The following is a 57,671-nucleotide window of genomic DNA, read 5'->3' on the forward strand; positions in this document are numbered from 1 at the left end:
TTTCAAAACCTGGTTCGCCATGACATGCGTTTCGGTGTCATGGGCGCCATCGAAACTCAGCGTCTCATCGGCATCGACGAATCCCTGCCCCTGGCGGACGCGGCGGGCACGGATCTCATTCAGCCAGATCGAATGCAGGATCGAAAACAGCCAGCGGTCGAGCCGCGTGCCTGCGACAAACTGATCGGCCCGTTCCAGCGCGCGAACGCAGGTCGCCTGCACGAGATCATCGGCCACATCACGCTGATGCGAAAGAACGAGGCCATAGCGCCACAGACGGGCGAGATGTTCCGTCAGGCCGCTCCTGATATCCGCTTCGCTCGCGATGGCCGCCTCCGCGCGTATTGGCTGTTTCGGAATCGCCGGCCGGGCCAGCGATTCCGTTCTGGCGCGACTATAGGCAGGAAATGTGGTGTGCGCGACCGACATCCGGAAATACCCTTCAATCAACCCTATCTCTCTCCTGCCTCACGCAGGTGTGCAGCTTTGTTTCACGCAATTCCGGACGCAAAACCGCTGCACACTTTTGCTGGAATTGCTTTAGATCTTCGACGGATCGAGGATGGCGGCGTTGAGATCCTGATATTCCTCGCAGCCGGTGCCGCAGATCGCCTTGATGGTGGTCAGCTGCTCCTTGGCGAGATTGAGCTCACCCTTGATGACATAGGCTTCGCCGAGATATTCGCGGACCTTGGCATATTGCGGATCGAGCTTCACCGACTGCAGATAGTAGGAGATACCCTCATCCGTGCGGCCGAGCTTGCGCGTGGCGTAACCGCGATAGTTCAGCCATTCGGCATTGTTCTGATCCTTGACGGTGTCGAGCATGGCGAGCGCTTCTTCATAGCGGCCGGCCTTGGCGAGCGAGTAGGCGTAATCGGTACGGTTTTCGTCCGTCACGTTGGCGCTCTGCTGTTTGACGCACTTCTTTGCCTTCTTGTCATAGATCTCGCCCTTCTTGCAGACCGGCATGGTGCTGCTATCGTCGCCAATGGCGAAGACGGGACCGGAAAGGACAGATGCGGCAATGCAGCTGCCGAGCACGAGAGAAGCGATGCGAACAGTCTTGGTCGTCATGGGATAACTCCTCGAAAAATGACGTTGCGAGGAGTGAACACCGCTGTTGGCAGGTTTATTCGGCCGGCTTTCGCGTTTTTTCGATCACTGCTTCGTGAAGAGTAGCGTACTGAATAAACCTTCGCGCCCGCGTGTTTTCCGCTCGTTCCGCCGGGAACGACAAGGAGCATACCGTGACTCAATCCGTCAGACTTTTAAGTCTCGCCACTGCAGTGCCTGACCATATCATCACCCAGAGCCAAGCCGCCGAGGCCTCCGCGCGCCTCTTTGCCGATCGCTTCAAGGAATTCCGCCACCTCGCGCGCGTGTTCGACAATGCCGGTATCGGAAAGCGGCATGCCGCCCGTCCCCTCTCCTGGTTTGAAGAGACGCATGGCTGGCAGGACAGGATGGAGGCCTATGAGGAGGTTGCCGGTTCGCTGTTCGTCGCGACGGCAACGCGCGCGCTTGGTCAGGCCGGGCTGACAGCCGATCAGGTCGATTGCGTGGTAACGGTTTCCTCCACCGGAATCACCACGCCGAGCCTCGATGCGCGGCTCGCCGGCCGGCTTGGCTTTCGCGCGGATATCGAGCGTGTACCCGTCTTCGGGCTTGGCTGTGCTGCCGGCGTTTCCGGCTTTGGCATCGCTTCGCGGTTGGCGCGCAGCCGCCCGGGTGCCGTCGTGCTCTTCGTCGCCATAGAGCTTTGCACGCTGGCCTTCCGTCTGGATGAGCTGACGAAACCGAACATCATCGCCACCGCCCTCTTCGGTGACGGGGCTGCAGCCTGCGTGCTACGATCAGGCCAAGGCGGTATGGCGGAAGTGGAATCGGCGGGCGATCACCTGTTTCCCGATACGCTCGACATCATGGGCTGGAAGATCGATGAAACCGGGCTCGGCATCCTGCTGGCGCAATCGCTGCCGCCCTTTGCGGAAAAGGAGCTCGGCCCGGCAATCGATGGCATCCTGGCGCGCAGCGGGCTCAAGCGCGATGATATCGACCGTTTCATCTGTCATCCCGGCGGCACGAAGGTGTTGGCGGCAATGGAGAGCACGCTTTCCATGGTGCCTGATACGCTCGACATCGAGCGGTCGGTGCTTGCAGATTACGGCAATATGTCCTCGCCGACAGTGCTCTTCGTTCTGGAGCGCGCTTTCAGCAGAGGTCTGCCGGACCGGGCGGCGATGATCGCCATGGGGCCGGGCTTTACGGCAAGCTGCGTGACATTGCGGAGGGTCGCATGATGTGGCCTTCCATCGCATTGCTGACCTTCGTGACCGCCCAGCGGCTTTCGGAACTGGTCATCGCGCGCCGCAACACGATGGCGCTCTTCGCAAGGGGGGGGCGCGAGATCGCGCCCGATCATTACCCCTACATGGTGGCGCTCCATACGGGCTGGCTCGCCGGGCTATGGATGCTGGCGACGGGACAGCCGATCCAGCTCTTCTGGTTCGGTCTTTTCATGCTGTTGCAGGTGCTGCGGCTGTGGGTGCTGACCACACTTGGGGAGCGCTGGACGACGCGTATCATCATCCTGCCCGGTGCACCGCTCGTCGAAGGCGGCCCCTACCGCTTCTTCAAACATCCGAACTACATGATCGTCATCGGTGAGATCGCCGCCCTGCCGCTTGCCCTCGGCATGCCGCTTTATGCGCTCGTCTTTTCTCTCCTCAATGCCGCCGTCCTGACTGTTCGCATCAGGGCCGAAAATGCCGCACTCAAAAGCGCAATGATTTTGAAATGAAATGCGATTTTTCGTTTGCGCCGCAGCATTGAGATGGGCATTTTAGGGCCTAAAACATAGCGGAATGCAGGGGAAAATGACGAAAAACGCAATCGTGCTCGGCGCCGGTATCGTCGGGGTTTCGACGGCCATTCATCTTCAACGCCGCGGCTGGCAGGTTACGCTCATCGACCGCAAGGAGCCGGGTAACGAAACCTCCTTCGGCAATGCCGGCCTGATCCAGCGCGAAGGCGTCATGCCCTACGGTTTTCCCCAGCAGCTCGGCCTGCTGCTGCGCTATGCTCTGAACAACCGCATCGATGCGCATTATCACCTGAAGGCGCTGCCGAGCCAGCTCGCCTTCCTCGCCCGCTACTGGTGGAACTCCAATCCGAAGCGGCACGAGATGATCACCAAGGCCTATGCGCCGCTGATCGAGAATTCGATCACCGAGCACAAGGACCTGATCGAGGCGTCGCATGCCGAAGCGCTGATCCGCAGGGATGGCTGGATGAAGATCTTCCGCACCGAGGCCAAGCGTGACGAAGCCTTTGTGGAAGCTGCCCTCTGGAAGGATCAGTTCGGTGTCAGCTATGAGAGCCTGAATTCGGCCGATATCGCTCGATTGGAGCCTAATATTATCGGGGATTTCGTCGGTGGCCTGCGCTGGGTCGATCCCTGGTCGGTTCTCGATCCGCATGCATTGACGCGTGCCTATCGCAGCTATTTTGAAAGCCTCGGTGGGCGATTTGTGACCGGCGATGCGGCGTCGCTCGGGCCGGCCGGATCGGGCTGGAAGATCATGACGTCGGAGGGGTCGCTGGAGGCCGATGATGTCGTGTTGGCACTCGGCCCCTGGGCGGCGGTCGCGACGCGCCGCCTCGGCTATTCCTTTCCGCTCGGCGTCAAGCGCGGCTATCACATGCATTACGGCGTGCAGGGCAATGCTGTGCTCAACAACTGGACGCTCGATTCCGAGCGCGGCTATTTCCTGGCGCCGATGAACAAGGGCGTGCGCCTGACAACGGGGGCGGAATTCGCAACGCTCGATGCGCCGAAGACGCCGGTGCAGCTCGACCGGGCCGAAGCCGTGGCGCGCACGATATTCCCGCTGGGTGAGAGACTGGATCCGGAACCGTGGATGGGCGCGCGACCCTGCACGCCCGACATGATGCCGATCATAGGCAAGGCGCCGCGCCATCAGGGCCTGTGGTTTGCCTTCGGCCATGCCCATCACGGGCTGACGCTCGGGCCGGTGACGGGACGTGTGCTGGCGGAACTGATGAGCGGCGAAACGCCGTTCATCAATATCTCGGCCTATTCGCCCAGCCGGTTCAACCCTTAGAGCCTTTCCTGGCTAGATTGCAGCATTCTGCCGGAGCAGGTTTTCGTAAGGGCAAAGGCGATTGGCGAAGGGCATACCTCCAGGTACGTCCGAGCCGATCGCCTTTGATCCTGGCGGAAAGATGCCCGGCCCTTCGGGTTGGCTGAAACGGGCCGGCTGATCGACCGGCCGGCTTGGCCGTAGATCTGGGCTACGACGCGCGCCGGCCGGTCGACCATCCGACTCCGTTTGAGCCAACAAAATGCTGCAATCTAGCCAGGAAAGGCTCTAACTCCGAGAGCGGCGAGAGCCTTCAGGGCTTTTGCCGCGATATCGTCGATTGTGTCCTCGATATCGACGGTGACGACACCGGGCTCGCCGGTCGGCACTTCCAGCGTCTGCAGCTGGCTTTCCAGGAGCGAGGTCGGCATGAAATGGCCCTTGCGGTGACCCATGCGCTCGGTCAGCAGTTCTTTCGAACCTTCGAGATAGACGAAATAGAGGTTGCCGCCAGCAGCGGCTCGCAGGCGGTCGCGGTAGCTGCGCTTCAGCGCCGAGCAGGAGACGATGATGCCCTTGCCCTTGGTAAGCGACGCCTTCATCTCCTTGCCGATCCGGTCGAGCCAGGGCATCCGGTCCTCGTCGGAGAGCGGAATGCCCTTCGACATTTTCTCGACATTGGCAGCGGGATGCAGCGCATCGCCTTCGACAAACGGCAGGCCGAGGCCTGCCGCTATCTTTTCGCCGATCGAAGATTTGCCGGAACCGCTGACGCCCATGACGATGATTGCATGGAGGCTTCCGTTATTCTCGGTCATCGTTCATCTCGATCATCGTTGCAGCGTGGACTGTCTACGGATTTATGAAGCCGCAGAGACGGCAGCGGCCTTGCGTGCAAGACGTGCCTTGATCGTATCGACATCCGCCCGCGGGGTCGCCGCAAACAGGGTCTTGGTATAGTTGTGCTGCGGATCGCTGAAAACCTGCTCCCGCGTGCCGTATTCGACTGCCTCGCCGAAATACATCACCATGACCTCGTCTGCCATATAGCGAACGACCGAAAGGTCGTGGCTGATGAAGACGTAGGTCAGGTTCAACTCGTCCTGCAGGTCGGCGAGCAGGTTGAGCACCTGCGCCTGCACCGACAGATCGAGTGCGGAGACCGGTTCATCGAGAACCAGGAGCCGCGGGTTCAGCATCAGCGCGCGGGCAATGGCGATACGCTGGCGCTGGCCGCCCGAGAACATATGCGGAAAGCGGTTGAAGTGAACGTCCTGCAGGCCGACCTTCTTCAGCATCGCCATTGCCAGGTCGCGCCGCTCGGCAGCCGGCGTATTGGTGTTGATGATCAGCGGTTCCATCAGGATGTCGCCGATCTTCTTGCGCGGGTTCAGCGATCCGTAGGGATTCTGGAAGACGATCTGCACTTTGCGACGGATTTCCGGCGTCAGATCGCCCTTGAAGATATCGACCTTCTTGCCATCGATGAAAAGCTCGCCTGCCGTGGCAGGGTCGATCATTGTTATGATGCGCGCAAGCGTGGACTTGCCGCAGCCGCTTTCGCCGACGATCGCCAGCGTCTTGCCCTCTTCCACGCTGAAGCTCACGCCCTTGACGGCATGGACCGTTCGCGCCTTCTTGAACATGCCGCCCGGTAGGTAATAGTCGCGGACGATGTTCTTTCCTTCGAGAACTGGCGTCATCAGGCCGCTCCCTCCACAGTCTTGTTCGGATTGAAAAGCTCGCCGATGGTCGGCAGCCGGTCGCCCGTCGCGTTTTCCGGAAGGGCGGCGAGCAGTGCCCGCGTGTAATCGCTCTTCGGGGATTCGAAGAGGGACAGCACGTCGGCCTCTTCCATCTTGCGGCCCTTGTACTGGACGATCACCCGGTCGGCCGTTTCGGCGACCACACCCATATTGTGCGTGATCATGATCAGGCCCATGCGATGTTCGGTCTGCAGGCGCATCAGCAGATCGAGGATCTGCTTCTGGATAGTCACGTCGAGCGCGGTGGTCGGCTCGTCGGCGATCAGGAGCTTCGGGTTGCAGGCAATCGCGATGGCGATCATGACGCGCTGGCACTGGCCGCCCGACATCTGATGCGGGAAGTGGTTGAGCCGCTCGGCAGGATCGGGAATGCCAACCGCCTGGAAAAGCTCGATTGCGCGCTTGCGCCGCGCCGCCTTGTCGAGACCGAGGTGAATTCTCAGCACCTCTTCGATCTGGAAGCCCACGGTGAAGCAGGGATTGAGGCTCGCGATCGGCTCCTGGAAGATCATCGACATATCCTTGCCGATGATTTCGCGCCGCTTGGCGCCGGACATGCCGAGCAGGTTCTGGCCGTCAAAAACCATCTTGTCGGCCGTCACCTTTGCCGTCCAGGGCAGAAGGCCCATGGCAGCGAGCATCGAGACCGACTTGCCGGAGCCGGATTCGCCGACAATCGCCAGAATCTCACCCGCGTCGACCTTCAGCGAAACGCCGTCGACGGCGCGGAAAGGACCGGTCGACGTCTGGAATTCGACGACGAGATTTTCAATTTCAAGAAGCGCCATCTCAGGACCTCTTCATCTTGGGGTCGAGCGCATCACGCAGGCCGTCGCCCATCAGGTTGATGGCGAGAACGGTGATGAGAATCGCAAGACCTGGAAATGTAACAACCCACCAGGCGCGCGATATGAACTCGCGGGATTCGGCAAGCATCGTGCCCCATTCAGGTGTCGGCGGCTGAGCGCCCATGCCGAGGAAGCCGAGGGCGGCTGCATCGAGGATCGCGGCGGAGAAGGCAAGCGTTGCCTGGACGATCAGCGGTCCGAGGCAATTCGGCAGGATCGTCTTGAACATCAGCCGGAAGGTGCCGGCACCGGCGACGCGGGAGGCCACCACATATTCCTTTTCACGCTCGCCCATCACGGCGGCGCGTGTCAGGCGCACGAAATGCGGCTGGTTGACGATCGAGATCGCGATCATGGCATTGAGCAGGCCGGGACCCAGCACCGCGACGAGCACGAGGGCCAGAAGCAGCGACGGAAAGGCCAGGATGATATCCATGAGGCGCATGATGACGATATCGACACGGCCACGGAAATAGCCGGCAACGAGGCCGATCAGCACGCCCGCGACCACCGACAGCGTGACGACCACGACACCGATGAACAGCGAAAACCGTGCGCCGAAGATCAGGCGCGAAAGGATATCGCGACCGACGGCATCGGTTCCGAGCGGATAGGAGAAGCTGCCGCCATCCATCCAGAAGGGGACAGACAGGAGAAGCTGGCGGTTTTGCTCGGTCGGCGCGTGCGGCGAGACGAGCGGCGCAAAGATCGCCATGAGAAGAATGATGGCGAAGACGAAGAGGCCGATGACGGCGCCCTTGTTTCGGGAGAAGTAGTACCAGAATTCCGTGAGGGCGGAGGGCTGGTCGGATTTTGCAGTAACCGTGCTCATGGACCGCTCCTAGTGCCTGATACGCGGATTGATGAAGCCGTAGGTCAGGTCGACGATCAGGTTCACCAGCATGATAATGCCGGCGATCAGGAGAAGACCACCCTGAACGACTGCATAGTCGCGCTTGAAGACCGCATCGACCATCCACTTGCCGATGCCCGGCCAGGAGAAGATCGTTTCGGTAAGAATGGCGCCTGCGAGCAGTACGCCGACCTGCAGGCCGATCGTGGTGATGACCGGGATCATAGCGTTTCTGAGCGCATGAATACCGACGACACGCAGCGGCGCCAGACCCTTGGAGCGGGCCGTGCGCACGTAATCCTCGCCCAGCACTTCGAGCATCGCCGAGCGGGTCTGGCGGGCGATAACCGCAAGCGGAATGGTGGCAAGCACCACGGTCGGCAGAATGAGATAGCTGACGGCCGAGGCGAAGGCGCCCTTCTGGCCGGAGAGCAAACTGTCGATCAGCATGAAGCCGGTGACAGGTTTGAAGAAATACATCAGCGAGATGCGGCCGGAGACAGGCGTCCAGCCGAGATAGCCGGAGAAGAAGATGATGAGCAGCAGGCCCCACCAGAAGATCGGCATCGAATAGCCGATAAGGGCAACGCCCATCACGCTCTGATCGAACCATGTTCCGCGCTTGACGGCCGCGAAGACGCCGGCCGGCACGCCGAGAAGGATTGCCACCAGGATGGCGCAGAGCGAAAGCTCAAGCGTTGCCGGGAAGAGCGTAAAGAATTCGCCGAGAACCGCACGTTTGGTAACGATCGAGGTACCGAGATCGCCGTGCAGCACTTTTCCGAGATAATCGAAGTATTGCACGTACATGGGCCGGTCGAAACCGAGATCGTGCATGATCTGGGCGTGACGTTCGGGTGCCATGGTTCGTTCGCCCGACAACAGCATGACGGGATCGCCAGGAAGCAGGCGGATGAACGAGAAGGCAATGAGCGAAACGCCGAGGAAGGTCGGTATCAGGACTGCGAGGCGCCCGATGAGAAATCGCAACATAGCAAGGTTGTCCAATAGTTTCCGGCGGTCAGGTGGAGACCTGACCGCCGGTCGAGCCCGGTTTCAGCCGGGCAGTTTATCATTTTTCTTATTCGGCGATATCAACGCCGTCGAAGCGGTGGATGCCGAGCGGATCCATATGGAAGCCCGATACCTTCTTGCTGACCGGGACGAAGACCAGCGAGTGGTCGAGCGGAGCCCAGGGAGCTTCCTTCTTGAAGATTTCCTGTGCTTCTTCGTAGAACTTCGTGCGGGCAGCAACGTCAGCCGTTTCCTTGGCCTTCGTCATCAGAGCGTCATAGTCCTTGTTGCACCACTGAGCGCGGTTGTTGCCGCCCACAGCGTCGCAGCCGAGCAGCGTGTCCATGAAGTTGTCCGGGTCGCCGTTGTCGCCGGTCCAGCCGATGATGACAGCGCCATCGCGCTTCACGTCGGAGGAGAGCTTCAGGTATTCGGCCCATTCATGGGTGACGATCTCGACCTTGACGCCGACCTTGGCAAAGTCTGCCTGCATCAGTTCGGCGGCGCGGCGAGCGTTCAACATGTACGGACGCGAAACCGGCATTGCCCAGATCTTCATCGACAGATCCTTGACGCCAGCGGCTGCGAGAGCCTTCTTGGCGCCTTCCGGATCGTACTTGTCGTCCTGGATCTTGTCGTTATAGGACCACATTGTCGGCGGGATCGGGTTCTTGGCAACCTGGGCAGCGCCCTGGAAGACGGCGTCGATGATTGCCTGCTTGTTGATCGCCATGTTCAGCGCGCGGCGGACTTCCGGCTTGTCGAACGGCGCCTGCTGGGTGTTGTAGGCGAGGAAGCCGACGTTCAGGCCAGCCTGTTCCATAACCGTGAGGTTCGGATCCTTCTTGAGCTCGGCAACGTCAGCAGCATTCGGATACGGGACGAGGTGGCACTCGCCGGCCTTCAGCTTCTGGGCGCGGACAGCGGCGTCCGGGGTGATCGCGAAGACGAGATCGTCGATCTTTTCCTTACCCTTGAAGTAGGTTTCGTTGGCCTTGTAGCGGATGACGGCATCCGTCTGATAGGCAACGAAGGTGTACGGACCGGTGCCGAGCGGCTGCTGGTTCAGCTGGGCCATCTTGCCGTCAGCGGCGAGCTTGTCGGCATATTCCTTGGAAACGACGGATGCGAAGTCCATCGCGAGGTCGGCCAGGAACGGAGCTTCCGGATGGTTCAGCGTGAACTTGACGGTCAGATCGTCAACCTTCTCGACCGACTTGATGAGGTCAGGGAAGCCCATGCCGGCGGCATATTCGTAAGAACCGCCTTCGACATACTTGTTCCACGGATTGTCCGACTTGATCTGGCGCTCGAACGAGAAAACCACGTCGTCGGCGGTGAGATCACGCGAGGGGGTGAAGAAATCGGTGGTCTGGAACTTCACGCCGGGATGCAGCTTGAAGGTATATTCCTTGCCATCGGGGGAAACCGTCCAGCTGTCGGCAACACCCGGCTCGATCTCCGTACCGCCATGCTTGAATTCAACGAGGCGGCTGTAGACCGTACGTGAAGACGCGTCGAAGGTCGTGCCTGACGTGTAGAGGCTCGGATCGAAGCCTTCCGGCGATCCTTCGGCGCAATAGACAAGCGTCTTGGAATACGCGGCGGTGGCCATGACCGAAGCCAGGGCTGTCGCTGCGAGCAGGACAGAGAACTTTTTCATGATATCGTTTCCCAGGTTTGTTCTTTTTTGATCTTTAGAGATCGGGCGCTCATTACCCCGATCAGCGGGCCGATGGAACGATATTTATTTGCTGAACGCAACGGCATCCGCAGAAAATTTTTCCAGAAAAGCAATTTTAGAAATTTTCGGTCAAAAATAGGCCAAAATTTGCAAGATTGAGGCACGTTCAACCGCATTTTTGTCGCTTTTGGTACAATTTGGCGTCGCGGAAGGCGTTGAGAACGGTTTCAACGGGCTCTGATATATCAACAATCCGTGAGTGCAAATGAAAAACCACGGCTATCGAAAACAGCCGTGGTTCATGACGATATCAGAATATTCAAGTATCAGGCGGCCGGTGCCGGAACGACGGGCTTGCGATAGTGCTGTTCGCCGGTGAGGCCCAGCAGAAAGTTGATCTGCGGCCGCGCCTTTACCAAGTCATCGATCGAATATTCGGTCAGCACGTCGAAGAAGGCGTTCAGCGCCTTACGCAGCGCCGAATTCAGGCCGCAACTATCGACCAGCGGGCACTCGACCACACCATCTTCAAAGCATTCCGCCATGGCGAAGCTGTCTTCGGTGACCCTTACCACATCAAAAAGGCTGATATCAGTCGCCGGCTTGCCAAGGCGCACACCGCCGTTGCGGCCGCGCACCGTCTCGACAAGGCCCGCCTTGTTGAGAGGCTGCAGAATCTTGAAAAGGAAGAGCTCGGAAACACCGTATGCTCTGGCAATCTCCGGAATCCGGCTCAAATGTCCATCATTGGCTGCACAATACATCAACATGCGAACCGCATAGTTGGTCTGCTTCGTCAACCGCATGCCGATCTCCTAAATCATTCGTGAACCGTATATAGTGGCTTTCACAGTTTTGAACAATTCCAAAATATGAAATTCACATTCACGTTTCCCGCGACTGCTCGCCGCAGCGTTTAAAACGAAAACGGGCCCTTCTCGGACCCGCTTCCAAAATGGCGAAGGTTATTCGGATCACTTCATCGTCGGCATGACGAATTCGGCGCCGCCCTTGATGCCGGATGGCCAGCGGGCGGTAACGGTCTTGGTCCGGGTCCAGAACTTGATGGAATCCGTGCCATGCTGGTTGAGGTCGCCGAAGCTCGAAGCCTTCCAGCCGCCGAAGGAGTGGTAGGCGAGCGGCACCGGGATCGGAACATTGATGCCGATCATGCCGATGTTGATGCGGGAGGCGAAGTCGCGGGCAGCGTCGCCGTCGCGGGTGTAGATCGCGACGCCGTTGCCGTATTCATGCTTCATCGGCAGGGAGAGCGCTTCTTCATAGTTGTGGGCGCGAACGACGGACAGAACCGGCCCGAAGATCTCGGTCTTGTAGATTTCCATCTCAGGCGTGACATTGTCGAACAGGCAGCCGCCGACGAAATAGCCGTCCTCATAACCCTGAAGCTTGAAATCGCGGCCATCGACGACAAGCTTTGCGCCCTCTTCGATACCCTTGTTGATCAGGCCCTGGATGCGGTTATAGGCATCCTTTGTGACAACAGGACCCATGTCCGCCTTGTCATCGGTGTAGGGACCGATGCGCAGGGATTCGATCTTCGGGACCAGCTTCTCGACGAGGCGGTTTGCCGTTTCCTCGCCGACCGGCACGGCAACCGAGACGGCCATGCAGCGCTCGCCAGCCGAACCGTAGCCGGCGCCCATCAGGGCGTTGACGGCCTGGTCCATATCGGCATCCGGCATGATGATCATGTGGTTCTTGGCGCCGCCGAAACACTGGGCGCGCTTGCCGTTCATCGCAGCCGTCCCATAGACGTAGCGGGCAATCGGCGTGGAGCCGACGAAGGAGACGGCGCCGATATCGGGATCGGTGAGGATCGCATCGACGGCCGTCTTGTCGCCGTTGACGACGTTGAGGATGCCAGCCGGCAGGCCGGCCTCGATCATCAGTTCGGCAAGACGGATCGGAAGGGACGGGTCGCGTTCGGATGGCTTCAGGATGAAGGCGTTGCCGCAGGCGATTGCCGGAGCAAACATCCACATCGGGATCATGCCCGGGAAGTTGAAAGGCGTGATGCCGGCGCCGATGCCGACCGGCTGGCGCAGCGAATACATGTCGATCGCCGGGCCGGCGCCTTCCGTGAATTCACCCTTGGCAAGATGCGGGATGCCGCAGACGAATTCGCAGACTTCGAGGCCGCGGATGACATCGCCCTTGGAATCCTCGACCGTCTTGCCGTGCTCGCTGGAAAGCAGCGTCGCAAGCTCATCCATGTGCTGGTTCAGGAGATCGACGAACTTGAAAAAGACGCGGGCGCGGCGCTGCGGGTTGGTGGCCGCCCATTTCGGCTGAGCGGCCTTGGCGTTTTCGACGGCGGCGCGCAGCTCCTCGACGCTTGCGAGCGCGACCTTTGCCTGCACTTCTCCGGTCGCCGGGTTGAAGACGTCGCTGGTGCGGCCGCTGGTGCCGGCGACCTTCTTGCCGCCGATGAAATGACCAATCTCACGCATGGGTGTTCCTCCTGATCTCTTTTGGATGGCGCAACAATCGCACTTCAATTTGCACAAATCAATGCGCTGTAATAAGCAACCGTTGTGCGTATATTATAGCTCGATCGCTGTGACCGGTGCTCCTGCTTCAAAACTGGCACGGCACGCGGACAAGTCAAAGGGAGGTCGAACCGATGAGCGGGAAACCTGTCGTCAGAATGGCAGAACTGGAGATCGATCCAGGCATGCTCGAAGCTTATCGCGCGCTGCTGACCGAGGAAATCGAAGCATCCGTCGCGCTGGAAGACGGTGTCCTTTCCCTGAATGCCGTTTCCATCAGAGATTATCCGAATAAGATCCGTATCCTCGAGGTCTATGCCAACAGGGAAGCATACGAGGCTCATCTGCAGACGCCGCATTTCCTGAAATACAAAACCGAGACATCAGGCATGGTGACAGCGCTGACGCTTATCGACGTCGAACCCATCGTCATGCGTTCAAAGCCATGAACTGGGATGACGTTCGCATTTTCCTGGCCGTCGCCCGCACAGGGCAGATCCTCGCTGCGTCGAAGAGGCTGGGGCTCAATCACGCCACGCTCTCGCGCAGGTTGACCTCACTCGAAGAGGCACTGAAAACACGGCTTTTCATACGCCGGACGAATGGCTGCGAGCTGACCGCTGAAGGCGCAGTCTTTCTTGCCTCGGCTGAGCGGATGGAAACGGAGATGCTTGCCGCGCAGGCCAATCTCGGCCACACCGACACGGCCATTGCCGGAACGGTGCGCATCGGCGCGCCCGATGGGTTTGGTGTTTCCTTTCTTGCGCCGCGCATGGGCCGGCTGATCGAACGATATCCGGAGCTGAAGATCCAGCTCGTGCCGGTGCCGCGTTCCTTCTCGCTGTCGCAGCGTGAAGCGGATATCGCCATCACGCTGGAGCGTCCGGAACAGGGGCGGCTCGTCTCGTCCAAGCTGACCGACTATACGCTCGGTCTCTACGCGTCGCGGGATTATCTGGCGCAGCGTGGAAAGCCCGAAGATGTCGATGCCTTGAAGGCCCATCCGCGCATCGGCTACGTCGAAGACCTGATCTTCACTGCCTCCCTGAATTTCTCTGGCGAGGTGATGCGCAGCTGGGATGCGGGGTTCGAGATCTCGACGGCGATCGGCCAGACCGAGGCCGTACGTTCCGGCGCCGGCATCGGCATCCTGCACGATTATATCGCCCGGCAATACCAAGAACTGGTGCGCATCCTGCCGGAGGTTTCCATCCGCCGCGCCTACTGGACGACCTACCACGAAAGTGCGCGCGATCTGGTGCGCGTGCGCAGCGTCATCGATTTCCTGCAGGAACTCGTCGATGAGGAAAGGCAGATCTTCCTGTAATACATATGTTTTTCGCAATTCCGGACACAAAACCGCTGCACACTTTTGCTGGAATTGCTCTAGAGATGCTTTGCCGGTTCCTCGTTCTCATCAGGGTTGGGAAGCGGCGTTTCATCCGGCAGGCGATCCGGTTCCGGTTCCTTGACCGGCGGCTCCGGCTTCCAGCCCGGTGAAGGCATAGGCGGCTGGTCGGGAATAGGTTCGTTCGGGACGGACATGGCCGGCTCCTTACGATTGCGATATTGGATTATTTGTCGTGCCTGACGGTTTCGGCAGCGCGCACCGGCATGCTATCGATGATGGCGAAGAGTTCGCCTGATGTGATCGGCTCACTGGCCTTCAGCTTCACGGTGCCATCCTTGCCAAGCAGGAAGGCGGCAAATTCGCCCGTGTCGGGCATATCCAGTTCCTGTCGGAGCGCCTCGCCGTCCAGCCCGTCGCCGCTTCCGAAGAGCGGCTTTATGCTCGATCCGGCAAGCTTGAGAATGACCATATCCCGCTCCTCAAGAGCGGCGCGATCGGCAAGCAACTGGTTTTCCTGGCGGGCCGCGCGGGAATTGTCCTGGTCGGCAATCACAATGAAGACGCGGTTTTTCCACTGAAACTGTTCGAGACTGGCGACAGCCGCGTAAGCCGCATTCGTCTCATCGATCTTCGTTGCGCCGTAAAGAAGGGTCTTGGACATACACATACTCCCGTCAACCGTTGAACGGCGCGGGAGCACAAGAGTTCCAATCATGTTCCTTAAAAGGGGACGACGGCCGATCAGAAAATGCTGATCGGCCTTGTCGCCTCATCAGATATGCAAAAAGGCAGAAACTGGAACCTGCAGTGCTGCAGCAATACGCCTCAGCTTTGCCGGATCGGCGCTTTCACCATTTTCGATTTCGAGGATTTCCCCGTTGGCCAGACCGCAGGTGACTGCGAGGTCTTCAATGCTGTAGCCAACCGCACTGCGTGCGTCCCTAACCGCAGCTGCCACGTCAATCGGGGAAACAGCGGTCGATTCCTCTATATTCTGAACAGAAATGGACATCAAATTCTCCTTAATGCCTCGGTGGACTGTCCCTACCCCCAGGCGGCAAGCCGCCAGCATTTCGCAACGCAACGAAGACATTGGGCAATTGCTGCATCGCACCGCACATAAATAGGTAAACTAATGTTAACGGCAATAGCAAAATGCGAGCAGGCATCATTTTGACATCAAAAAGCGCTGATGCCGTGCATTGCCGAACGGGAAAACCAACTTATGGGAGAGAATGGTACGGTTGGGGGGTCTCGAACCTCCGACCTCAGGTGCCACAAACCTGCGCTCTAACCAACTGAGCTACAACCGCACAATGTCACGCTCTGCGCGACGGGGGTCACATACGAGGACTTGAACTTTAATTCAAGCCCCGATTTGCGCTCAATATACAAAAAGGCTGAACATGCGGTCCAGCCTTTATTATCTATCGAGCCTGGTAGATCAGGCAACCTTGAAGGATGCCATGGCCTTTTCAGCAGCTTCCTTGGAAGGCTTTGCAACATTTTCGGCAACCTGCTTGGTGGTTTCCTGCAGCGACTTCGCCTGCTCGACGGTCAGTTCAGCCTGCTTACGCAGGAAAGAGGTCTGCAGTTCGAAGAATTCGGCGACGGACTTGACGCCGAGAAGCGCTTCCATGTGCGAGAGCGAGCTTTCAGCATTGACGCGGAGCGCGTCGATCGCCTTGAGGCCGATTTCAACGCTGCCAGCCTGTGCGGTCTGGACCGTTGCTTCCAGCGTCTTGCCGGCTTCTTCGCCTGCGGACTTCAGCTTGGCGTAGGCTTCCTTGGACTGCTGAGCACCCTTTTCGGCGAAGTCACGGAAGGACTCGGCCAGCTTGCTCGGGTCGAAAGAGGCAATTGAAAAAACGTCGTCTGTCTTTATGGTAGCCATCGGATCGTGTTCCTTTAGGATGGGCAGATCTCATGCCCGCGATAAATTGGATAAATCTTATATAGGGCATTTTATTGTGCATTGCAACATCGTTGTGCGGCGCACAATGCGTTAACCTTGCCGGCCGAAAGCTCCTTGCTCTTCTGGACCGGTCGCAGACCTGCAGTTATTAATAAGCAGTTAATTTGAAGAGGCCGAAAGCGACAGGTTCGATCATGCCCGCAGTCCAGTATCCGTTCATCGACATTGCCGTGCATGCGCGGGTTCGTGAACGATTTTCGCGTGGCGAGGCCATGGTTCTGTTCTCGGGCGACCTTTCCCACTTGCTGTGGGCAAACGGTGCCGGCGCCGAGCTGTTTGGCCATGCTGCGGTCTATGACCTGCTTGATCAGGGCGTCAGCCACGCCGACATCACCTTCCGCCAGCTCGAGGCGACTGCCCGCCAGCTTGGCGAAGTCGGTGACCAGAAGACTTTTATCATCCGCATCGCCAAGGGTTTCCAGCGCGTTCAGGCTCCGGCTTCGTCGGAGCTCATCCGTCTCGCTTCTGGCGAGAAAGCCATCCTGTTTTCCGTTCCGGTCTCCACACGTCCGCTGACGGCTGGCGCAAGTGCTGCGCAGATGCTGCAGGGCCTCGATGACCCAGATACGCATATGGCAGTGATAGGGGCCGAGGGCGAAGTCATTGCCGCATCGCCAGGTTTCGCCTTGCTCGGCATCACGCAGCAAGCGGCAAGGACGCTCATCACGCTTGCCGGCGCCCATCCAGACCGGCTGGTGAAGCGCCCGGTTGCGACCGGCCGCGGCCACTTGCCGGCTGCCGTCGGCAAACTCAACGACGAGCCCGCACTCCATCTTCTCTTCGCCGTGGAAACGTCGATCGGTCATCTCGATCCCATCGAGCCCTCCGCCAAGGTGGAAGAGCCTGCGCCGCAGGAAACTGCACCTGCGGAAGCCGCAGCGGATGAAATCGCTGATGTTACCGCACCCGTGGCTGGCTTTACCGAAGCCGAAGCGATCGACGCCGTTTCCGGCATCGAAGAAGTCGAGGAAACTCTGGAGGAAATCATCGGCGAGGCCGAGGAGCCGGTTGAAGTCAGCGAACCGGCCGAGGTCGAAGCCCGTTTCGAGCCGTCGGCAGATGAGAGCATTTCCGAGCCCGAAGCAGCGGTCGTCGAAGACTCTGGCGAGCAGCCGATGGATCAGCCGAGCAAAACTTTTGCCTCAACGGAAGAGACCGTTGAGACAAGCGCAGAGGCTCCGGTTGTGGAGCAGGTTGAGCCGGCCACTTCCGTCGCCGAAAACTTCGCGGCAACACCGGTGGTCCCGGAGGAGCCTGAAAGCGCACCGAAGAGCAGCTTCGTCTTCAAGCCGAACAGCCGCGCCACCCGATTCGTTTGGAAGATCGATGCGGAAGGCCGCTTCAGCGAAGTTTCGCATGAATTCGCCGAGGCTGTCGGCCCGCATGCGAGCAACATCATCGGCAGCGCTTTCTCCGACGTTGCCGCCCTCTTCAACCTCGATCCGGAATCAAAGCTCTCCGAGGCCTTAGCGCGACGCGATACCTGGTCAGGCAAGACGATCTACTGGCCGATCGAGGGCACGAGCCTCGTCGTGCCTGTCGATCTCGCCGCCCTGCCGACCTATACGCGCAACCGCGACTTCGATGGTTTCCGCGGCTTCGGCGTGGTGCGCCTGTCGGACGCGCAGGAAGATCCTCTCGCACTCGGACTGACGCTCGGGCCTGACGGCATCGGTCATGATGCCTCCTATCTTGGCCCGGTCAATGAAACCGCGCCGGAAGGGGCTCAACTGCCGCAAGAGGAATCTGAAGAAATTGCCGAGGCTGAGCCGCAGGCCGAAGATGCAGTGAATCCAGAGCCTGATGTCGAAGAAGACACCGGACCGGACGTGGAAGCAGCGACAGAAGTAACCACTTCGGAAGAAACGGCCGCAGCGGAACCTGTCGCCGAGGAGCAATCCGCCGCTGAGTCTGATGTTGCCGAGCAGCGGGAAGAGCCGCCGGCGCTACGCCTTTCCGAAACGCCGAGCCGCCGCTTCACCGACAAGATCGTGCAGTTGCACAGTGCCAGTAGCGGTCTGACGGCTGCCGAGCAGGCGAATTTCCGCGAGATCGCCAAGCGCCTCGAAGCCTTCGGCGCGCGCAGCGAAGAGCCGGTCGCCACCCCACAGCCGGAACCTGATGTTGAACAGTCTTCGGTGATCGAAGACGTTGTTGCCGAAACTGCTGTTGTCGAGCAGGCAGCACCGCAGGAAGCGATCTACGAAGCCGCGGCAGAACCGCTGCCGGAGGAGGCTGCTGCGCAAGTCGAAGAAACATCGGCTGCTGAAGCGGAAGACGACGTGACCGAAGGTCTGCAGGAGACGGTCAGCCAGATCGCAGTTCTGACCAGCTTCATTCCGCCGCGCGTGAAGATGACGGACGGGCTCTCGGCTGCGACCGTCGATCTGCTGCCCGTTGCCGTGCTGATCCATGCCGGCGACCAGCTGATCCACGGCAATCCGGAATTCCTACGGCTGACGGGCTACGATTCCGTCGAAGCCCTCACCGAAGTGGGCGGCATCGATGCCCTGCTGCAGCGCCACGACCTCGAAAACGGTTCGGGCACTATGATGCTCGTCAAAGCCGACGACAGGCTGGTGCCGGTCACGGCCCGTCTGCAATCGGTTCGCTGGGAAGATTCTAACGCCCTGATGCTGGCGCTGATGCCGGTCGAAAACCGGGAAGAAGGCAGGGGCGAGGTTATCAGGCTCGACCAACGCTCCGACCGGATGGTGGAAAAGGTCGCCAAGCTGCAGGTCGAGGTGGAGGAGCTGCGCTCGATCCTGGAGACGGCAACCGACGGCGTCGTCGTTATCGGCACGGAAGGCGATATCCGCTCGATGAACCGCTCGGCAAGCGCCCTCTTTAACTATGACGAACAGGAAACACGCGGCAAACCCTTCGTCATGCTGTTTGCGCATGAGAGCCAGAGGGCGGTGCTCGACTATCTGCATGGGCTTTCCGGCCACGGTGTGGCAAGCGTGCTGAACGACGGACGCGAGGTGATCGGCCGCGAGGCCGCCGGCGGATTCGTGCCGCTGTTCATGACCATGGGCCGTCTGACCTCATCCAACGGCTATTGCGCCGTCATCCGCGACATCACCCAGTGGAAGCGCACCGAAGACGAGTTGCGCAATGCCAAGGGTGCGGCCGAAACCGCCAACGCCCACAAGACGGATTTCCTGGCGCGCGTCAGCCATGAGATCCGCACTCCGCTCAACGCCATCATCGGCTTTTCCGACATGATGGCGAGCGAGCGCTTCGGGCCGATCGGCCATCCGCGCTATATCGAATATGCCAACGATATCGGCCGTTCCGGCCGGCACGTCCTCGACATCGTCAACGACCTGCTCGATATTTCCAAGATCGAAGCGGGCGAGATGGATCTCGATTTCGCTTCCGTCGGCCTCAACGAAGCGATCTCGGAAGCGGTGGCACTGGTGCAGCCGCAGGCAAACAGCCAGCGGGTCATCATCCGCACCGCCCTTTCGCAGTCGGTGCCCGATGTCGTGGCCGATCTTCGCTCGATCAAGCAGATCGCGCTGAACATCCTGTCGAACGCTATCCGCTTCACGCCGTCAGGCGGGCAGATCGTCGTTTCCACTTCCTATGAGGCGAACGGCAGCGTCGCGATGCGGGTGCGCGATACCGGCATCGGCATGACGCGCAGCGAGCTCGACCAGGCGATGAAGCCATTCCGCCAGGTATCGTCCACGCAGTCACGCCATCGCGGCGACGGCACCGGTCTCGGTCTGCCGCTGACCAAGGCAATGGTCGATGCCAACAGGGCGATTTTCTCGATCAATTCTGCGCCGAACGAAGGCACGCTGGTGGAAATCACCTTCCCATCGCAACGCGTGCTGGCGGGCTAAAGCATCTATCTCCGCGCAATTCCGGCGCAAAACCACTGGACACTTTTGCCGGAATTACTCGCCAAAGAAAAGGCAGCCAATGGCTGCCTTCGAGAGTTGGTGCTGGTAAAACAAGAGCTTAGTCGATCAACGTCATGTTTCGGGAACCGCAGTTCCAGACCATCTCTTCATGTATGGTCTCCAAGTTGGCTTCACCTTTGACAAACCTTTCTTAACGAAAGGTTTCCAAAACGCGGAATTGATCAACGGCAAAAGCTTGTAGTTTAGCAGCCACTATCAGACCTTTAGCTCTTCCAGTCCGGCGAAAAGCTTGAGTGCCTCGGGGTTGGCGAGCGCCTCCTGATTTTTCACCGGCCGGCCGTGAACGACCTCGCGCACGGCAAGTTCGACGATCTTGCCGGACTTGGTGCGCGGGATATCGGCGACCGCGATGATCTTGGCCGGCACGTGGCGGGGAGAAGCGCCGACACGGATGCGGGTCTTGATCGCCTTGATCAGATCCTCGCTCAAGGTGACGCCGGCCGCCAGGCGGACGAAGAGCACGACGCGCACGTCGTCATCCCAGTCCTGGCCGATGCAGAGCGCTTCGGCCACTTCGTCCATCTGCTCGACCTGATTGTAGATTTCCGCCGTGCCGATGCGCACGCCGCCAGGATTGAGCGTCGCATCCGAACGACCGTGAATGATCAGGCCGCCATGTTCGGTCCATTCGGCAAAATCGCCGTGGCACCAGACATTGTCGAAGCGCTCGAAATAGGCGGCGCGGTACTTGGCGCCATCAGGATCGTTCCAGAACATGACCGGCATTGACGGGAAGGCCTTGGTGCAGACCAGTTCGCCCTTTTCCTGACGGACCGGCTTGCCTTCGTCATTCCAGACGTCGACGGCGAGGCCGAGGCCAGCTCCCTGGATCTCGCCGCGCCAGACGGGTTGCAGCGGATTGCCGAGCACGAAGCAGGACACGATATCCGTGCCACCGGAAATCGAGGCAAGCTGGACGTCTTCCTTGATACCTTCATAGACGAAGGCGAAACCTTCAGGCGACAGCGGCGAACCGGTGGAGGTGATCAGCCGCAAGCTCGACAGATCATGGCTCGTGCGCGGCGTCAGTCCACTCTTGCGCACTGCGTCGATATATTTGGCCGAGGTCCCGAAGATCGCGAATTCCTCCTCGGCCGCATAGTCAAAGAGCACATTGCCATTAGGCGCGAAAGGCGATCCGTCGAAAAGGCAGAGCGTGGCGCCGGAGGCAAGGCCGCTCGCCAGCCAGTTCCACATCATCCAGCCGCAGGTGGTGAAGTAGAAAAGCTTGTCCCCCGGCTGCAGTCCGCAATGCAGGCGATGCTCTTTCAGATGCTGAAGCAGCGTGCCGCCGGCAGAATGCACGATGCATTTCGGTACGCCTGTTGTGCCCGAAGAAAACAGAATATAGGCCGGATGGGCGAAAGGCAGCTGCACGAACTCGATCGGCTTCGGCGCATAGGGAGCAACGAACTCTGAAAGCGTCTTGCCGCCGGCGGTTTCGCGCGCGACCTCTTCGGCGTTGCCGGCATAATGGACCACCAGCGTCGGCACACCGAGGCTCTTGGCGACGTTCGCCACCTTTAACTTCACGTCCTGCAGCTTGCCATTATACCAATAGGCATCGCAGGCGATGAAAAGCTTCGGCGCGATCTGCCCGAAACGATCGAGCACGCCTTGCTCGCCGAAGTCCGGAGAACAGGACGACCAGATGGCGCCGATCGAGGTTGCCGCCAGCATGGTAGCTATCGTTTCCGGCATATTGGGCATCATGGCCGCGACACGGTCACCTTCCCCAATGCCGAGCGCGCGAAAGCCCTGCTGGAGCTGTGATACAAGCGCGCGCAGGCGATCCCACGACCAGCGGTCTTCGACCTTGTCCTCACCGCGGAAAATGATGGCATCGCCCTGCCCGCTTCCGCTCAGCAGATTTTCGGCGAAGTTCAGGCGCGCCTCGGGAAAGAAGCGCGCTTCCAGCATGCGGTCGCCGTTAACGAGAATATCCGCGCCGCGCTCTCCCTTCACGCCGCAGAAATCCCACAAGGCCGACCAGAAGCTCTCCCGATCGGCGATCGACCAGGCATGCAGATCCTCAAAACCTTTCAAGGCGAGACCGAAGTCTCCATTGCAGCGCTGCATAAAGGCATGGATCGGGCTATTTTCGATCCCATCTTCCGTGGGCTTCCAAAGCGGCTGATTTTCCTGCATTCAATCCTCCTCCCCAATGCGGAACTTATAGCATGCTGCATTGCATTATAAAGTGTGCAGCGACGCGATCCGCCGCGCGTGGGATTTGCATATGCCCGGTATTTCATATATCCGGCAAAATCAGAAAATAACGGGTAACCGGCTGAAGTTCCGGCGGAGCTCATGGGTACGTCAAGACAAGGCAGATGGCGAAAAAGGATCGGCCCCGTCTCGCGCTGGCTGCCGGCATTTGCCCGTATCTCCACCATCCTATTGTTAATCGGGCTTGCCTTCTTCCTCGCGCTCAGGATCGCCGCTCCCTATCTTATTTCCACCGGCTTCGTGCGCTCCGGCATCGAGGATGCCCTATCGAAATGGACGGGCTATCACGCCGAGATCAAGGGCAACCCCGTCCTCGAATTCTGGCCGACGCCACGCATTACGCTAAACGACGTCACCATCCGCCAACCGCGCGAAAGCGGCGACAAACAGCTCGGCCGCATCGAGAGCCTTTCAGCCGATTTCAGCCTGATCGATGCGCTGCGCGGCCGCACTCACTTCCACGAATTTCACCTGCTGCGGCCCAGCCTCGCGCTGACGCGCGATGAGAATGGCCTGATCGACTGGAGCTATACCGGCCTTCTGGCACGAGCCATCGTTGGCGTGCGGGATGACAACGGCACCGAGGTTCTCGATCCGAAGCTCGACGCCGATATCGGTGCCGTGACGGTGGAGGATGGCACGCTGACCCTGACCGATACGCAGACAGGCAATGTCTACCACTTCGACAGCGTCGCAGCCGATATCGCCTGGCCGAAGCTGTCGAGGGCCATTTCAGCCGTCCTCATTGCCCGGTTCAACGGCGAGGACCTGAAGGTCGATTTTGCCTCTGCCGCGCCGCTGCTGGTCTTCGGCGGCAAGAATGCCGAGATGAAGGCCTCGATCGCTTCCAACCTGATGACCGCGCGTTTCCAGGGTGTCGGCAGCATGGTGAGCCTCTCCTCGGTCTCAGGCAACATCAACGCCAGTTTTCCGGATGTGCAGGCCCTCCTGAAATGGTCCGGCAGATCTATCCCGGGGATCGAGTCGCTGAAGAGCGCGTCGATGACCTCGGATGTAACGTCGGTATCCAACGGTTTCCGCTTCAACAATGTCAGTATGGCGCTGAACGATGCGAGCGCCACCGGTGTGATGGATTTCACCGTCGCACCCGGCAAGCGGCCGAAGATCGGCGGGACGCTTGCCTTCGACCAGATGAACCTTAAGCCATTCCTCGATGCCTTCGCGCTCAGACTTGCCGCCGGCGGCCTTGGCGACTTGCTGCTACCGAGCCCTCTCGGACCGCTGCAACTTCTTGATCTCGATGTGCGGCTTTCCGCGCGACAGGCGCAGATGGGTATCTTTTCACTTGCGGATGTCGGCGCCAGCGTGATCGTCGCCGGCGAGGAAGCGAAGTTCGATATTGGCGACAGCCAGTTCGAGGGCGGCGAAATGACGGCCCATCTGGAGGCGACCCGTCGCGATTTCGATGGTGGCGGCAAATTGCAGCTTTCGATCCGCAACGCGGATTTCAATGCGCTTGCCGAAAAATTGCAGCTCAAGGGGCCGCTGCCGCATGCGACGGGATCTCTCGATCTTTCGCTGGAGACGCCGAAGGCGATCTGGACGACGGGACTTGCCGATGTGACCGGCAAGCTCAGATTCTGGACAGCGGCGGGTTCCATTCCCGGCGTCGATGTCTATGCACTTCGTACGCAGGCAGCGCAGAAGCCGTTCTTCGCGCTGAGCTCCACTGGAAACGGATCCTTCGCCTTCAGTAAGCTCGATCTTCAGGCCGACTTTGCCAATGGCACAGCGGAAATCCACAATGCGCGATTTGCCGGCTCCGATCAGACGCTGACGCTATCAGGCGTCATCACTTATCAGTCGAACGGGCTTGCGCTCTCCGGCGCGCTGGAAGCGACCGATCCGGCAAAAGCGGCCGATCTGCCGCGCCTGCCCTTCTTCATGGGCGGCTCGTGGCCGAACCCGGTCATTTCGCCGGTGCCGCTGTTCAACGTACCGACGAAAACCCAGCCTTAGCGCCTTTCCTGGTCAGTTCTAGAGCATTTCCGGACGCAAAACCGCTACAGGTTTTCTCTGGAATTGCTCTTAAGCTGTCGCCGCCGCGGCCCTCTCATCGCGCTCGCGCTGCACTTCGCGGCGCTTGGTGACGACAGATGCACAGATGACGCCTATCGCCACGATGGCGATCAGAATGGTGCAGACCGCATTGATTTCCGGCGTCACGCCGAGACGCACCTGGCTGTAGATCTTCATCGGCAGCGTGGTTGCGCCCGGTCCTGACGTGAAGCTCGCAATCACGAGGTCGTCGAGCGACAGGGTGAAGGCCAGGACCCAGCCAGAAAAGACGGCTGGCGAGATGATCGGCAGCGTCACCTCGAAGAAGGTCCTGACCGGCGGGGCGCCGAGATCCTGGGCGGCCTCCTCGATCGACTGGTCGAAACTCAGAAGCCGTGACTGCACGACGACTGCGACGAAGCACATGGTCAGCGTCGTATGCGCCAGTGTGATGGTCCAGAAGCCGCGGTCAAGGCCGATTGCCACGAAGAGGAGCAACAGCGACAGGCCGGTGATGACTTCGGGCATGACGAGCGGCGCGTAGACCAATCCTGAAAAGAGGATGCGGCCGCGGAAGCGCGTGAAGCGCACCAGGGTGATCGCCGCCATGGTGCCGAGGATCGTAGCGAATGTCGCCGACAGCAGGCCGACGCGGATCGTCACCCAGGCCGCATCGAGCAGGGCCTGGTTGGAGAGCAGCGAGACATACCATTTGGTCGAAAAACCGCCCCAGACGGTGACGAGCTTCGATTCATTGAAAGAGAAGATCACCAGAAGCACGATCGGCAGATAGAGAAAGGCGAAGCCGAGCACGACGGAGGTGATGTTAAAGCGGGTCCATCTGAACATGGCTTATTTCCCTGCCTCGTCGGCTTTTGCCTGAACATTCTGGAAGAAGACGATCGGGATCACGAGGATGAGAAGCAGGATCGTCGCCACCGCCGAAGAAACGGGCCAGTCGCGATTGGAATTGAATTCGTTCCAGATCGTCTTGCCGATCATCAGCGTCTGCGAGCCGCCAAGCAGGTCGGGGATAACGAATTCGCCGACGGCCGGGATGAAGACCAGCATGCAGCCGGCGATGACGCCCGGGATCGACAGCGGGAAGGTGACGCGCCAGAAAGCCTGGATCGGCGTGCAGCCGAGATCCTGTGCCGCCTCGATCAGCGTGCCGTCCATCTTCTCCAGCGCCGAGTAGAGAGGCAGCACCATGAAGGGCAGATAGGAATAGACGATACCGATATAGACGGCTGTATTGGTATTGAGGATGATCAGCGGATTGTCGATGAGGTGCAGCGACGTCAGGAACTGGTTCAAGAGCCCTTCCGGCTTCAGGATGGCAATCCAGGCATAGACGCGGATCAGAAAGCTTGTCCAGAAGGGCAAGATCACCAGCATCAGGAGCGTCGGGCGAATGCTGCGGGGCGCCTGCGCCATGCCATAGGCAACCGGATAGGCGATCAAAAGCGTCAGGAAAGTGGAGATCCCGGCGATCACCACACTCGAAATATAGGCATTGAAATAGAGCGGGTCGTCGGTCAGGTAGCCGTAATTGTCGAGGGAGAAGCTCGAGACCTTGTCCCAGAAACCGCCCCAGCCATCAGCGAGAGCGAAGACCGGCTCATAAGGCGGCATGGCGATCGCCGTTGCCGACAGCGAGATGCGGAAGACGATGAAGAACGGCGCCAGGAAGAAGAGCAGCAGCCAAGCATAGGGAATGATGATGACAAGGCGGTTGTAGAAGCGTGAAGTGAAGGTCCGCATGGTCTCAATCCTTCAGCAGCACGCCGCTGTCCTCGTCGAAGGAGACCCAGACTTCCTGATCGTAGGTGAAGGGGTCATCGACGGCGCGCTGTGCGTTGAGGGAAGAAGCCTTGACGACATTGCCGTTCGGCAGTCTGACGTGGAAGACCGTCATGTCGCCGAGATAGCCGATGTCCCAGAGCTCGCCCTTGGCGGCATTGGTCGAGGCATTCCCGGGTGCCGCGCGGGTGACGCGGAGCTTTTCCGGGCGGATGGCGAAACCGAGCGTGCTACCAACGGTCGGGGCGTCGGTCGAGGCCGTGCGGACCGTGAAGCCGCTGTCGACGGCGATTTCGACCGCGCCATTTGAGGCCGTTGTCACCTTGCCGTCGAAAATGTTCACGTCGCCGATGAAATCAGCAACGAAGCGGCAATTCGGTGCTTCGTAGATCTCGGCCGGCGTGGCGACCTGCACCACCTTGCCGTGGCTCATGACTGCAATTCGGTCGGCCATTGTCATGGCTTCTTCCTGATCGTGCGTGACGACGACGAAGGTGAGGCCGAGGCTCTGCTGCAGGTCCATCAATTCGAACTGGGTTTCCTCGCGCAGCTTCTTGTCGAGCGCGCCGAGCGGCTCATCGAGCAGCAACACCTTGGGGCGCTTGGCGAGAGAACGGGCAAGCGCCACGCGCTGGCGCTGCCCGCCGGAAAGCTGGTTGGGCTTGCGGGAAGCGAACTGCTCGAGCTTCACGAGCTTCAGCATCTGCGAGACACGCTCGACCATCTCGTCCTTCGGCATGCCATCCTGCTTGAGGCCGAAGGCAATATTCTTCTCGACCGTCATGTGCGGGAAAAGAGCGTAGGACTGGAACATCATGTTGACCGGCCGCTTGTAGGGCGGCGTGCCCGAAAGATCGGTGCCGTCGAGAATAATTTCGCCCGATGTCGGCTGTTCGAAACCGGCCAGCATGCGCAGCAGCGTGGACTTGCCGCAGCCGGATGCGCCGAGCAGCGCAAAGAATTCGCGGTGATAGATATTCAGCGACAGATCGTTGACGGCGGTAAAATCGCCGAAGCGCTTGGTGACATTCTTGAAGGCAATGAACGGCTTTGCGGATGGATCAGTCCAAGGTGCGAATGCGCGGCGGATATTGCCAAGAGATTTCATATTATTCCCCGAAAATACAAGGTTTCAGCCGGCCTCCACCCGGGCCGGGAATGGAAAGGCCCGGACGTTTCCGTCCGGGCCGAAATCTCGGTTACTGGCCGGTGACGACCTTGGTCCAGATTCGTGTCACCAGACGCTGCGTCTTCGGATCGAGCGGCGGCACGGTGAAGAGCTTGGCCATGATCTCCGGCGTCGGATAGATCGCCGTGTCGTCGATCACCTCCTTGTCGAGAAACTGCTGCGAGGCCTTGTTGCCGTTAGCGTAGAAGACGAAGTTGGATGCCTTGGCGGCGACTTCAGGCTTCATCATGTAGTTGATGAACTCATGCGCCTCTTCGACATGCGGCGCATCCTTCGGAATGCCGAAGACATCGAAGAAGATCTGCGCACCCTGGCTCGGAACAGAATAGTCGACATTTACGCCGGCCTTTGCCTCGGCTGCGCGATCCCGGGCCTGGAAGACATCGCCCGAAAAGCCGAGCGCGATGCAAATATCGCCGTTGGCGAGCGCGCTGATATATTCAGAGGAGTGGAACTTGCGAACGAAGGGACGAACTGCAAGCAGGACTTCCTGCGCCTTGTTCAGGTCTTCCGGCTTCTTGCTGTTCGGATCGAGGCCGAGATAGGCAAGAACGGACGGAATGACGTCTGTCGGCGAATCCAGCATATAGATGCCGCAATCCTTGAGCTTTGCAGCCTTGGCCGGATCGAAAAGCGCATCCCAGTTGGGCTTTTCATCCGTACCGAGTGCAGCCTTCACCTTGTCGACGTTATAGCCGATGCCGGTCGTGCCCCACATATAGTCGACGGAGTATTCGTTACCCGGATCGAAGGTGGCGACGCCCTTCGTCACGACGTCCCACATGTTCGACAGGTTCGGCAGCTTGGACTTGTCGAGCTTCTGATAGACGCCGGCCGCGATCTGGCGCTGCATGAAGGACACGGTCGGAACGACGACATCGTAACCGGTGCCGCCGGCAAGCAGTTTGGTTTCCAGCGTCTCATTGGAATCGAAGGTGTCGTAGACGACCTTGATGCCGGTTTCCTTGGTGAAGTCCTCGAGGATCGAGCTGTCGATATAATCGGACCAGTTGTAGACGTTGACCACACGCTCCTGGGCGAAGGCCGGCGGCGCGGCAAAGAGAGCGACAACGGCCACTGCCGTCAGGTAGGCGATTCTTGACCTCATGATATCTCCTGTTTTTTAAAGGTATCGCGCCCCCGGACACCTCTTATTCCCTCTGGTTTTGCTGCAGACTAGAAAGGATTTCCGGAGCCTACAAGCGCAAAATCCTGCAGTGTCAATGATTTCACAATCACTGAAAATCGAAGCTTCCAAGGCCGGCAGATGTCTCGTCCAGAGCAAGTGGACGTGTCAGCGGCGGCTCGGCCCGGGAAAGGCATCCGCGCCTTTCACAAAGGCGGCAGGCAGGGCCGACTGCAACCGGCAAAGCATCGCCTCGGCCGTAGACCAGACTGTCGCGCAGGGAGGCATCGCAGCCGATCAACATAGCCGTGCGCCGCACCCGCTCGCCGAACTCCACCACCGGCCCTTCGAGCGTGCGCGCAATCGTCAGGAAAGCCGAACCATCAGGCATGGCGACCGTCTCGGCCAACACCCTGCCCGGCTCAAGAAAGACGGCGTGGACATTGAGCTTCGGACAGTTGCCGCCAAAGCGCGCCTGCGGAAAGCCCTGGGCGCCTGTCCTGCGAATGACATGGCCCGCAGCATCGCTCTCCATCATGAAGAAGGGAATGCCGGCAGCGCTAGGACGCTGCAGCATGACGAGGCGCGACGCAGCCTGGCCGAAGGAGACAGCGAAACGGGCGCGGATGAGATCGATGTCGTATCGGCTATTCTGTGCGGCAAGAAGAAAGGCCCCATAAGGCATCAGCAAGGCAAGCGCCGCGCTGCGAGCCAGTTCGAAGCGGGCGATGCGCCGCGCTTCGTCGGATGACAGCGGCAGTTCCTCAAGCGCGGCCTCGATCTCGGACCGCAGGGCGAGCCTTGCTACTTCGATGGCTATTTCCTGTGCCTGATCGGCCCCCGAAAGGCGCTCGGACAGGAAAAGGCGCATCGAGTGACGGTCAAAGCGGCGACGCAGATCCGGCATGACATGAACGGGCAGGATTCGAGTGGCGATACCGCGCTCGTTCTTCAGCCAGTCCTTCAGGTTACCGCCGGCCGCAAGTCCGTTGGCGAAACTTTCCGCCGCCGCCTCGATGTTAGCGAAATAGGCGGGACGGCGTTCCAGCACCTCCCTCACCTCGTCCAGAGGCAGGCGGCCGGGAGCGACCGGTGCACGGCCCTCGCCCGCCATCAGGGCCGTCAGGTCGGAAAGCCGGGCAGCCTGCTCGCGATAGGCGCGGTAGAGCTTGATCATACCGCTCGCCGCATTGGGAGCGGCATCGGCCACTTCGACAAGCTCCTGATCCCCCGGCAGTTCACCCGACAACAACGGATCGGCGAACACCTCCTTCAACTGGCCAAGGCCGCCGGCGGTTTCGCCCTGCAGTTCCTCAAGATCGATGCGGTAGACGGAAGAGAGCTTGAGCAGCAGTTGCACCGTCAATGGGCGCTGATTGCGTTCGATCAGATTCAGGTAGGAGGGGGAGATTTCGAGCGCCTGGGCCATGGCGGTCTGCGTCAACGCCAGCGCATTGCGGATGCGCCTGACTTTCGGCCCCGCAAATATCTTCCGTTCCGCCATGTCACATCCTTTACACTCTTGGATTTACAAGTTTTTACAAAATTACAAAACAACCCTGTAAATTCCTCTCATCCTAACCTCTTTCCTTGCCTGAAATCAAAGGTTTTTCTGGATAAATCGTTTGGTTTTGTAAATTCTGTAAGTGCTCAAGCGTTGGAAGTCAAAGAGGAGATTGGCATGACAGATTTTTACAAACTCATTCGCAATGCCCCTGATGGCCGTTTCGACGGTATCGAGCGGCCCTATTCCGTCGCCGATGTCGAGCGTCTGCGCGGCTCCGTCGCGCTCCGCTACACGCTGGCCGAAATGGGGGCTGCACGCCTCTGGCGGCTTCTGCATGAGGATAATTTCGTCAATGCGCTCGGCGCGCTCTCCGGCAACCAGGCCATGCAGATGGTACGCGCCGGGCTGAAGGCGATCTATCTTTCCGGCTGGCAGGTCGCCGCCGACGCCAATACCGCATCGGCCATGTATCCGGATCAATCGCTCTATCCCGCCAATGCCGGACCGGAGCTTGCCAAACGCATCAACCGCACGCTCCAGCGCGCCGATCAGATCGAGACGGCAGAAGGCGGGGAACTTTCAGTCGAGACCTGGTTTGCGCCCATCGTCGCCGACGCCGAGGCCGGTTTCGGTGGGCCGCTCAATGCTTTCGAGATCATGAAAGCCTATATCGAGGCGGGAGCGGCCGGCGTTCACTTCGAGGATCAGTTGGCCTCAGAGAAGAAATGCGGCCATCTCGGCGGCAAGGTGCTGATCCCCACCGCCGCTCATATCCGCAATCTCGATGCGGCGCGGCTTGCCGCCGATGTCATGGGAGTGCCGACGCTCGTCATCGCCCGTACCGATGCTGAAGCGGCCAAGCTTCTGACCTCTGACATTGACGAGCGCGACCAGCCTTTCGTCGATTATGATGCCGGACGGACGGTCGAGGGCTTCTATCAGGTGCGCAACGGGCTGGAACCCTGCATTGCGCGTGCCGTCGCCTATGCATCGCATTGCGACCTCATCTGGTGCGAAACATCGAAGCCGGATCTGGAGCAGGCGCGCCGCTTTGCCGAAGGCGTCCACAAGGTGTATCCCGGCAAGCTGCTTGCCTATAATTGCTCGCCGTCCTTCAACTGGAAGAAAAACCTCGACGATGCGACGATCGCCAAGTTCCAGCGCGAACTCGGTGCCATGGGCTACAAGTTCCAGTTCATCACACTCGCCGGATTCCACCAGCTGAACTACGGCATGTATGAGCTCGCCAGCGGCTATCGCGAGCGGCAGATGGAGGCCTATTGCGAGCTTCAGCAGGCGGAATTCGCTGCCGAGACGCGCGGCTATACTGCCACCAAACATCAGCGTGAAGTCGGCACCGGCTATTTCGACGCCGTGTCACTGGCGATATCAGGCGGCCGCGCCTCGACGACGGCCATGACGGAATCGACCGAACACGCCCAGTTTAAACCGGCTGCCGAGTAGAGGAGGAAACGACATGGCATCGATTGCGCGCGTCCGCGAACGGACGGAAGAGCAGGCAAGCAGCATGACGGACGACCAGCAGACGGTGATCCGTATGCTTGCCAATGATCTGCACAGGCTGAACCAGTCCGTGATGAAGGCGGTCGAGGCTGGTGTTTCGGTGGAGCTGGTACGCTCCGCCCGGCATCATGGCGGTGACGGCAACTGGGGAGATCTGCTGATCCCCGTCATCGTCGCAAACAGAAATTGAGGGTAGGGTCCGGTGGTAAAGACCACCGGACCTACGCTATTTGACGCAATTGTCAGCACAGCGGAGTCGCGGCATAATTGAGCATATCTTCGAACGGAACTGCATATGCCCGGTTCGCCGCACGCAAAACTCGAAGTTCTGACCGATCTGATCTATGGCGCGCTCTTCGGCGAGACGTCGTGGCAAGCCTTTCTCGATGCTCTGGCCGCGACGATGCCCGATGCCAAGTCGACGCTGTTTTTCCACGATGCCGTCGCGCGCACCGGCGGTCTCTCCCTCTCCTCTGGTCTCGCGGAAAAGGAATCCGAGGCCTATAACCGTTATTATGCGGCCATCAATCCGTGGATGCCGCGCGCCGCCACCCGGCCGATCGGCCTTGGCGTGATCGCCGATCAGATGCTGCCGCGCGATCAGCTTCTGAAGACGGAATTCTACAGCGATTACCTTCGCTGGATCGGCTGCGAAAGCAGCGTCGGCGTGACGATCATGCGGGAACGCGGACGCTCCTTCAATCTTTCGACGCTGACCTCGTCTTCCGATCCGGATTTCAATCGCACGAATGCAGAACTGCTCAGCGACCTGGCACCGCATCTGCGCCGCGCCTTCGATTTCATTCGCCGCGAGCACAGCGATCCCCATAACAACGAAAACGGATTGGCGCTCTTCGACGCGATCGGCGTCGGTATCGTGTACATCGGCGAAGATCAGAATATCCGCTCGATCAACAGCGAGGCGGAGCGGATGATTGCCGAGGGCGAAGCGATCGGCGTGACCTCGACCGGGCGGATCATGATCAATGACAGCGAGCTTGCCTCCCGCCTGTCGGCTCTGCTGCGCCACCGCTTGCAGGCATTTTCGCCGGCAAGCACGCTGATCAGGATGAAGGACACCAGCTTCAAATGCACGTTGGTGAGGATGCAGTCGGATTTCATCACCGAATTTCTCGAGGGACCGACGGTGGCGATGATCATCGAGCGGCCGAGCCTGCCATTGCGCCCCGATCTCAATGACGCCCTGCTCCGTATCGACCAACTGACGGCGGCAGAAATGCGGATTGCTGCCGGCATCACCGCGGGCCTGTCGCTGCGCGAAGTCGCGCGGACGAACGATGTCAGCTACGAGACCGCACGCTCGCATCTGAAGAACATCTATTCGAAGCTCGGGGTGAACAGCCAGGTGGGGCTCGTGCGCCGGCTGATGCCATAGAGCCAGATTATCCGCGACTGGCGCGCTTGCCGGCGAAGAGGTCGGTATAGCTTTTCAAAAGCTTCGTCATTCGGTCGGCAACCGTGCGGATTTCCGGGCGGTGGCGGTCTTCGGCATTCATGACGATCCACTGGCGGTGACGCAGCTCCGGCAGCTCACCGCCGCACCGTTCCAGCTCGGGATCGAGATCGCCGACGAAACAGGGCAGTACCGTCTTTCCCGCGCCCGCACGCACCAGATCCGGCAGGGAGCGAGGGCGGTTGACGGTCGCGACGATGGCGGATGCAGCATTCTGATAAGGCCAGCGCAGATAGGCGGAGATCGCATCCTCTGCGCCGACAGCGATCCATCTGGTGTCGTCCTGGCTGGCATTGCGTCTGATGTAGACGGCATAGGCGACTTCGCCGAGCAGACGGGCCGCGAGATTGCTTTCCTCCGGTTCGAAGGCGCGGATGCCGATATCGCTTTCCCGGTAATTCAGGTTCGCGCGGGCCTCGCCGATCGTCAAGGAAATGCCGAACGTGTCCCCGGGCATACGGATCGCTGAAAAATTCTCCGTCAGCAGCCAGGAGATCCATGTGCCGGCAGCGATCCTGACGGTGGCCCCACCTTCGGACGATTGCCGCCATGCTTCGACTTTGCGGGCGGCCGCCTCCATCTCCTGCAGATGATCGACGAGGGTTTGCCCATCAGCGGTCAGGCGGTAGCCTGTCTGGCTGCGGTGAAAGAGTGTGCGGCCGAGTTCCTGCTCCAGATCGAGCATGCGCCGGCCGATCGTCGCTGGGCTCAAAGCAGTGGCAGTGCTGGCGCCCGTCAGGCCGCCGGTGCGGGCGACCTGCAGGAAAAGCTGATAGGAGTCCCAATTGCTGTTTTTCATGAGTGAAAAACATAATGGGATTTCGCCCGTTCAAAAAGCGAATTTTGATGTGTAGATCAATTGATGTCCAGAAACGAGAGGACATCACGATGATCGATAATTTCATAATCGCAGACATTGCCGGCCGAATGCAGCGAGCAAGCTTGCTGCAGCGAACAAGACGCGACCGGATAAAGGAAGAGGATGCCTTCTATAACAACGCAGGAAGCAGCTTCCTGGTGCGATTTGCAGCCTGGCTGACGCTGCCGGCAGACGAGGCCGCCGCTCGCACGAAGGTGCGGCCCGACGAAGACGAATTCGGATGTCAGGCCGCCTGTCTCACGCGGCCATGACCGGCAGCGCCTTCGGCGAGGCGGAACTGCTCTATGAGCGCCATCAGCATGTCGGCCTCTTCCGCTAGCTGCCTGCTTGCCTGCGTGGTTTCGGCTACCATGGAGGCATTCTTCTGCGTCATCTGGTCCATGGCGTTGACGGAACTGTTGACGTCCTGAAGGGCGGCCGACTGGTCGCGGCTTGCCGTGGCGATGGTTTCGACGTGGCCGCTGATTGCGATGATCTCGTGGCTGATCGAGGCGAGCACGCTGCCTGTCTTCTGTACGAGTTCGGAACCGGCATTTACCTCGCGGGTCGACTGTTCGATCAGCACCTTGATTTCCTTGGCGGCAGTGGCCGAGCGCTGGGCAAGCTCGCGGACTTCCTGAGCCACGACGGCAAAGCCCTTGCCAGCCTCACCGGCGCGCGCCGCCTCGACACCGGCATTCAGCGCCAGCAGGTTGGTCTGGAAGGCGATGTCGTCGATGACGACGATGATCTGTTCGATACGCTGCGAGGCGTCTTCAATGCGGCCCATGGCGGCAACGGCATCACCGACGACGGTGCCGGAACTGTCGGCCGTCCGTTTGGTCGCGGCAACGACATTGTTTGCCTCATGGGCGCGTTCGGCCGACGAGCGGACCGTAACGGTGATTTCTTCGACAGCAGCGGCCGTTTCCTCGAGGCTTGCAGCCTGGGATTCCGTGCGCCTGGAGAGTTCGTCAGCCGAGGCGGAGACCGAACCGCTGTTGCGCTGGATGGAAGCGGCACTCGCCCGAATGCGCGTCAACGTATCCTGAAGGCGTTCGAGCGAAGTGTTGAAATCCATGCGGAGCTGTTCGAGCCGGCCGACAAAGGGTGTTTCGATGGTCTGCGAGACATCGCCCTGTGACAGGCGTCCGAGACCGGCGGCAAGCTGATTGACGGCAAAATCGATCTGGCCGTCGAGTGTGCGCTTCTCCGCATCGTTGCGGCTGCGCTCGGCATCGTTCAGGGCACGCTGTTCGGCGGCCTGCGTTTCCAGTTCCTGGCGAGCGACTGCGCTGTCGCGGAAGAGAGCGAGCGCACGGCCGATGTCGCCGAATTCGTTCTTCTTTTCGACGCAGGGGACGGCGCTAACGAGGTCGCCCGATGAAATGGCGCGCACGCTCGACGTCAGCGCCTGCATCGGCCTGACGGAACGGCGGATCGCATAGAAAGCGAGCACGCCGACGAGCAGCATCACCACGGCACCGACGCTAAGAACCAGCGTCTGCAGTTCGTTCATACGCTGATAATAGACTTCCATGGGTATGCCGATGAAGAGGATGCCGATCGTGGCACCCGAGGGATTCTTGACCGGGAAATAACCCGTCATGAATTTGCGGCTGAAGAGGTCTGCCGGACCGTAATAGGCGTTGCCCTGCGCCAGTACCGGCTGGGCGGGATGATCTGCGGCGAGCTTGGTGCCAACGGCACGGTCGCCATTTTCTTTCTTCACATTAGTGGAGACGCGGACGTAATCGCCTCCCTGCTTTTCGAAAATGGTGGCAACGCCGGCAATCGACTGCGCCGTGCGGTCAACCAGCGAATAATCGCCAAAGGCGGGGATCTTGTCTTCGGTCACGCCTGACAGCGCGTTGTCCTTTACATCGATGCGGACATCGGCATCGCTTGCGCCGTAGAGAACCGCCATCGAGCGGCTTGCATCCTTCGCGTCGGATACTGCGCTGTCCATGACATAGCTGCCGAGATTGTAATAGGTCACGCCGACAATCGCTGCGGTGCTGCCGGCAAGCAGAAGCAGCGTGATCGCAACGATCTGGCGCACGATGGATGTCGAAAAGAAACGCGGCATCTGGAACCTCTGGCGAACACAACCTTTATGATTTTCATAAGAATGCGTTAGGGAAAATTTTCTCTTAACGCAGGGTTCGCGCTGAGCCTTTTACTTGTCTTTTTTCAAATCTAGTATGATTTCATGAATGCATTATCTGCAAGAAGGGCAGGAATTTTTCAATCCACCCGTCTCCTCACAACCTTTGCGTGATTTATTTTACGCACAAAAATGGCCCCGGAGACGGGGCCATTTGCGTTGCGGATGGGAAGGCTGAAATCAGGCGGCGCGGTACATGTGCATGTCGCTGTCGCCGTCGATCTTGAACTGCTGCACGAGATGCAGCAGCGCATCCGCCTCGTTTGCGAGTTCGCGGCTCGCGGCAGTGGTCTCTTCTACCATTGCCGCGTTCTGCTGGGTCATCTGGTCCATCTGGTTGACTGTGGAGTTGACCTCCTGCAGCGCGCTCGACTGGTCGTGGCTTGCGCGGGCGATCATTTCGACATGCTGGCTGATCGTGACGATCTGGGCGCTGATCTTGGCGAGAACCGTGCCGGTTTCCTGGACGAACTGCGAACCGGAATTGACCTCATTCGTCGACTTGTTGATGAGGCCCTTGATCTCCTGTGCGGCAGCGGCAGAGCGCTGGGCCAGCTCGCGGACCTCCATGGCGACGACTGCGAAGCCCTTGCCTGCTTCACCGGCGCGGGCGGCTTCGATACCGGCGTTCAGAGCGAGCAGGTTGGTCTGGAAGGCGATCTCATCGATGACGCCGATGATCTGCTCGATCTGGCGCGAGGCATCCTCGATGCGGCCCATGGCGTCGATCGCGTTGTTGACGACGACGGCGGAGTCGTCGGCGCTGCGCTTGGCCTGGCGGACGATCTGATCGGCATCCTTGGCGCGCTCGGCGGAGGAGCGGACAGTGACGGTGATCTGGTCGACGGCGGCAGCCGTTTCTTCCAGCGATGCAGCCTGCTGCTCGGTACGCTTGGCGAGATCCTCGGAGGACTGGGCCATCTGGTTGCCGTTGCCCTGGATCATCTGAACGTTGTCGCGGATCTGGCTCATCGTGGCCTGCAGGCGCATCATCGAACCGTTGAAGTCCTGACGGAGCTGTTCGAGACGGCCGATGAAGGGTCTATCGATCGTCGTCGAAATATCGCCCTGCGACATGCGCTCGAGACCGGCGGCGAGCTCATTGACGGCATACTCGATCTGGCGGTCCATCTCGCGCTTTTCGGCATCGTTGCGCTGGCGCTCATGCTCGGCGGCCTGACGCTCTTCGTCGCTCTGTTCCTCGATACGGATCTTGGAGAGGGCATTTTCCTTGAAGATGCCAAGCGCCCGGGCAATGTCGCCGATTTCGTCGGAACGCTTCTCGCCGGAGATGTTGGTGTCGAGCGCACCTTCGGCGATGCGGCGCATGGCGGCAGTGATCTGGGCGATCGGCCGCTGCAGCGTCAGCACCAGCGCGATGCCGCCGATGATAGAGACCAGGATGCCGAGCGCGGTCGTGCCGACGGAGATACTGTTGGCCTGGTCGCGCTCGGTGCCGGCAGTCTGCTTCTGCTCTTCCGCGAAGCTGGTCAGCTGGCCCCAGACGCCGTCGAGCTGCTGTCGCGCAGCGGCATAATCGGTCGTACGCTGATTGATCACATCGACGAGGCTCTGCGCACCCTTATCCATCGAAGCGAGAGCTGGCGTAATCGCGTCGACAATGTCGCCGGCGAAATTCATGCCTTTGGCGCTTGCCTGAAGGGTGTTCAGCATGGTGTTGAGCGTGGCGATTTCCTGGTTCAGGCGAACGCGATTTTCCTTGCTCGGCTTGGCGTTGAAATCGGCGAGCACGAGCTGCAGCGAATAGATGGAGCTTTCAAGGCGCCGTGTATCCTCCAACACGGAGTTGGTCTGGGCGATGCGGCTGTCGAGCTCCACGAAAGTCGTTGTTGCCTCGCGCATCATCTGCGTGGCGGTGAGCTGTGTGTAAGTCGACATCTGGCGGAAGCGGGAAACGAGACGACCAAGGTTGGCAACGCCCTCATCCGTGCTGGCCTCCGGCGCCGTCGCCTGAGCCTTCAGGTCGCTGACGGTCTGCGCCATCGACTGCGTCATGCTCTTCTGGTTCTGCGGCACGGAGATTTCGATCATGCGCTGCGCCTTGACGATCGCCGGCAGCGCATCGGTCACGACCTTCAGCTTGTCAGTTGACGTCTGCGCCTTGCTGAAATCGTTCATGGCGGTTGCCAGCGTATCGCCGCCCTTCAGCAGCCGGTCGGCTGCGCGCAACGTCGCCGTTGCATTGCCTTCATCGGTGCGGATGTTTTCTTCCAGCTGCTTGGCGTCGTAGCTGACATTGAAGCGGTTGGTAATCATCACCTTCTGCGCGTCGTCGATCTGCTTGCGAAGGGCAACTTCCTGCTCGTGCAGGGTCCAGAGCTTGCCGACGGTCTCCGAAATGCCGTTCGTGCCTTCGATGGCAGCCTGCAGGTTTTCATGACCGGCATTATCGCCGATCTGCGCCATGGTGGCGTCAAGCGTCTGCCCCTGGGTTTTGATATCGGCATGGAGTTTGTCGCGCGCCTGCTCGTTGGTTGTCTGCAGGAAGTCATCCATCGAGGCGTAGAGATCCTTGAACCCGCTCAGCGACTGGAGAACGCTGTTGGAAATCTCCATCCGGCCCTGCAGCAGACCGGAGGCATAAAGACCGGTCAGACCAACGGCGGAAATGGTGATGACGAATGGCAGAACAAAAATCAGAACCTTGGTCTGAATCTTGAAACGAGAAAGAATCTTGTCAATGAACATGGCGCGTCGTGCCTTTCATACACCACTCCTCCCGCCGGCAGCCTTCTGGCGCCAGCCGGGTGCATATCGAGCTGATCTACTAACAGTTGGGAAAACCCTGGAACGGGCGGCAATCATTGCCAGTTCATTTCCGGCGAGGCCGGAAACACCCAAATATTCGTCTACAATGTGTCAGATTAGATATTAATTTTCGGATAAGCGGTGAGAGCGCGTTAGCCGGATCGCACAATAGTTGCAAATTGCACGCTGCGGAATCGCGATATATCAAGTCGCGAGACCGAGAACTTCCATTTCAAGCTGCGAAAGATCAGATGAAGTGGGAAAGAAGAACAGCAATGCTGGCGGCGGTTGCGCCGGCTGCGAGCATCAGATAGCGCAGAGTTACGAGCTTTGTATCAGGCTTTGCCTGGGCAATTGCGATGGCGCGGGCGCGTCGAGTGTTTCTGTTCATTGCGAAACCTCACTTCTATCTAAGCATAACAATCCAACAAAACGGCTTGCCGGTAAAGCTTAATTTAGGAACGGCTTTGCCAACCTGCCATTGAGACAGGATGGCGCAGCCAATCTTAAGAAGTCTTGAATCGGCTAGAAGGTTTCACGTCTACAAATATTAGCGTTTACAATGCCTCACCGGCGGCAAAACCGGAGGCCCAGGCCCATTGGAAATTATAGCCGCCGAGCCAGCCGGTCACATCCACACATTCACCGATGAAATAGAGACCGGGAACGGCCTTGGCCTGCAGGCTGCGGGAATCGAGCGCCGTCGTATCGATGCCACCGAGGGTGACTTCCGCCGTGCGATAACCTTCCGAGCCGGAGGGTCTGACTGACCAGTTCTGCGCCGCCTCGGCAAGCCGGGTCAGCAGCTTGTCGGAGAGGTCGGCCATGTTGCCGCTGATCGCTTCGCGTTCGACGATATATTGCGCCAAGCGCTTCGGCAGGATTTCACCAAGCGCCGTCTGTGCGGATTGGCGCCCGTTTACCTGTTTCGCTTTCTTCAGATGCGCGGCAATATCGACATCCGGTTCGATATCGATGGTGATCGCATCACCTTCCCGCCAGTAGGAGGAAATCTGCAGGATGGCGGGGCCGCTGAGACCCCGGTGGGTGAAGAGCAAGGCTTCGCGAAAGGCAGTCTTGCCGTGACGGATCTCTGCGGGCGCAGAGATGCCTGACAAAGGCGCGATGCTTTCGAGCAAGATCGGATCGAGCGTCAGAGGCACAAGGGCGGCGCGCGTTTCGGCAACGGCCAAGCCGAACTGCTCGGCAATGCGATAGGCAAAGCCGGTTGCTCCCATCTTCGGAATGGATTTCCCACCCGTTGCGATGACCAGCGAGGCGGCGTCGAAGACCCCTTCGGAGGTCGAGACACGGAAGTCGCTTTCGGTCTTTTCCACTCCTGATATTTCGACACCGAGATGCCAGGCAGCACCTGCCGCACGCATCTCGTCGAGCAGCATGAAGATGATGTCCTTGGCGCTGTTGTCGCAGAAAAGCTGGCCAAGCGTCTTCTCATGCCAGGCGATCCCATGCCGGTCCACCATGGCGATGAAATCGGCCGGCGTGAAACGGGCAAGCGCCGACTTGCAGAAATGCGGATTGGCGGAGAGGAAGTTCTTCGGGCCGGCATTGATATTGGTGAAGTTGCAGCGGCCGCCGCCGGAGATGCGGATCTTTTCGCCCGGTGCGCGGGCGTGATCCAGCACGGTGACGGAATGACCACGCTGTCCGGCGCGGATGGCGCACATCATGCCCGCGGCACCCGCCCCGATGACGATCACATCGCTCTTGTGCCGCAAAATCCATTTTCCCTGCTGAAATCGCGTCTTCTTTTTCCATCAGAGGGCGAAAGTCAACGCCTTCCACCCCCTCGCCAATTGCCAAACTCCGGTTATGATGGCGTTACGATCAACGCAAACCGGTGTGTCATGTCCCCAAAAAAGACGACGCTGAAGCCTGCCAGAAACGTACCCGCCTCGAAGAAATCCCCTCCTGATCCCGGATCTCTGCGCGGTGTTGCGAACTGGAAGGAAGCAGCGCAGTGGCTGAGGGCACGCGGTATCGAAGACATCGAATGCATCACGCCGGATCTTGCCGGCGTGCCGCGCGGCAAGATGATGCCGTCCTCCAAATTCACCTCCAACACATCGCTCGCACTGCCTTCGGCGATCTACCGCCACACGATTTCAGGCGAATATCCCGAGGAGACCGAAAGCTTCCGCTACGAGCCGCGCGACAGCGACCTGAAGCTCGTGCCCGACCTTTCCACCCTGTCCGTCGTGCCTTGGGAAGCCGACCCGACCGCGCAGGTCATCTGCGACATCGTCAATTCCGACGGACAGGAAGTTCCCTACACGCCGCGCAACGTATTGAAGCGCATTCTCAGCCTCTATGCCGAGCGCGGCTGGAAGCCGATCGTGGCGCCGGAAATCGAATTCTATCTCGTCGCCACGAATGACGACCCGGACTATCCGCTGCATCCGCCCAAGGGACGTTCGGGTCGTTCGATTCTCGGTGGCCAGGGCTATTCGATCGCCGGCATCAACGAGTTCGACGAGTTGATCGACGACATCTACCACTTCTCGGAAAAGCAGGGCCTCGAGATCGATACGCTGATCCACGAGGAAGGACCGGCGCAGCTCGAAATCAACCTCCGTCACGGCAATCCGATCGAGCTTGCCGACCAGGTGTTTCTCTTCAAGCGTACGATCCGCGAGGCGGCGCTGAAGCACGATATCTACGCCACCTTCATGGCAAAGCCGATGCAGGGCCAGCCGGGTTCGGCAATGCATATCCACCAGTCCGTGGTGGACATCAACACCGGCAAGAACGTCTTCTCGAACAATGATGGTTCGGCCTCGAAGGAATTCTTCCACTTCATCGGCGGTATGCAGAAATACGTGCCGAGCGCGCTTGCCATGCTGGCGCCATACGTGAATTCCTACCGCCGCCTGCAGCCGGATATGTCCTGCCCCGTCAACAATGCCTGGGGTTACGACAACCGCACGACGGCCTTCCGCGTGCCGGTCTCCGATCCGCAGGCGCGGCGCGTGGAAAACCGCCTGCCGAGCTCGGATGCCAATCCCTATCTGGCGCTCGCCGCTTCGCTTGCCTCCGGTCTGCTCGGCATCACTAAGGAAATCGAGCCGACGGCGCCGACCGAGGATTCGGCCAATGAGGGCTCGATCGACCTGCCGCGCGGCCTTCTGGAAGCCGTGGCACTGCTTGAAGACGAACCGGCATTCGAGGAAGTCTTCGGCAAGGAGTTCATCGGGCTCTATGCCGGCGTGAAGCGGGGCGAGTTCGAAACTTTCATGCAGGTGATCAGCCCCTGGGAGCGGGAATTCCTCCTTCTGAACGTGTGAGGGTCCGCCATGACGAAAGAGACATGGCAGAGCCCCATCGCGCCTGGCCTGTCCTGGTATCAGACGACAGCCGGCGAGCGGCCGGATTATCCGGCGCTCGACGGCTCGAGGCAGTGTGACGTCGCCATCATCGGCGGCGGCTATACGGGCCTTCAGGCCGCCTATAATCTCGCCAGGGCCGGCGTCTCGGTGACGCTCATCGAGGGCAGCAGGCTCGGCGACGGCGCCTCCGGGCGCAATGGCGGCCAGCTCGGCACTGGCCAGCGCTGGTGGCCGGAAGAGATGGAGGAGAAGATCGGCTATGAGCGCTCCAAGGCGCTCTTCGACCTTGCCGAAGATGCCAAGCGGCACCTCATGGATTTTGCGACCGAGCACCAGATCGATATGGATTATGTGCCCGGTCAGCTCAGCGTCGCCCACAAGGAAAGCTACAAGCGGCACTACTACGAGAATGCGGAAATCGCGGCCTTCCGTTACGACTATCCGCATCTGCGTTTCATGGACCGCGAGGAGACGCAGGAGCGGCTTGGCTCCAAACGCTTCTATTGCGGGGTACGCGACGTCGGCACTGGCCATATCCATCCGCTGAAGCTGCTGATCGGCCTTGGTAGGGTGGCAGCCAATGCCGGGGCCGATATTTTCGAAATGACCAGGGCAAAGTCGATCGAAGAGCGCAGCGGCAAGGTCGTTATCGAAACCGAACGCGGCACGATCACTGCCAACAGGGCGCTGATCGCCTGCAATGGACATATCGGCAATCTGGAGCCAATCACGGCAAGCCATGTGATGCCGATCCGTTCCTTCATCGGCGCTACGGTGCCTCTCGACCAGTTTCCCAATGTCATCCCCGGCGGCGAAGCGGTGGCGGATTCGCGTTTCGTCGTGCGCTATTTCCGCAAAATGAAGGACGGACGGCTGCTCTTCGGCGGACGCGAGGCCTATACGGCGGACAATCCGCGTGACATTTCGCAGCATATCCGCCGGCAGATCGCCGAAATCTATCCCGCATTGAAAGATATCGAGATCACTCACGCCTGGGGCGGCTCGGTCGGCATCACCATGCCCCGCCAGCCATTCGTGCGCGAGGTCATGCCCGGCGTGACCTCGATCGGCGGTTATTCCGGCCACGGCGTCATGCTGTCAAATTACTGTGGCAAGCTTTACGCAGAAATGGTGCTGGGAAAATCGGCCGATCTCGATCTCTTCAAGGCGCTCGATATCCCTGCCTTTCCGGGCGGCGCGCGCATGCGGGCGCCGCTGCTTTTCCTTGCCTTGTCGTGGTTCGCCCTCCGCGACAAGTTTTAGTTCGATTGCGGATTTCCTCTGCGGGTAATTCGCTTTAAAACCGATGACGGACAGATTCATTGCACCGCACACTGGCTTTTTTAAATCGATTAGATTAAAACGGCCACCAACCAAGCCTGATTGAGAGACAAGCTCATGAGCAGCCAAATCATTCCCGTTGAGCCTTTTGATTATGTCGTCTTTGGCGGCAGCGGCGACCTTGCCGAACGCAAGCTTCTGCCCGCGCTGTATCATCGCCAGATCGAGGGCCAGTTCTCGGAACCGACCCGTGTCATCGGCGCTTCGCGCAGCCCGCTTTCGCATGAGGAATACCGCAAGTTCGCCAAGGACGCGCTCAAGGAACACCTGAAGAAGGGCGAATATGACGAGGCGGAAGTCGAAAAGTTCTGCTCCCGTCTCTTCTATGTTTCCGTCGATGCCCGCACGGACAGCGGCTGGGATCAGCTGAAGAAGCTGCTCGACGAGGGCAAGGACCGGGTTCGCGCCTTTTACCTCGCCGTCGCTCCAGGCATCTTCGGCGACATTTCGCAGAAGATCCACGACCACAAGCTGATCACCAAATCGACCCGCATCGTCGTCGAAAAGCCGATCGGCCGTGACCTCGCCTCGGCCTTGCAGCTCAACGACAGTATCGGCCGCGCCTTCAAGGAAGAGCAGATCTTCCGCATCGACCACTATCTCGGCAAGGAGACGGTGCAGAACCTGATGGCGCTGCGCTTTGCCAACGCGCTCTATGAGCCGCTGTGGAACGCCAACTATATCGATCACATCCAGATCACCGTTGCCGAAGCCGTCGGCCTCGAAGGCCGCGCCGGTTACTACGACACAGCCGGCGCACTGCGCGACATGGTGCAGAACCACATCCTGCAGCTCCTCTGCCTAACCGCGATGGAAGTTCCTTCCTCGATGGATTCGGAAGCTGTTCGCGACGAAAAGCTTAAAGTTCTGCGCGCGCTGAAGCCAATCAACGCCTCCAACGTCGAGCAGGCCACGGTTCGCGGCCAGTACCGCGCCGGCGCTTCCGGCAGCGGCCCGGTCAAGGGCTATCTCGAAGAGCTGGAAGGCGGGGTTTCCAACACGGAAACCTTCGTCGCCATCAAGGCCGAGATCAACAATTGGCGCTGGGCAGGCGTTCCCTTCTACATCCGTACCGGCAAGCGTCTTGCCGGGCGCATGTCGGAAATCGTCATCACCTTCAAGCCGATCCCGCATGCGATCTTCGATCAGGCCGCCGGCCGTATCAGCCAGAACCAGCTGATCATCCGCCTGCAGCCGGATGAAGGTGTCAAGCAGTCGCTGATGATCAAGGATCCTGGTCCGGGCGGCATGCGTCTACGCAATGTCTCGCTCGACATGAGCTTCGCCCAAGCCTTCAACGTCCGCAATCCTGACGCCTACGAGCGTTTGCTGATGGACGTCATCCGTTCCAACCAGACGCTGTTCATGCGCCGCGACGAAGTCGAAGCCGCATGGCAGTGGGTCGATCCGATCCTCAAGGGTTGGGAATCGACCGGCCAGCAGGTGCAGGGCTACACGGCCGGCACCTGGGGTCCGAGCCAGGCCATCGCGCTCATCGAACGCGACGGCCGCACCTGGCACGACGACATCTAGTCTGAGGTCTGAAGATATGGCATCGACACTGCATTCCTTCGCAAACGCCGCCGAACTCGCCACCAACCTTGCAGACAAGGTTTCCAGAGCGCTTACGGCAGCCATTGCAGCCCGCGGAGAAGCGAGCATCGCCGTTTCCGGCGGTTCCACGCCGAAAGCCTTCTTCCAGGCGCTTTCGGCGCGCGATATCGACTGGGCCAAGGTGACGATCACACTCGTCGACGAACGCTTCGTGCCCTCCGACAATCCGCGCTCGAACCATCTGTTGGTCGATGCCAATCTTCTGCAGAACAAGGCTAAAGCGGCGCGTTTCGTGCCGCTTTACCAGCCGGCCGCCTCCGTCGAGGAGGCCGCAAAGCTTGCAACGGCAAAGAGCGCCGAGATCGGCATCCCTTTCGATGTCGTCATTCTCGGCATGGGCGGCGACGGCCATACGGCCTCGTTCTTCCCGGGCGGCAACAATCTGAGCCTCGCGCTCGACGCAAAGACGCCACGCGGCATCATCACCATGGATGCAGAAGGGGCAGGCGAACCGCGCCTGACTTTCACCTTCTCCGCTCTTGAGGATGCCAAACTGCTCATTCTCCACATTGAGGGCGAAGGCAAAAAAGACGTTCTCGCCAAGGCGGAAGGCAACGGCGAAGAGGCAGAAATGCCGATCCGCGCCATTCTGCGCCGGGCCACTTCCCCGGTCGAGATCTACTGGGCTCCCTGATACGGCCTGAAGGGCCGCCGGAGCCGGCGAGCAGATAGAAACGAACCAGAACAAGGCAGGGATTTTCCATGTCCGCTCACGCACGCATTGCTGCGATTACAAATCGCATTGTCGAACGCTCGAAGCCGACCCGCGAGCGCTATCTGGAACGCCTGCGCGCTGCCGCCTCAAAGGGCGTCAACCGTTCCGTTCTCGGCTGCGCCAACCTCGCCCACGGCTTCGCCGTCTGTTCCCCCGCCGAGAAGGATGCACTTGCGGGCGACCGCGTGCCCAATCTCGGCATCATCACCGCCTATAACGATATGCTCTCGGCTCACCAGCCGTTCGAGACCTATCCGGCGATCATCCGCGAGGCGGCAGCGCAAGCCGGCGGTATTGCCCAGGTCGCCGGCGGTGTACCCGCCATGTGCGACGGCGTCACCCAGGGCCAGCCGGGGATGGAGCTTTCGCTCTTTTCGCGCGACCTGATCGCCATGGCGGCAGGCGTCGGCCTATCGCACAACATGTTCGATGCTGCGCTCTTCCTTGGCGTCTGCGACAAGATCGTACCCGGTCTCATGATCGCTGCCCTTTCCTTCGGCCACCTGCCGTCGATCTTCATTCCAGCCGGACCGATGACGACAGGCTTGGCGAACGACGAGAAGTCGCGCGTGCGCCAGCTCTTTGCCGAGGGCAAGGTCGGCCGCGCCGAACTGCTGGAAGCCGAATCCAAGTCCTATCACGGCCCCGGCACCTGCACCTTCTACGGCACGGCGAACTCCAACCAGATGCTAATGGAGATCATGGGCTTCCATATGCCGGGCTCCTCCTTCATCAATCCCGGCACGCCGCTGCGCGAGGCGCTGACGCGCGAAGCCGCCAAGCGGGCGCTCGCCATTACCGCGCTCGGCAACGAATTCACGCCGGCTGGCGAAATGATCGACGAACGCTCGGTCGTCAACGGCGTCGTCGGCCTGCATGCGACGGGCGGCTCGACGAACCACACGATGCACCTTGTCGCCATGGCGCGCGCCGGCGGCATCGTGCTGACCTGGCAGGATATTGCCGAGCTTTCGGAATTGGTGCCGCTGCTTGCCCGCGTCTATCCGAACGGGCTTGCGGATGTGAACCATTTCCAGGCAGCCGGTGGCATGGGCTTCCTCATCAAGGAACTCCTGAAGCAGGGCCTCGTGCATGACGATGTGCGCACCGTGTTCGGTCACGGGCTGCAGGCCTATACGGTCGATGCGCAGCTCGGCGATAACGGCGCTGTCGTGCGCCAGCGCTCGCCGGAAAAGAGCCACGATCCGAAGGTGCTCGCCAGCATCGAGACGCCCTTCCAGGCGAATGGCGGGTTGAAGATGCTGCGCGGCAATCTCGGCAAGGCGGTCATCAAGATTTCCGCCGTCAAGCCCGAGCGCCATATCATCGAAGCGCCGGCAGTGATCTTCCACAGCCAGCAGGAGCTGCAGGACGCTTTCAAGGAAGGCAAGCTCAACCGCGACTTCATTGCCGTCGTGCGCTTCCAGGGCCCGAGGGCCAATGGCATGCCGGAGTTGCACAAGCTGACGCCACCACTCGGCGTGCTGCAGGATCGCGGCTTCCGCGTGGCGCTCTTGACCGACGGGCGCATGTCCGGAGCGTCCGGCAAGGTGCCGGCGGCGATCCATGTCACGCCGGAAGCGGTCGATGGCGGCCCGATCGCCCGCATCAGGGATGGCGACATCATCCGTCTGGATGCGATCAGGGGTACGCTGGAGGTTCTGGTCGACGCTGCCGACATGGCCGAGCGCGAACCTGTAACCATCGATCTCTCGGACAATGAATTCGGCATGGGCCGCGAGCTCTTCGCGCCGTTCCGCCACGCGGTCGGTCCCTCCGACCAGGGTGCCAGCGTGCTTTTCCACACTCACTGACATCATCATCGATATAAAAGAAAAACCCGCGGCCGGAACCGCGGGTTTTTCATATCCAGCGAGACGCGAAACTGTTACGCGCGGATATCGAGGACGTAATCCTTGTGAGCCGGGTGCGTGCTGTAGACGAAGATCTTGTTCAGCTCCTTCTGCGTCAGCAGGCGCAGGAAGCGAACTTCAATCGTGTTGTTCGGGAAGGTCTTCATCAGCAGGCAGCCCACCTTGGTGATGCGGGCATCCGGAATATCCAGATAGAATTGCTTCGGCAGGGTATACTGCGTGAGGATCGCGAGTATCGCGCTGCTCATCGAGATACGGACGATATCGCAGCGGCGCGAGGCGGCATGCATGACGCCCTTTTCCGTATATTCGATGCGCGCGGCGTTCATCGTATCTTCCATCTTGAACCGCGCTTCGCGGTCGTACATGAAAGATTCTTCCTTCGCCAGGAAGTGCGATTTCGGAGGTGTTGGATTCGATGCGGCCATAGCCCTGGTTCCCTCAGTCGTAATGGGAAAAAGGCTAGCACCGCATATTTAACAGAAAGTAAGAATCCTTCCCCTGCACAGCCTCAAGAAGAAGGATTCCACCAAAAATGGATGGTCATTTCCTATAGGTGTGGCCCGACGCATCGAAGAGGTGCAGCTTCTGCCAATCGGCGACGAAATGCATCTTCTGACCCCTCTTCACATCATAGATGCCGGGCAGCTTGACGATGATCGGCTCACCCTGAACCAGGCCTTCGATATAGAGCAGAGTCACTTCACCGAGCTGCTCGACGATCGAAACTTCGCCCTCGAAGAGATAGTCCTCATTAGGGCTTGCAATGCGCAGATCTTCGGGGCGAACGCCGAAGCTTGCCTGCTTGCCCTTCTCGGATGCGGCCGTTGCGATATCGAGTGTCACCGATTTGCCGCCCGTCAGCGTCACCGTCGTGCTTTCGCCGGCGTCGGTGATCGTTGCAGGAATGATGTTCATGGCCGGAGAGCCGATGAACTTGGCAACGAAAAGGTTTGCCGGGCGCTCGTAGAGCTCCAGCGGCGCACCCACCTGCTCGATATTGCCGGCAGAGAGGACGACGATTCGGTCTGCCAGCGTCATCGCCTCGACCTGGTCGTGCGTGACATAGATCATCGTCGTATCGGCCATCTGTTCGTTCAGGCGGGCGATCTCGATGCGGGTTGCGACGCGCAGTGCCGCATCGAGGTTCGATAGCGGCTCGTCAAAGAGGAAGACCTTTGGATTGCGGCAGATGGCGCGGCCGATCGCCACGCGCTGGCGCTGGCCGCCCGAGAGCGCCTTGGGGAGGCGGTCGAGATATTTTGTGAGCTGCAGACTTTCGGCCGCAGCCCGCACGCGGCGGTCGATCTCCTGCTTGTTCTCGCCGGCGATCTTCATGCCGAAGGCCATGTTGTCGAAAACAGTCATGTGCGGATAGAGCGCGTAGGACTGGAACACCATGGCGATGCCGCGCTTGGAGGGCGGCACGTCATTGACGAGCATGCCGTCGATGTACATCTCCCCGCCGGTGATGTTTTCCAGCCCGGCGATCATCCGCAGAAGCGTGGACTTGCCGCAGCCGGAGGGGCCGACGAAAACGATGAATTCGCCCTGGTTGATCTCCAGGTCGATGCCGTGGAGCACATCCACGGAGCCATAGGATTTGCGGATATCCTTAAGCGTCAGTCCAGTCATTTTCCTCTCCCCTCCTGATCCTTAAGCGAGGCGGGCGAAATACGCCCCCCAGGCCGGAATATCGATCTTGTCGCCGTAATTGTTGCTGGTAAAGCCGTGGCCCGTCAGAGCCTGCCATTCGCCCGCAGGCAGGGTCACATTGGTTTCCGCCGGTCCCATGTTGAAGATGCAGAGCAGCGTCTCGTTTCCGAACTCGCGCGTGAAGATCAGCGCGTCATCCTGCGGATCCTCGAACTCGATTTCGCCCTTGGCGAAAGCCGGGTACTGCTTGCGGAAGGCGATGAAGCGGCGGTAGTGCTCCAGCACGGAATTCTCGTCGCCCTGCTGCACACTGACGGCGCGCAGGATGTGCTCGACCGGCACCGGCAGCCAGGGCTTGACCGTCGAGAAACCACCCTGGGCAACCTGGCTGTCCCAGACCATCGGCGTGCGGCAACCATCCCGGCCCTTGAACTCGGGCCAGAACTGGATGCCGTAGGGATCCTGCAGGTCCTGATAGGCGAGATCGGCTTCGGTGAGGGCAAGCTCCTCGCCCTGATAGAGGCAGACAGAACCGCGCAGCGTCATAAGCAACGAGGCATAGAGCTTGGCAAACGCATCGTGATCGGCAACCAGCGAACCCCAGCGGCTGACATGGCGCATCACGTCATGGTTTGAGAAGGCCCAACAAGCCCAGCCATCGGGAGCCGCGGCACCAAAATCCTTCATGACTTCCTCGACGCGCTCAGGTGTAAGCGGATCGGGCGCCAGGAATTCGAAGGCGTAGCACATGTGCATCTTGTCATTGCCCGACGTATATTCGCCGACGATTTCGAGACCGCGCTGGCTGTCGCCCACCTCGCCGACGGCGGCGATTGCCGGGAACTCTTCCAGCACCGCACGGAAGCGCTTCAGGAATTCGAGGTTTTCCGGGCGGTTCTTGTCGTAGAGATGCTCCTGGAAATTATAGGGGTTCACGGCAGGCGCGGTGGAGGCATTGCGGCGTTCGGGAGCAAGCGCCGGGTTGTCGCGCAACAGCTTGTCGTGGAAGTAGAAGTTGATGGTGTCGAGGCGGAAGCCGTCGACGCCGCGCTTCAGCCAGAAACGGACGACATCGAGCAGGCGGTCCTGAACCTCGGGGTTATGCAGGTTCATGTCCGGCTGCGAGGTCAGGAAGTTGTGCATGTAATATTGCATGCGTGTCGGATCCCACGCCCATGCGGAGCCGCCGAAGATCGACAGCCAGTTGTTCGGCGGTGTGCCGTCCGGCTTGGCATCAGCCCAGACATACCAATCGGCCTTGGCATTGGTCTTGCTCGAGCGGCTTTCGACGAACCAGGGATGCTGGTCGGAAGAGTGCGAGATGACGAGGTCGATCATCACCTTGATGCCGAGACGGTGGGCTTCCGCAATCAGCGTATCGAAATCGATCAGCGTACCGAAGATCGCATCGACGTTTTCGTAGTCCGAAACGTCGTAGCCAAAATCGCGCATCGGCGAGGTGAAGAAGGGCGAAATCCAGATCGCGTCGGCACCGAGGCTTGCGATATGCGGTAGGCGGGCGGTGATGCCCTTCAGGTCGCCTATGCCGTCGCCGTTCGAATCCTGGTAGGAGCGCGGATAGATCTGATAGATCACCGCGCCGCGCCACCAGTCCTTGTCGGCGGTCAGAATGGATTGGGAAGCCACACTCATGGAATATCCTGTTTGAAATTACGTCTTGGGATGGATCAGCCTCCCTTGACCGACCCCGCCAGCAGGCCGCGCACCAGATAGCGCTGCAGCGAGAAGAAGACGAGCAGCGGTATGATGATGGTGACGAATGCGGACGCCGTCAGGATTTCCCAGTTGCCGCCGCGCGAGCCGAGCAGCGCGTTCAGCGCTCCTGTCAGCACGAGGTGGTCCTTGTCGGTGCCGAGGAAGACCATGGCAACGAGCAGGTCGTTCCACACCCAAAGGAACTGGAAGATCGCGAAGGAGGCGAGCGCGGGGAAGGACAGAGGCAAAACGATACGAGTGAAGATCTCGAAGTCGCTCGCGCCATCGACGCGGGCGGATTCGATGATCTCCTTGGGCAGGCCGGCAATATAGGCGCGCAAGAGATAGATGGCGAGCGGCATGCCGAAGGCCGTGTGCGCCAGCCAGATGCCGGGATAGGTCTTCGACGGCTGGCCGATCATCGTGCCGATCTCATTGTAGAGACGCAGCAGCGGGATGAGCGACATCTGCAGCGGCACGACGATGAGGCCGACGACGAGCGCAATCAGCAGCGCGCGACCAGGGAATTCCATCCAGCTCAGCGCGTAGGCGGCGAAGGCGGCAATCAGGATCGGGATGATGGTCGCCGGAATGGTCACCGTCAGCGAGTTGATGAAGGACTGGCCGATGCCCTCACTCGCCAGAACGGTCTTATAGTTCGCGAGCGTGAATTCCGGCGGAGCCGATGCCGCGAGATAGATACGCCGCGGACGTTCATCGGGCGCGAAGGCGACATTCTTCATGTAGCGGTAGCTGCCATCGCTGTTGATGAGCAGGCTTTCGCCGTCACCGAGATCGGCGGTCTGACCGGCTTCGAAGGCCGAAGGCTGCTGCACACGTATGCCGAAGGCCTTGACCGAGCGGCCCGGCTGGTCGGCCAGCACATTGCCCGTGATGACGTAGATATCGCCTTCCTGCTTCTGCTGGTCGGGTGAGCCGAGGCGGGCGGCCACCGTCTGCGTGGAGCCGGCAAAGGCGGTCCACCAGCCGGAAACGGTGATCTGGTCCCTGTCGCGGAGCGCGCTGACGAAGATGCCGAGTGTGGGCACGAGCCAGACAATGACAATGACGAGAACACAGAAATGGACGAAAAGACGGGCGGGACCGATCTTGAAGTAGCTTGCAGCTCTCGTCATCTCAGCGTCCCTTCAGTTCGGCATTGGCGCGGCGCACGTTCCACACCATGATCGGCGTGACGGCGAGCATGATGATGATGGCGATGACGGCACTTCGGCCGGAATCGCCGCCGCCGCGGAACAACCAGTTGAACATCAGGTTCGCCAGCACCATGGTCTGCCACTGACCGTTGGTCATGGTGAGCACGATATCGAAGACCTTGAGAACAAGGATAGTGATTGTCGTCCAGACGACGGCGATCGTACCCCAGATCTGCGGCACCATGATGCGCCAGAAGATCTGCCAGCCGTTGGCGCCGTCGATGACAGCAGCCTCGATCGTCTCTTCCGGGATGCCGCGCAGTGCGGCCGAGAGGATGACCATGGCAAAGCCGGTCTGGATCCAGATCAGGATCACCATCAGGAAGAAGTTGTTCCAGAAGGGAACGGAGATCCAGACCTGCGGCGTGCCGCCGAATGTCTGCACGATGGCGTTCAGGAGGCCGATCTGCACATCGTTGCCGCCGCGATACTCATAGATGAACTTCCAGATGACGGAAGCGCCGACGAAGGAGATCGCCATCGGCATGAAGACGATGCTCTTGGCGATATTGCCCCACCAGATGCGGTCGGTCATGACGGCGATGACGAGGCCAAAGAAGGTGCAGGCAGCGGGCACGACGGCGAGCCAGAGGATATTGTTGAAGATCGACTGACGGAATTCGCGGTCGTTCAAGGCCCACAAGTAATTGGTCGCGCCGACGAACTCGTTGCCCGACCGGTCGTAGAAGGACAGGATGAAAGTCGCGACGACAGGATAGACGAGATAGACGATCAGCAGGAAAAGTGCTGGGAAAAGAAACAGCCAGGGGCGGATCATCGCGCGCCGATTCAGATTGCGCGAGGCCTGACGGATATCACCGTCCCGCACCGGCAAGGCGAGATCGAGGATCTTGTTCGAGAAAAAGAAATAGGCCGAGCATGCGAAAACGGCTACAACCACGACGCCCAAAGCGGACACTATCTGCGACAGCATTTCGTCCCTCCCCTGCTTCCCTGTCTTATTCTGGAGGGTTAACGCCGGATATCGTCAATAGAGCTGATGTGTTTGACCACAGGATCCGGCTCGACCGGGCTCCCCCTCTGGAACCCGGCCGCTCATTCCGGTGATGCCGCCGGTTACCCGGCGGCATGAATTGTCAGGAGATTACTTGATGCCGTCCCAGGCGCTCTGGATTTCGGCTGCGGCGTCCTGAGCGGACTTGCCGCCGACGAAGTCGACCATGCCGGTCCAGAAGGCGCCGGCGCCAATCTTGCCGGGCATCAGGTCCGAACCGTCAAACCTGAAGGTGGTGGCCGAGGTCAGGATCTCGCCTTCCTTCTTCATCTGTTCGTTGGCGTAAGCATCAACGTTGACGCCCTTGTACGGGGTCAGGAAGCTCGACTGTGCCATCCAGAGCTCATGAGCAACCGGCGTCTTCAGGAAGTCGACGAAAGCGCGGGCCGTCGGAGAATCCTTAGCGATGGTAACGAGCGTGCCTGCACCGAGAACCGGCTTGCCGAGATCGGCATGTGCGGCATAGGTCGGCATGTAGAAGAAGTCTGCATCAGTGCCAAGCTTCGTGCCTTCAGGAAAGAAGGACGGGATGAACGAAGCCTGGTGATGCAGGTAGCATTTCGGCGGAACGGCGAAGAGGCCCTTCGGGCTGTCGCGGAAGTCGGTCGAAGCAACTGCTGCAACACCGCCATCGACATACTTTTCGTTCTTGGCGAACTTGCCGAATTCATCGATGGCAGCAACGACGGCCGGATCGGTGAACTTCACTTCATTGGTGGTCCACTTGTCGTAAACGTCAGGCTTCTGCGTGCGCAGCATGATATCTTCGACCCAGTCGGTCGCCGGCCAGCCGGTCGCACCGCCAGAACCCAGACCAATGCACCAGGGAACGCTGCCATCCTTGACGATCTGGTCAGTCAGGGCGTGCAGCTCTTCCATCGTTGTCGGGACCTTGTAGCCGGCTTCCTGGAAGTTTTCCGGCACGTACCAGACCAGCGACTTCACGTCGGCCTTGTAGGGGAATGCATAGAAGGCTTCCTTGCCATCCTTGCCCTTGTAGGTGCCGTAGCCGACCCAGCTGTCGCCGGCGCCGTAATTGTCCTTGACCCACTTGGACGTGTCGTCACCGAGCGGTGTCAGATAGCCCTTGCCAGCGAGATCGGCCAGCAGGCCTGGCTGCGGCAGGATGGCGATATTCGGCGGGGAGCCTGCCTGCGTATCGATGACGATCTGCTGCTCGTAGTTTTCAGAGGAGGAATACTTGGCGTCGATGCCGGTGGCCTCGACGAAGTAAGCGAGAATGCTCTGGAAGAAGGCTTCGTCTTCACCGCGCCAGGGGCCGAAGATCGTCAGCTGCTGTCCCTTCAGGTCGGCATGGGCAGACTTGAAGTCATCATAGCTCTTCCAGTTGAACTTGGAATCCTGGCCGGGCGGGAATTTCAGATCCGCGGCCGACGCAGCGCCGGCAAAAAGCGCCGCAAGTGCAACGCCCATCAAGAATGACTTTTTCATGTGATCAACCTCCCATCACAATCCGATAGCGCAGAATTTCATTCAAAGGAAATCTCAAAGCGCTTTGACAACGCAACTCATTAACTTTCAGCAGAATGAAGTCAAGCCATTTCGCGAAAACCCCGGGAATACCCGCCATTATACCGCGTTGCAGCAAGGCTTAATGGGGAATATGGAGCGATTTTTCTTGAGTCAAGCGCAGCAGATGCTACATATTTGAAAGCGCTTTGGAAGCCATTGGGAGGCGGCGGCCACTATTTGACGGCCACAGGGCAGGCCGGGAGGAAGCATAGCAGGTGAATCTCAAACAGCTATCGGAATTGCTAGGGCTTTCGCAGACAACTGTGAGCCGCGCGCTTAACGGCTATCCCGAGGTCAACGAGGATACCCGGGAACGCGTGCTCCGGGCAGTCAAGGAAACCGGATACCGGCCGAACAAGGCGGCCCAGCGGCTTGCGACCGGCAAGGCCGGTTCGATTGGCCTCGTCATGCCGACGGCACCCGGCCATCAGTCGGATGTGCATTTCGGCGAATTCCTGACCGGCCTCGGCGAGGAAGCGGTGCGCCACGACTTTCACTTCGTCATCATGCCGGCGGACCCGGATGATGAGGTCGCAGCGCTGCGGCGCCTCGCGATCAGCGGCAATGTGGATGCGCTCTTCGTGGCCTATATGCGCGGCCACGACCCGCGGCTCGCCATGCTGAAATCGCTTTCCATGCCCTTCGTGGTGCATGGGCGCTCCTTTGGTTCAGAGCCGGACTATCCCTATCTCGACATCGACAACGAGGCGGCTTTTTACGATGCGGCGAGGCTTCTCCTGCAGCTCGGCCATACGCGCTTTGCGTTGATGAACGGGCCGGCGCATCTCGACTTCGCCATTCGCCGCAGGAACGGCCTCATTGCAGCGCTTGGCGAACGCGGGCTGGAGCTTCCGGAGGACTGCACGAGCCATACGGTCATGACGGATGAGGAAGGAATGATCGCCATGGAGCGCTTCCTGCAGCTTCCGGATCGACCAACCGCTATTTTATGCTCCAGCACGGTGCTTGCACTCGGCGCGATCCGGGCCGTCAATCAAGCTGGGCTGAAACTAGGCGAGGAAATATCGCTGATCGCCCATGACGATGTGCTGCCGCTCTTGAAGCCGGAGAATTTCTCCGTGCCGCTGACGACTACACGCTCGTCGCTGAGGGCCGCCGGCGTGCGCATCGCACAGCGGCTCATCGGTACCGTCAAGCAGGCGGGTCCCTTCCCCGATCAGGAACTCTGGAAGACCGAGCTGATCGTCAGGGCCTCGACAGGCCCTGTCCCGCAAATCTGATCAGCCGCTTATTTTAGCGCAATTCCGGACGCAAAACCGCTGCACACTTTTCTGGAATTGTTCTTATCAGAATATCGGCGGCGTCAGCCCTGCCGAACGATGGGCGGCAATCACGGTATTGGCCATCAGCATGGCGATCGTCATCGGGCCGACGCCACCTGGCACCGGGGTGATGACGGCGGCGACCGGAGAAACCTCCGCAAAGGCGACATCGCCGACGAGGCGGGTCTTGCCCTCGCCGCGCTCGGGTGCCGCGATGCGGTTGATGCCGACGTCGATGACGGTGGCACCGGGCTTGACCCAATCGGCCCTGACCATTTCCGGACGACCGACGGCGGCCACCAGAATATCGGCGTTGCGGCAGACTTCGGCGAGGTTCTTCGTGCGCGAATGGGCAATGGTGACCGTCGCATTGGCATTCAGCAGAAGCTGCGCCATCGGCTTGCCGAACAGGTTGGAGCGGCCGATGACGACGGCATTGAGGCCGGAAAGATCCTCACCATGGGTGCGGCGCACGAAAACCATGGCGCCGGCCGGCGTGCAGGAAACGAGGCCGGTCTTCAGATCGCCGGTCGCAAGTTTACCGGCATTGACGACGCTCAGGCCATCGACATCCTTTTGCGGCAGGATCGACTGGATGATCGGCTCACTGTCGAGATGTTTTGGCAGCGGCAACTGTACGAGAATGCCATGGATCGACGGATCGGCATTGAGCGAAGCGACAAGCGCTGCAAGCGCCTCCTGCCTGGTCTCGGCTGGCAGTGTGTGCTGGACGGATTTGAAGCCGCATTCCTTGGCCATGCGGCTCTTGGAGCTGACATAGGTGTGGCTCGCCGGATCGTCGCCGACGATGACGACGGCTAGGCCCGTCTGGACGCCTTTGGCGGCTTCTAGCGCAGCATTTGCCGATTTAACGGTTTCGATTACGGAAGCGGCAACCTGCTTGCCGTCGATTACTGTCGTCACGCGTCTTCTCCGCCCAATTTCGCGCCAGTCTATTCGCCCGCGGCGGGAATGATTTCCCGATAACGCCCTATCCCGTTTAAAAACGGCAAATGCAAGAGCAATCTGTGGTCGGGCGTTTGCTTACCGTGAGACCTGATAGGCATGCAAGCGATCGCGCAGGCTGGCGATCTGCGAGCGCAGCGCATCGACTTCCTCAGCCGCCTGCGGAACCAGCGCCGGCTCTTGTGCCTGCACCAACGCCGGGACCGGCGCAAGTTTGGGCACAGGGGTGACGATTGGAGCCTCGACGGAAACTTGGACCCGCACCTGTTCGGGCCGTCGGCGGAAAAAACGCGGCACGAAGGCGAAGCCGAGGCCCACCGCCAAACCAGCAAGGCCGCCAACCAAGGCGCTGAAACCGAAATTACTGTCGGGGGAAGCCGGCAGTACAAGAGCGGGCTTGCGAACAGTCACCCGACCATCACCAATAGCGCCTGTCGCGGAGACCTCCTCTTCCAGGCGCGAGCGGGCGGCAGACGCCTTTTCCCGCAGTTCGGTCAGCTTGGCGAGATCGACGCCGGTATCGCGGCTCTGTGCAATCAGCGCGTTGCGACGATCGCTAAGCTGTCTGCGCGCATCGACGGCGGCCTTGGCTGCTGCATTTGCGTTCTGGGCGAGGCGCGCCAATTCCTTGCCGATATTATCTTTCAAACCATCGACTTCGGACTGCTGTTGGAGCAGGCGCGGAT

General features: G+C 59.9%; 49 protein-coding genes, 1 tRNA gene and 1 pseudogene (2 of these 51 cut by a window edge). 17 read left to right on the forward strand and 34 right to left on the reverse strand.

From position 1 onward, the window contains the following. Both J2X71_RS02655 and J2X71_RS02660 read right to left on the reverse strand, forming a co-directional pair. Positions 1-429, reverse strand: the 5' portion of a protein-coding gene (locus J2X71_RS02655) for an RNA polymerase sigma factor (RefSeq protein WP_310378712.1). It extends 177 nt beyond the left edge of the window; only the first 429 of its 606 coding nucleotides appear in the window; it begins with the start codon at positions 427-429; the stop codon falls past the left edge of the window. Between the two features lie 111 nt (positions 430-540). Beyond that, complete coding sequence (locus J2X71_RS02660; RefSeq protein WP_113324856.1) at positions 541-1,077, reverse strand: tetratricopeptide repeat protein; 537 nt, start codon at positions 1,075-1,077, stop codon at positions 541-543. A 173-nt stretch (positions 1,078-1,250) separates the two neighbouring features. On the opposite strand from J2X71_RS02660, the gene J2X71_RS02665 reads away from it, so the two are divergent. The 3 genes from J2X71_RS02665 to J2X71_RS02675 all read left to right on the forward strand — a co-directional run bounded on the left by J2X71_RS02665 (position 1,251) and on the right by J2X71_RS02675 (position 4,127). Next, positions 1,251-2,303, forward strand: a complete 1,053-nt coding sequence (locus tag J2X71_RS02665; protein ID WP_310378715.1) for a type III polyketide synthase — start codon at positions 1,251-1,253, stop codon at positions 2,301-2,303. Next, a complete protein-coding gene (locus J2X71_RS02670; protein ID WP_310378717.1) occupies positions 2,300-2,803 on the forward strand; it encodes an isoprenylcysteine carboxylmethyltransferase family protein in 504 nt (167 codons plus the stop codon). Before J2X71_RS02665 ends, J2X71_RS02670 begins: the two co-directional genes overlap by 4 nt. A 76-nt stretch (positions 2,804-2,879) precedes the next feature. Beyond that, positions 2,880-4,127 (forward strand): FAD-binding oxidoreductase, encoded by a 1,248-nt coding sequence (locus J2X71_RS02675; protein WP_113324858.1) that lies wholly within the window; start codon positions 2,880-2,882, stop codon positions 4,125-4,127. A gap of 251 nt (positions 4,128-4,378) precedes the next feature. Here J2X71_RS02675 and J2X71_RS02680 read toward each other — a convergent pair whose 3' ends face one another. The 8 genes from J2X71_RS02680 to J2X71_RS02715 form a co-directional block, all read right to left on the reverse strand. Beyond that, complete coding sequence (locus J2X71_RS02680) at positions 4,379-4,924, reverse strand: gluconokinase (protein ID WP_310378721.1); 546 nt, start codon at positions 4,922-4,924, stop codon at positions 4,379-4,381. Between the two features lie 42 nt (positions 4,925-4,966). Continuing rightward, positions 4,967-5,809, reverse strand: a complete 843-nt coding sequence (locus J2X71_RS02685; protein ID WP_310378723.1) for a dipeptide ABC transporter ATP-binding protein — start codon at positions 5,807-5,809, stop codon at positions 4,967-4,969. Next, positions 5,809-6,660 (reverse strand): ABC transporter ATP-binding protein, encoded by an 852-nt coding sequence (locus J2X71_RS02690; protein WP_310378725.1) that lies wholly within the window; start codon positions 6,658-6,660, stop codon positions 5,809-5,811. Before J2X71_RS02690 ends, J2X71_RS02685 begins: the two co-directional genes overlap by 1 nt. 1 nt (position 6,661) lies before the next feature. Next, positions 6,662-7,552 (reverse strand): ABC transporter permease subunit, encoded by an 891-nt coding sequence (locus J2X71_RS02695; RefSeq protein ID WP_310378727.1) that lies wholly within the window; start codon positions 7,550-7,552, stop codon positions 6,662-6,664. 9 nt (positions 7,553-7,561) lie between these two features. After that, positions 7,562-8,566 (reverse strand): ABC transporter permease subunit, encoded by a 1,005-nt coding sequence (locus tag J2X71_RS02700; RefSeq protein ID WP_113324864.1) that lies wholly within the window; start codon positions 8,564-8,566, stop codon positions 7,562-7,564. An 88-nt stretch (positions 8,567-8,654) separates the two neighbouring features. Continuing rightward, positions 8,655-10,250 carry an ABC transporter substrate-binding protein gene (locus tag J2X71_RS02705; protein WP_113324865.1) on the reverse strand — a complete coding sequence of 532 codons (1,596 nt, stop codon included), beginning with the start codon at positions 10,248-10,250 and terminating at the stop codon, positions 8,655-8,657. Positions 10,251-10,597: 347 nt separating this feature from the next. Further along, positions 10,598-11,077 carry an iron-responsive transcriptional regulator RirA gene (gene rirA / locus J2X71_RS02710; RefSeq protein WP_310378730.1) on the reverse strand — a complete coding sequence of 160 codons (480 nt, stop codon included), beginning with the start codon at positions 11,075-11,077 and terminating at the stop codon, positions 10,598-10,600. Between the two features lie 168 nt (positions 11,078-11,245). After that, positions 11,246-12,742: a CoA-acylating methylmalonate-semialdehyde dehydrogenase gene (locus tag J2X71_RS02715; protein WP_310378732.1), complete on the reverse strand. Its 1,497-nt coding sequence runs from the start codon at positions 12,740-12,742 to the stop codon at positions 11,246-11,248. 173 nt (positions 12,743-12,915) lie between these two features. Here J2X71_RS02715 and J2X71_RS02720 point away from each other — a divergent pair, with 173 nt between their 5' ends. Both J2X71_RS02720 and J2X71_RS02725 read left to right on the forward strand, forming a co-directional pair. Further along, positions 12,916-13,230, forward strand: a complete 315-nt coding sequence (locus tag J2X71_RS02720; protein WP_310378734.1) for a putative quinol monooxygenase — start codon at positions 12,916-12,918, stop codon at positions 13,228-13,230. Beyond that, on the forward strand, positions 13,227-14,108 hold the full coding sequence (locus tag J2X71_RS02725; protein WP_310378736.1) for a LysR family transcriptional regulator: 882 nt from the start codon (positions 13,227-13,229) through the stop codon (positions 14,106-14,108). Before J2X71_RS02720 ends, J2X71_RS02725 begins: the two co-directional genes overlap by 4 nt. Positions 14,109-14,167: 59 nt before the next feature. On the opposite strand, the gene J2X71_RS02730 is transcribed toward J2X71_RS02725, so the two are convergent. The 5 genes from J2X71_RS02730 to J2X71_RS02750 all read right to left on the reverse strand — a co-directional run bounded on the left by J2X71_RS02730 (position 14,168) and on the right by J2X71_RS02750 (position 16,026). After that, positions 14,168-14,326: a hypothetical protein gene (locus tag J2X71_RS02730; RefSeq protein ID WP_192728093.1), complete on the reverse strand. Its 159-nt coding sequence runs from the start codon at positions 14,324-14,326 to the stop codon at positions 14,168-14,170. 29 nt (positions 14,327-14,355) lie between these two features. After that, entirely contained in the window at positions 14,356-14,793 is a 438-nt protein-coding gene (locus J2X71_RS02735) for a DUF4174 domain-containing protein (RefSeq protein ID WP_310378740.1), read from the reverse strand. A 111-nt stretch (positions 14,794-14,904) separates the two neighbouring features. Beyond that, positions 14,905-15,144 (reverse strand): helix-turn-helix domain-containing protein, encoded by a 240-nt coding sequence (locus J2X71_RS02740; RefSeq protein ID WP_007819308.1) that lies wholly within the window; start codon positions 15,142-15,144, stop codon positions 14,905-14,907. A gap of 224 nt (positions 15,145-15,368) precedes the next feature. Beyond that, positions 15,369-15,445 (reverse strand) — tRNA-His (locus J2X71_RS02745). A gap of 131 nt (positions 15,446-15,576) precedes the next feature. Continuing rightward, a complete protein-coding gene (locus J2X71_RS02750) occupies positions 15,577-16,026 on the reverse strand; it encodes a phasin (protein WP_310378743.1) in 450 nt (149 codons plus the stop codon). A 215-nt stretch (positions 16,027-16,241) separates the two neighbouring features. Between J2X71_RS02750 and J2X71_RS02755 the strand changes: the two genes are divergently transcribed. Beyond that, on the forward strand, positions 16,242-19,961 hold the full coding sequence (locus J2X71_RS02755; protein WP_310378745.1) for an ATP-binding protein: 3,720 nt from the start codon (positions 16,242-16,244) through the stop codon (positions 19,959-19,961). 276 nt (positions 19,962-20,237) lie between these two features. On the opposite strand, the gene J2X71_RS02760 is transcribed toward J2X71_RS02755, so the two are convergent. Beyond that, positions 20,238-22,190, reverse strand: coding sequence for an acetoacetate--CoA ligase (locus J2X71_RS02760; RefSeq protein WP_310378747.1), 1,953 nt, complete (start codon positions 22,188-22,190; stop codon positions 20,238-20,240). A 162-nt stretch (positions 22,191-22,352) separates the two neighbouring features. Here J2X71_RS02760 and J2X71_RS02765 point away from each other — a divergent pair, with 162 nt between their 5' ends. After that, positions 22,353-24,251 (forward strand): AsmA-like C-terminal region-containing protein, encoded by a 1,899-nt coding sequence (locus J2X71_RS02765; protein ID WP_310378748.1) that lies wholly within the window; start codon positions 22,353-22,355, stop codon positions 24,249-24,251. A 69-nt stretch (positions 24,252-24,320) separates the two neighbouring features. Here J2X71_RS02765 and J2X71_RS02770 read toward each other — a convergent pair whose 3' ends face one another. The 5 genes from J2X71_RS02770 to J2X71_RS02790 form a co-directional block, all read right to left on the reverse strand. Then, positions 24,321-25,139 carry an ABC transporter permease gene (locus tag J2X71_RS02770; protein ID WP_310378750.1) on the reverse strand — a complete coding sequence of 273 codons (819 nt, stop codon included), beginning with the start codon at positions 25,137-25,139 and terminating at the stop codon, positions 24,321-24,323. Positions 25,140-25,142: 3 nt separating this feature from the next. Next, positions 25,143-26,054, reverse strand: a complete 912-nt coding sequence (locus J2X71_RS02775) for an ABC transporter permease subunit (RefSeq protein ID WP_113324877.1) — start codon at positions 26,052-26,054, stop codon at positions 25,143-25,145. A gap of 4 nt (positions 26,055-26,058) precedes the next feature. Further along, positions 26,059-27,201 (reverse strand): ABC transporter ATP-binding protein, encoded by a 1,143-nt coding sequence (locus J2X71_RS02780; RefSeq protein WP_310378752.1) that lies wholly within the window; start codon positions 27,199-27,201, stop codon positions 26,059-26,061. Positions 27,202-27,292: 91 nt separating this feature from the next. Further along, the gene (locus J2X71_RS02785) at positions 27,293-28,390 is read right to left on the reverse strand and encodes a polyamine ABC transporter substrate-binding protein (RefSeq protein ID WP_310378754.1); all 1,098 of its coding nucleotides are present in this window, start codon (positions 28,388-28,390) and stop codon (positions 27,293-27,295) included. A 127-nt stretch (positions 28,391-28,517) separates the two neighbouring features. Beyond that, positions 28,518-29,912, reverse strand: coding sequence for a short-chain fatty acyl-CoA regulator family protein (locus J2X71_RS02790; protein WP_310378756.1), 1,395 nt, complete (start codon positions 29,910-29,912; stop codon positions 28,518-28,520). 177 nt (positions 29,913-30,089) lie between these two features. On the opposite strand from J2X71_RS02790, the gene aceA reads away from it, so the two are divergent. The 3 genes from aceA to J2X71_RS02805 all read left to right on the forward strand — a co-directional run bounded on the left by aceA (position 30,090) and on the right by J2X71_RS02805 (position 32,835). Continuing rightward, a complete protein-coding gene (aceA, locus tag J2X71_RS02795) occupies positions 30,090-31,379 on the forward strand; it encodes an isocitrate lyase (RefSeq protein WP_310378758.1) in 1,290 nt (429 codons plus the stop codon). Positions 31,380-31,392: 13 nt separating this feature from the next. After that, positions 31,393-31,629: a hypothetical protein gene (locus J2X71_RS02800; protein WP_113323861.1), complete on the forward strand. Its 237-nt coding sequence runs from the start codon at positions 31,393-31,395 to the stop codon at positions 31,627-31,629. Positions 31,630-31,734: 105 nt separating this feature from the next. Then, positions 31,735-32,835, forward strand: a complete 1,101-nt coding sequence (locus tag J2X71_RS02805; RefSeq protein WP_310378760.1) for a helix-turn-helix transcriptional regulator — start codon at positions 31,735-31,737, stop codon at positions 32,833-32,835. Between the two features lie 7 nt (positions 32,836-32,842). Here the strand turns inward: J2X71_RS02805 and J2X71_RS02810 are convergent, their stop codons facing one another. Further along, positions 32,843-33,712 (reverse strand): LysR family transcriptional regulator, encoded by an 870-nt coding sequence (locus J2X71_RS02810; RefSeq protein ID WP_310378762.1) that lies wholly within the window; start codon positions 33,710-33,712, stop codon positions 32,843-32,845. Positions 33,713-33,726: 14 nt separating this feature from the next. Here J2X71_RS02810 and J2X71_RS02815 point away from each other — a divergent pair, with 14 nt between their 5' ends. Continuing rightward, positions 33,727-34,044, forward strand: a complete 318-nt coding sequence (locus tag J2X71_RS02815) for a hypothetical protein (RefSeq protein WP_310378765.1) — start codon at positions 33,727-33,729, stop codon at positions 34,042-34,044. On the opposite strand, the gene J2X71_RS02820 is transcribed toward J2X71_RS02815, so the two are convergent. The 4 genes and pseudogenes from J2X71_RS02820 to J2X71_RS02835 all read right to left on the reverse strand — a co-directional run bounded on the left by J2X71_RS02820 (position 34,017) and on the right by J2X71_RS02835 (position 40,487). Further along, positions 34,017-35,861 (reverse strand): methyl-accepting chemotaxis protein, encoded by a 1,845-nt coding sequence (locus J2X71_RS02820; RefSeq protein WP_310378767.1) that lies wholly within the window; start codon positions 35,859-35,861, stop codon positions 34,017-34,019. The two genes, J2X71_RS02815 and J2X71_RS02820, sit on opposite strands and share 28 nt — an antisense overlap. 258 nt (positions 35,862-36,119) lie before the next feature. Continuing rightward, positions 36,120-38,648: a methyl-accepting chemotaxis protein gene (locus J2X71_RS02825; RefSeq protein ID WP_310378769.1), complete on the reverse strand. Its 2,529-nt coding sequence runs from the start codon at positions 38,646-38,648 to the stop codon at positions 36,120-36,122. A gap of 307 nt (positions 38,649-38,955) precedes the next feature. After that, positions 38,956-39,099 carry a hypothetical protein gene (locus tag J2X71_RS02830; protein ID WP_007819333.1) on the reverse strand — a complete coding sequence of 48 codons (144 nt, stop codon included), beginning with the start codon at positions 39,097-39,099 and terminating at the stop codon, positions 38,956-38,958. 166 nt (positions 39,100-39,265) lie between these two features. Then, a pseudogene (locus tag J2X71_RS02835) lies at positions 39,266-40,487 on the reverse strand (NAD(P)/FAD-dependent oxidoreductase). 89 nt (positions 40,488-40,576) lie between these two features. On the opposite strand from J2X71_RS02835, the gene J2X71_RS02840 reads away from it, so the two are divergent. The 5 genes from J2X71_RS02840 to edd all read left to right on the forward strand — a co-directional run bounded on the left by J2X71_RS02840 (position 40,577) and on the right by edd (position 47,539). Then, a complete protein-coding gene (locus J2X71_RS02840; RefSeq protein WP_310378773.1) occupies positions 40,577-42,013 on the forward strand; it encodes a glutamine synthetase family protein in 1,437 nt (478 codons plus the stop codon). 9 nt (positions 42,014-42,022) lie between these two features. Next, on the forward strand, positions 42,023-43,318 hold the full coding sequence (locus J2X71_RS02845) for an FAD-binding oxidoreductase (RefSeq protein WP_310378776.1): 1,296 nt from the start codon (positions 42,023-42,025) through the stop codon (positions 43,316-43,318). Between the two features lie 135 nt (positions 43,319-43,453). Then, a complete protein-coding gene (gene zwf / locus J2X71_RS02850; RefSeq protein ID WP_007819337.1) occupies positions 43,454-44,929 on the forward strand; it encodes a glucose-6-phosphate dehydrogenase in 1,476 nt (491 codons plus the stop codon). A 16-nt stretch (positions 44,930-44,945) separates the two neighbouring features. Continuing rightward, entirely contained in the window at positions 44,946-45,644 is a 699-nt protein-coding gene (pgl, locus tag J2X71_RS02855) for a 6-phosphogluconolactonase (protein ID WP_310378779.1), read from the forward strand. A 68-nt stretch (positions 45,645-45,712) separates the two neighbouring features. Beyond that, a complete protein-coding gene (gene edd / locus J2X71_RS02860) occupies positions 45,713-47,539 on the forward strand; it encodes a phosphogluconate dehydratase (protein WP_310378781.1) in 1,827 nt (608 codons plus the stop codon). A 74-nt stretch (positions 47,540-47,613) separates the two neighbouring features. On the opposite strand, the gene J2X71_RS02865 is transcribed toward edd, so the two are convergent. The 6 genes from J2X71_RS02865 to J2X71_RS02890 all read right to left on the reverse strand — a co-directional run bounded on the left by J2X71_RS02865 (position 47,614) and on the right by J2X71_RS02890 (position 54,655). Then, positions 47,614-48,027, reverse strand: a complete 414-nt coding sequence (locus J2X71_RS02865) for a hypothetical protein (RefSeq protein WP_310378783.1) — start codon at positions 48,025-48,027, stop codon at positions 47,614-47,616. Positions 48,028-48,142: 115 nt separating this feature from the next. Then, positions 48,143-49,234 carry a sn-glycerol-3-phosphate ABC transporter ATP-binding protein UgpC gene (locus J2X71_RS02870; RefSeq protein ID WP_310378785.1) on the reverse strand — a complete coding sequence of 364 codons (1,092 nt, stop codon included), beginning with the start codon at positions 49,232-49,234 and terminating at the stop codon, positions 48,143-48,145. 21 nt (positions 49,235-49,255) lie between these two features. Continuing rightward, a complete protein-coding gene (locus J2X71_RS02875) occupies positions 49,256-50,908 on the reverse strand; it encodes an alpha glucosidase (protein ID WP_310378787.1) in 1,653 nt (550 codons plus the stop codon). A 35-nt stretch (positions 50,909-50,943) separates the two neighbouring features. After that, positions 50,944-52,107, reverse strand: coding sequence for a carbohydrate ABC transporter permease (locus tag J2X71_RS02880; protein ID WP_310378790.1), 1,164 nt, complete (start codon positions 52,105-52,107; stop codon positions 50,944-50,946). A gap of 1 nt (position 52,108) precedes the next feature. Continuing rightward, positions 52,109-53,122, reverse strand: coding sequence for a sugar ABC transporter permease (locus J2X71_RS02885; protein WP_310378792.1), 1,014 nt, complete (start codon positions 53,120-53,122; stop codon positions 52,109-52,111). A gap of 171 nt (positions 53,123-53,293) precedes the next feature. Next, the gene (locus tag J2X71_RS02890) at positions 53,294-54,655 is read right to left on the reverse strand and encodes an ABC transporter substrate-binding protein (protein ID WP_310378794.1); all 1,362 of its coding nucleotides are present in this window, start codon (positions 54,653-54,655) and stop codon (positions 53,294-53,296) included. Positions 54,656-54,951: 296 nt separating this feature from the next. On the opposite strand from J2X71_RS02890, the gene J2X71_RS02895 reads away from it, so the two are divergent. Further along, positions 54,952-55,977 (forward strand): substrate-binding domain-containing protein, encoded by a 1,026-nt coding sequence (locus J2X71_RS02895; protein ID WP_310378796.1) that lies wholly within the window; start codon positions 54,952-54,954, stop codon positions 55,975-55,977. 66 nt (positions 55,978-56,043) lie between these two features. Here the strand turns inward: J2X71_RS02895 and folD are convergent, their stop codons facing one another. Next, positions 56,044-56,943, reverse strand: coding sequence for a bifunctional methylenetetrahydrofolate dehydrogenase/methenyltetrahydrofolate cyclohydrolase FolD (folD, locus tag J2X71_RS02900; protein ID WP_310378798.1), 900 nt, complete (start codon positions 56,941-56,943; stop codon positions 56,044-56,046). Between the two features lie 120 nt (positions 56,944-57,063). After that, positions 57,064-57,671, reverse strand: the 3' end of a protein-coding gene (locus J2X71_RS02905; protein WP_310378800.1) for a succinoglycan biosynthesis protein exop. 1,171 nt of this gene lie beyond the right edge of the window; 608 of the gene's 1,779 nt are visible here — the last part of the coding sequence; the start codon falls outside the window, past its right edge; it ends in the stop codon at positions 57,064-57,066.

It is taken from the genome of Rhizobium sp. 1399 (genome assembly GCF_031455475.1).
Taxonomy (GTDB): Bacteria; Pseudomonadota; Alphaproteobacteria; order Rhizobiales; family Rhizobiaceae; genus Rhizobium.

Coding starts and splice junctions, on each gene's coding strand:
- J2X71_RS02725 (WP_310378736.1), top strand. CDS start 13,227: ATGAACTGGGATGACGTTCGCATTTTCCTGGCCGTCGCCCGCACAGGG.
- J2X71_RS02840 (WP_310378773.1), top strand. CDS start 40,577: ATGTCCCCAAAAAAGACGACGCTGAAGCCTGCCAGAAACGTACCCGCC.
- J2X71_RS02770 (WP_310378750.1), bottom strand. CDS start 25,139: ATGTTCAGATGGACCCGCTTTAACATCACCTCCGTCGTGCTCGGCTTC.
- J2X71_RS02680 (WP_310378721.1), bottom strand. CDS start 4,924: ATGACCGAGAATAACGGAAGCCTCCATGCAATCATCGTCATGGGCGTC.
- J2X71_RS02660 (WP_113324856.1), bottom strand. CDS start 1,077: ATGACGACCAAGACTGTTCGCATCGCTTCTCTCGTGCTCGGCAGCTGC.
- J2X71_RS02865 (WP_310378783.1), bottom strand. CDS start 48,027: ATGGCCGCATCGAATCCAACACCTCCGAAATCGCACTTCCTGGCGAAG.
- J2X71_RS02715 (WP_310378732.1), bottom strand. CDS start 12,742: ATGCGTGAGATTGGTCATTTCATCGGCGGCAAGAAGGTCGCCGGCACC.
- pgl (WP_310378779.1), top strand. CDS start 44,946: ATGGCATCGACACTGCATTCCTTCGCAAACGCCGCCGAACTCGCCACC.
- J2X71_RS02880 (WP_310378790.1), bottom strand. CDS start 52,107: ATGACGAGAGCTGCAAGCTACTTCAAGATCGGTCCCGCCCGTCTTTTC.
- J2X71_RS02805 (WP_310378760.1), top strand. CDS start 31,735: ATGCCCGGTTCGCCGCACGCAAAACTCGAAGTTCTGACCGATCTGATC.
- J2X71_RS02825 (WP_310378769.1), bottom strand. CDS start 38,648: ATGTTCATTGACAAGATTCTTTCTCGTTTCAAGATTCAGACCAAGGTT.
- J2X71_RS02830 (WP_007819333.1), bottom strand. CDS start 39,099: ATGAACAGAAACACTCGACGCGCCCGCGCCATCGCAATTGCCCAGGCA.
- J2X71_RS02670 (WP_310378717.1), top strand. CDS start 2,300: ATGATGTGGCCTTCCATCGCATTGCTGACCTTCGTGACCGCCCAGCGG.
- J2X71_RS02810 (WP_310378762.1), bottom strand. CDS start 33,712: ATGAAAAACAGCAATTGGGACTCCTATCAGCTTTTCCTGCAGGTCGCC.
- J2X71_RS02765 (WP_310378748.1), top strand. CDS start 22,353: ATGGGTACGTCAAGACAAGGCAGATGGCGAAAAAGGATCGGCCCCGTC.
- J2X71_RS02705 (WP_113324865.1), bottom strand. CDS start 10,250: ATGAAAAAGTTCTCTGTCCTGCTCGCAGCGACAGCCCTGGCTTCGGTC.
- J2X71_RS02695 (WP_310378727.1), bottom strand. CDS start 7,552: ATGAGCACGGTTACTGCAAAATCCGACCAGCCCTCCGCCCTCACGGAA.
- J2X71_RS02890 (WP_310378794.1), bottom strand. CDS start 54,655: ATGAAAAAGTCATTCTTGATGGGCGTTGCACTTGCGGCGCTTTTTGCC.
- J2X71_RS02885 (WP_310378792.1), bottom strand. CDS start 53,122: ATGCTGTCGCAGATAGTGTCCGCTTTGGGCGTCGTGGTTGTAGCCGTT.
- J2X71_RS02800 (WP_113323861.1), top strand. CDS start 31,393: ATGGCATCGATTGCGCGCGTCCGCGAACGGACGGAAGAGCAGGCAAGC.
- edd (WP_310378781.1), top strand. CDS start 45,713: ATGTCCGCTCACGCACGCATTGCTGCGATTACAAATCGCATTGTCGAA.
- J2X71_RS02785 (WP_310378754.1), bottom strand. CDS start 28,390: ATGAGGTCAAGAATCGCCTACCTGACGGCAGTGGCCGTTGTCGCTCTC.
- zwf (WP_007819337.1), top strand. CDS start 43,454: ATGAGCAGCCAAATCATTCCCGTTGAGCCTTTTGATTATGTCGTCTTT.
- J2X71_RS02820 (WP_310378767.1), bottom strand. CDS start 35,861: ATGCCGCGTTTCTTTTCGACATCCATCGTGCGCCAGATCGTTGCGATC.
- J2X71_RS02690 (WP_310378725.1), bottom strand. CDS start 6,660: ATGGCGCTTCTTGAAATTGAAAATCTCGTCGTCGAATTCCAGACGTCG.
- J2X71_RS02740 (WP_007819308.1), bottom strand. CDS start 15,144: ATGTCCATTTCTGTTCAGAATATAGAGGAATCGACCGCTGTTTCCCCG.
- J2X71_RS02735 (WP_310378740.1), bottom strand. CDS start 14,793: ATGTCCAAGACCCTTCTTTACGGCGCAACGAAGATCGATGAGACGAAT.
- J2X71_RS02750 (WP_310378743.1), bottom strand. CDS start 16,026: ATGGCTACCATAAAGACAGACGACGTTTTTTCAATTGCCTCTTTCGAC.
- J2X71_RS02875 (WP_310378787.1), bottom strand. CDS start 50,908: ATGAGTGTGGCTTCCCAATCCATTCTGACCGCCGACAAGGACTGGTGG.
- J2X71_RS02755 (WP_310378745.1), top strand. CDS start 16,242: ATGCCCGCAGTCCAGTATCCGTTCATCGACATTGCCGTGCATGCGCGG.
- J2X71_RS02790 (WP_310378756.1), bottom strand. CDS start 29,912: ATGGCGGAACGGAAGATATTTGCGGGGCCGAAAGTCAGGCGCATCCGC.
- J2X71_RS02700 (WP_113324864.1), bottom strand. CDS start 8,566: ATGTTGCGATTTCTCATCGGGCGCCTCGCAGTCCTGATACCGACCTTC.
- J2X71_RS02730 (WP_192728093.1), bottom strand. CDS start 14,326: ATGTCCGTCCCGAACGAACCTATTCCCGACCAGCCGCCTATGCCTTCA.
- J2X71_RS02780 (WP_310378752.1), bottom strand. CDS start 27,201: ATGAAATCTCTTGGCAATATCCGCCGCGCATTCGCACCTTGGACTGAT.
- J2X71_RS02720 (WP_310378734.1), top strand. CDS start 12,916: ATGAGCGGGAAACCTGTCGTCAGAATGGCAGAACTGGAGATCGATCCA.
- J2X71_RS02870 (WP_310378785.1), bottom strand. CDS start 49,234: ATGACTGGACTGACGCTTAAGGATATCCGCAAATCCTATGGCTCCGTG.
- J2X71_RS02675 (WP_113324858.1), top strand. CDS start 2,880: ATGACGAAAAACGCAATCGTGCTCGGCGCCGGTATCGTCGGGGTTTCG.
- rirA (WP_310378730.1), bottom strand. CDS start 11,077: ATGCGGTTGACGAAGCAGACCAACTATGCGGTTCGCATGTTGATGTAT.
- J2X71_RS02760 (WP_310378747.1), bottom strand. CDS start 22,190: ATGCAGGAAAATCAGCCGCTTTGGAAGCCCACGGAAGATGGGATCGAA.
- J2X71_RS02775 (WP_113324877.1), bottom strand. CDS start 26,054: ATGCGGACCTTCACTTCACGCTTCTACAACCGCCTTGTCATCATCATT.
- J2X71_RS02685 (WP_310378723.1), bottom strand. CDS start 5,809: ATGACGCCAGTTCTCGAAGGAAAGAACATCGTCCGCGACTATTACCTA.
- J2X71_RS02815 (WP_310378765.1), top strand. CDS start 33,727: ATGGGATTTCGCCCGTTCAAAAAGCGAATTTTGATGTGTAGATCAATT.
- aceA (WP_310378758.1), top strand. CDS start 30,090: ATGACAGATTTTTACAAACTCATTCGCAATGCCCCTGATGGCCGTTTC.
- J2X71_RS02845 (WP_310378776.1), top strand. CDS start 42,023: ATGACGAAAGAGACATGGCAGAGCCCCATCGCGCCTGGCCTGTCCTGG.